Raw genomic sequence first — 56,190 nt, forward strand, 5'->3', positions numbered from 1 at the left:
CGTGGTGGGGGTCTACCCGGTGTTGTCCGTCGTCTTGGGGGGGTGGCCGGCGGCCGGGGGGGGGCCCCCCGCCCCCCCCCCCCCCCCCGCCCGGCCCCCCCCCCCCCCCCCGGGGGGGGGGCCCCCCGCCGCTGTGCCGTGGGGCGGGGTGGGAGATCAGACCGCCGGGGACGGGAAGGTCGGGTACTCCACGCCGGAGACGTGCTGGACGACCCGGATGACCTGGCACGAGTAGCCGAACTCGTTGTCGTACCACAGGTAGAGGATCGCGTTGTCGCCGTCGACCTTGGTCGCGCCGGCGTCGATGGTCGACGCGTGACGCGAGCCGACGAAGTCCATCGAGACGGCGTCGGGGGCCGTGGTGAAGTCGATCTGACGCTTCAGCGGCGAGTGCAGCGAGACGTCGCGGAGGTACTCGAGAACCTCGTCGCGGGTGGTCTCGCGGCCCAGGCGCAGGCTCAGGATCGCGATCGAGACGTCCGGGACGGGGACGCGGATCGAGCTGCCGGTGATCGGGGCCTTCAGCGCCGGCAGCGCCTTGGCGACGGCCGAGGCGGCCCCGGTCTCGGTGATCACCATGTTGAGCGGCGCGGAACGGCCGCGGCGGTCGGCCTTGTGGTAGTTGTCCAGGAGGTTCTGGTCATTCGTGAACGAGTGGACCGTCTCCACGTGACCGCGCAGCACGCCGTACTCGTCGTCCATGGCCTTCAGCGGCGGGACGATCGCGTTGGTGGTGCAGGAGGCGCAGGACAGGATCTTCTCGTCCGGCTTCACCGTGTCGTGGTTGACGCCGTGCACGATGTTCGGCACGTCACCCTTGCCGGGCGCGGTCAGGACGACCTTGTCGATGCCGGGGCGCAGGTGCTTGGAGAGGCCCTCGCGGTCGCGCCACTTGCCGGTGTTGTCGATGAGGATGGCGTTGTCGATGCCGTACGCCGTGTAGTCGACCTCGGAGGGGTCGTTGGCGTAGATCACCTTGATGGTGTTGCCGTTGGCGACGATGGTGCTGTTCGCCTCGTCGACGGTGATCGTGCCCTGGAACTGGCCGTGGATCGAGTCGCGGCGCAGCAGCGAGGCGCGCTTCACCAGGTCCTGCTCGCCGCCCCCGCGCACCACGATCGCGCGCAGGCGCAGACCGTTGCCCGACCCGGCCTTCTCGATGAGGAGGCGGGCGACGAGGCGGCCGATGCGGCCGAAGCCGTAGAGGACGACGTCACGTCCGTCACGGCGCTCGATCTTGTTCTCGCCGGTCGCACCGGCGACGGCCTCGGCGGTGAACTCCGCCACCGAGAGACCGCGGTCGTCGGTCTTGTACTCGGCGGCCAGCATGCCGATGTCGATCTGCGACGGGCCGAGATCGAGGGTCGTGAGCGTCTGGAGGAAGGGGAGCGTCTCGATGACCGACAGCTCCTCGCCGGCTATCTGCCGGGCGAAGCGGTGGGTCTTGAGGATGCTGACCACCGACTTGTTCACCAGGGAGCGGCTGTGGAGGAGGACGGTGACGTCCTGCTCCCGGTGCAGCTTCCCGATGATCGGGATCATCGACTCCGCGATCTCCTCGCGGTTCTTCCAGCTGGTGAACGAGTCGTCATTGACAGTCACAAGATTATCTTTCGAGCTAGGCGGCGCTCATATGGTAACCCCCGCCCCGTTCGCTCCATCAGGGGGTGGGTCACCGGCGCGGGCGACCGGTGCGGTCACCGAAGAGCGAGGGTCCGGAAGGCGTTCCTGACGCCGGTCAGAGGGCCGGGGTCGCGGGTCAGCCGGAGCCGGTTGGTGAGCAGGACCGCCCACCGGCCACGGGCCGGTGACAGCCACAGGCCGGTGCCGGTGAAGCCGAAGTGGGCCCAGACGTCGTCCGCCGGATCCGTGCCCGGCGCCGGATGCCAGAACAGGCCGCGCGGCGGTACGAGCGCGCCGGTGTGGACGCGGAGCGAGGCAGCCGTCCAGTCGGCGGAGAAGGCGCAGGGCCGCGGGGCCAGGAGGTGGCGCAGGAAGCGGCCGATGTCGGCGGCGGTGGTGAAGACGCCCGCGATCCCGCAGGCGCCGCCGAGGAGCCGGGCCGAGAAGTCGTGGACGACGCCCCGGAGCGGGGCGCCGCTCTCGTCGTCGTACTCCGTGGGCGCGCACCGCTCCCTGACCTCGGCGGGCAGCGGCCCGTACCGGGTCTCCGTCATGGCGAGCGGGGCCCAGACGCGGTCCTCGGCGAGGCGGGGGAGTGGCTGCCGGGTCAGGTGCTCGGCGAGGTAGCCGAGGACGAGCGCGGCCCGGTCCGTGTACGCGACGGCCGCCCCCGGCCGGTGCACGAGCGGCTCGGCGAGGACGCCGTCCCTGACGTCCTGCCGGTCGGAGCCGTACAGGTGCCGCAGATTGGCGCGCAGCGGCAGCCCCGCCGTGTGCGTGAGCAGATGGTGGGGTGTGACCACGGCGAGGGGCCGTCCCGCCGCCTCGGGCCAGAAGGAGCCGAGCGGGGCGGTCAGGTCGAGCTTCCCCGCGTCGACGAGGGTGCCGATGACCGCCCAGACGGCGAGGATCTTGGTCAGGCTGGCGACGTCGTAGAGCGTGTCGACACGTGTCGGTCCTGCGGGGTCCGCCGGGTCGAGGAGGCCGACGGCCCCGGCCGACAGGGTGCTGCGGGCGTCGCCCGCCGCCCATACGGCGCCGGGAAAGACGCCCGCGCGCACGGCGTCGTCGAGCAGCCGCTCGCAGGGGTCGGTGCGCTGTGCCAAGGCGGGCCTCCGACGGGATCGGTGCGGCCCGTCCGGGAGGGCGGGGCCTGTCGTCCGGAGGGCCCCGCCCGGCCCGCGGTGTCCCGAGGGCCGACGACGCTGCTTTCCGACAGGCCCCACGGGCCGCGCTCCGAAGTCATGCCCCGGCCGAACGGGAAGACACCCTTCCGCCGGTGGGCGTCAGCTCGCGTCGGCGGGCTCCCCGGCGGGCTTCTCGGGGGTCTTCTCGGGGGTCTTCTCCAGAGTCTGCTCGGGGTCCGGCTTGCAGGTCACCTCGTCGCGCGGGGTGTAGTGGGTCTTGAACGTCTCCCGCTTGACCTCGGCGCCACCGTCCTTGAACACCCGGTCCACCGCGATGTCGAAGCCCTCCAGGGGCTCCTGCGGCACACACTCCTTGCCGGTACCCTCGCGCTTCGCGGGCTCCTTGAGGTTGGTGCGCGGCCCGGCGACGGCCTCCACCGAGTCGTACTTCTTCGTCCCGAGGAAGCTCACGGTCACGGAGGAGTCCGTCGCGTCCGCCTTGATGTAGATCGGCTTACCCGAGTCGTTGCGGAACTTCAGGTCCAGGCTGCCCCAGGCGACGGTCGCCTCGCGGCCGGCCGGGTAGCGCTCGATGTAGAAGGAGTGGGCGCCGTACTCGACCGGGTCGACCCCGGCGAAGAACATGGCGTTGAAGACGGTGGTGGCCATGGCCGAGACGCCGCCGCCGGGCGCCGACCGGTACTGGCCGTCCAGGATCATCGTGCCGTCGACGAAACCGTTGTCCGGGGTGCGCTCGCCGACCGTCTTGTTGAAGCTCCAGACCTCGCCGGGCCGCACGACCGAACCGTTGATGAGCTCGGCGGCCCGGCCGATGTTCGTCGTGCGGTACGGCGCGGTCGGGAAGTCCACCGTGAACGTCGACATCTCCTCGGTGATGCCGAGGCGGGCGAGGGAGCCGGCGGTCAGCTCGGGCTGGGTGACGGTGGTGGCCACCGGGGCGGTACGCGCGGCCGTGCCCGTCTTGGTCAGCAGCGGGCGTACGGCGTCCCCGAGGGCCTTCGCGGTCACCTCGTGGCCCGGCCGGCCGTCCGACTCCACCACGACCTTGCCGTCCCGTACCCCGAGGGTGGCCTCGACGGGCGCGCCCGTCAGTGAGGCGACCGGCCGGGCCACGTCGGGGTCGCGGAGCAGCGCCTCCGCGTCGAGCGCGGCGGTCAGCCGGCCGTTCTCGGTCTTCACGGCGAGGTGGTCGCCGAGGGTGGCGGGGGAGATCCGCAGCCGCTCGGTGCCCGTCGTGAGCGTCACCGGGCCGGAGACCGCGGGCTTCGCGTACGTGTCGAGGAAGCGGGTCACCTCGGTGGCGGGGAGCTTCGGCTCGGTCAGGGCGACGGGGAGGGTGACGGCCGCGGCGCCCGTGGCGGCGGGGTAGGCCGCGCGCAGGGTCTCGACGGCCCGCCCGGTGTCCAGCTTCTGGCCCGTCACCGGCTGCGTCGCGACGGCCTTGCCCGCACGGAAGGCGACGGATCCCTCGCGCACCGCGCGGTCGTTCTTCTTGGCGAGCCCGGCCACCGCCGCCCGGGTCTTCTCGGTGTCGTACGCGAACACCGGGCGTATCTCGCGCTCACCGGACGAGAAGAGCCGCCCGATGACGGTGACGGGGTCACGGGAGGGGTCCGCCGCCTCGTCCGCGGTCTTCGCCAGGTCCACCGAAAGGCCGGCGGAGGCGGGCTCCACGGTCGCGGTGCGGTCGCCGACCCGCACGGGTATCGGAGCGCTCCACGAGGCCGGTGCCTCCGCCGCGAGCTTGGCGCCGGCCTCGGCGCGGCTCATCCCGCCGACGTCCACCCCGTCGACCCGGGTGCCGGCCGATATGTCGTCACCGGTCGCGAGCAGCCCTGCCACGTACAGCCCGCCCGCGGCGACGGCGACCACACCGGTGGCGATGGCGACCGCCCGGAGACGCGGACGGCGCTCCTCGCGGTGCGTCGGGGCATGGTGGGTCCTGGAGCGGGGCACACGCTCTCCCGTGGCGTCGGGGATGGGGGAATCCACTCGACGATACGCCGAAAGAGTGTCTTATGCACATAAAGACGGTCTGACCTGCGGGGACAGGGAGGGGAGCCGGGCCCCTGCATATGCGTCCCCGTACGAGGAGACCCACGGGCGCGGGGCCCCTGAGCTGGAGCGATCCAGCCGTCTAAGCTGGAGCGATGCCAGCCGTCCCCCCGAGCCCCGGGCCCCAGTCCGTCGACCGGGCCCTCGCCGTCCTCGACGTCGTCGCCGACGCCGACCGGCCCGTCGGGGCCAAGGCCCTTGCGCGGCGGCTCGGTTGCGCCCTCTCGACCGTGTACCACGTCACCGGCCCCCTGCTCGCCCGCGGCTACCTCGTCCGTACCGCCGAGGGATACGCGCCAGGGCCCCGCGTCCCCGCCCTCCACCGCTCCCATCAGCGGCATCACGGACTCGGCGCCGGCACGGGGGAGCTTCTCGGCCGGCTGCGGCGGGCCACCGGCGCGGAGGCGTACCACACCGCCTACCGGGACGGCCTGATCACCGTCGTCGACACCACCGCTCCCGTCACCGACACCGACCACCCCTTCGCGCCAGGTCCCGAGGACCGCGCCCATGCGACCGCCCACGGCAAGGCCCTGCTCGCCGCGCTGCCGCGGCCCCTGCGCCGCCGCTACCTCGCCGAGCACGGAATGGCCCGCTTCACCGAGCGCACCATCACCAGCGCCGAACGCTTCGAGGCCGAGGTCGGCCGGGTGCGCGGCCAGGGCTACGCCGTGTCGGTGGGCGAGGCGGACCTCGCGTACACCTGTCTCGCCGTGGCGCTGCCCGAGCGCGGCGACGGCATCGTGCACGCCCTCTCCGTATCGCTGCCGACCGCCGACTTCGGGCGGCGGCAGGGGGAGATCCGGGCCGCGCTCACCCGCGCCGTACCCGCGTTTCCGGCCCTGCCGGAATCCTGACCGCGGCGACTGGCCGCGCCCGCCGACGCGCCGCACGCTGGACGCATGATCTTCATCGCCGTCCGCTTCACCGCCCGCCCCGACCACGCCGACCGCTGGCTCGACCTGGTCGCCGACTTCACCCGCGCCACCCGCGCGGAGCCCGGCAACCTGTTCTTCGACTGGTCCCGCAGCGTCGACGACCCGAACGTCTTCGTCCTCCTGGAGGCCTTCGCCGACGCGGACGCGGGCGCCGCCCACGTCGCGTCCCCGCACTTCACGGCCGGACTCGCGGCCATGGCCGGAGCCATCGCCACCACCCCCGAGATCATCAACGTCGAGGTCCCGCAGCAGGGCTGGGGAGCCATGGCCGAGCTCACGCCGACCGGTGCCTGAGCCGGTCCCCGGCGCCCCGGGGGCCCGCCGTACCGCCTGATAGGTTCGCGTGCACACGCAGGCGGGGCGGCGGCCCGAGGGGAGAAGCGGCACATGGCGGTGAGCGGGCGACAGACCGGCAGGCCCACCCTGGAAGAGGTCGCCGCGAGAGCCGGAGTCGGCCGCGGCACGGTCTCCCGGGTCATCAACGGCTCCCCCCGGGTCAGCGAGCAGGCCAAGGCCGCCGTCGAACAGGCCGTCGCCGAACTCGGCTACGTGCCCAACCGGGCCGCCCGCGCCCTCGCCGGCAGCCGGACCGACGCCGTCGCCCTGGTGATCCCCGAGACCGAGGCCCGGCTCTTCGCGGAGCCGTACTTCCTCGACATCATCCGCGGCGTCAGCTCCGAACTCGCCGACGCCGACAAGCAGTTGCTGCTCACCCTGATCCGCAGTGAACAGGAGCGGCAGCGCTTCGAGCAGTACCTCGCCGCCCAGCGCGTCGACGGTGTCCTCCTCGTCTCCGTGCACGGCGACGACCCGCTGCCCGACCAGGTCCGCGCCCTCGGTCTGCCCGCCGTGCTCAACGGCCGCCGCACCGAGGACGAGCGCGTCGCCTTCGTCGACTCCGACAACACCGGCGCCGGCCGGACCGCCGTCACGCACCTCGCCGCGCGCGGCCGCCGCGCGATCGCCACCATCACCGGCCCCCTCGACATGTACGTGGCCCGCTGCCGCCTCGACGGCTACCGCGAGGGCCTTGCGGACGCCGGACTCGCCTCCGACGACGCGCTCGTCGCCGGTGGCGACTTCACCGAGGAGGGCGGCCGCCGCGCCATGCGGGAACTCCTGGACCGCAGGCCGGACCTGGACGCCGTCTTCGCCGCCTCCGACGTCATGGCGGCGGGCGCGCGGGGCGTGCTGCGCGAGGCGGGCCGCCGCGTCCCCGAGGACGTCGCCCTCGTCGGCGTCGACGACTCGGCCGTCGCGCGGCACATGGACCCGCCGCTGACCAGCGTCCGCCAGCCCATCGAGGAGATGGGCCGCGCCATGGCCCGCCTGCTCCTCCAGGAGATCACCGCGCCCAGCGACCCGGACGACCAGCCCCGCCGGATGCTCCCGACGGAACTCGTGGTCCGCGCGTCCTCCTGACGCCCCGCGCGGACCTCTCCGCCGTACGGCCTCCCGTCCGCCCTCCCCTCCGCACTCCCGGCACCTCGCCATGGCATGATCGCGCCACCTGCCGGCAGGGAGCCGGAGGAACAGGGGGCCCACCATGGACTGGTACGTCGTCATCCCGAGCGCGCTCGCGCTCCTGCTCGTGCTCTCCGGCGTCGCGGCGCTGCGCACGGGCTGGATCGTGTCCTGGCAGCGGCGCCGGGTCTTCCGGACGGCGCCGCACGGCTGGGGCCAGCTGATGATCGCCACGGCGTTCGCGCTCCAGGCGGTCGGCCAACTCGTCGACGACCGTGCCACCCGCGCCCCCCTGGGCGTCGCCGTCGTCCTCGGCCTCCTCGGCGGACTCGTCCTCCTCGTCCTGGCCCAGCGCCCCCGACAGGACCGCTGAGCGGCCCCGTCCCGCGCGGTCGTCGTTCGGGTGCGTCCAGCGGGCGGGGCCGCCGCGCGTGGGTTCGAATCGGGGCATGGCTTCCTACGACAGGTTCCGCGCGGGCGGCTCCCCGAGGCCGCTGAAGGCCGGTGACACCTGGTGGTACGCCGCCGTGGCAGGCGAGGCGTCCGGCTCGTTCCACACCCGCGTCCGCACCCGGACCCGGCGTGCCTGCCTCGGGGCCGTCCTCGTCCTCACGGTCGTCTACGCCGGCCTGGTGCTCACCGCGACCGGCCGCCGCTGGGGCGACACCGCCACGACCGGCCGCCGCGCCGACACCGTCGCCGCCACCCTGCTCCGCGACTACCCCTCACTCGCCGGGCTCACCACCCTCTCCCTCGTCCTCGGCTGCGTCCTGCTGCTCGCCGTCGGCCTCATACGCAAGCGGTACGCCCACACCGGCGCGGCCGCCGGTGCGATCGTCACCGCCCTCGCCCTCACCGGACTGCTCCAGCGGTACGCACCGCGCCCCCGGCTCCTCGACACCGGCGGGGCGCTCCTCCCCAGCGGCTTCCCCAGCGCCCAGACCACGCTCGCCCTGGGCATCGCCCTCGGCCTCGCCCTCGTCGTCCCGTACCGGCTGCGCGGCCTCGCCGTCGGCGCCGCCACCCTCTGGGCCGTCGCCATCGGCGCGTACACCATCGCGGCCGGCCGCCACCGGCCCGGCGACGTCATCGCCGCCGCCCTCGTCGTCCTCACCGTCCACTGCGGGCTCCTCGCCCTCCTCGCCCGCAGGGGCAAGGTGCGCCCCGGCGCCCGGCGCGGACCCACCCCGGCCGGCCTCTTCGCGACCCTCGCGCTCCTCCTCGTCGCCGCCGCGGGACTCGGCGCGGGCATCTGGCTGCTCGGCCCCACCCTCGCCCTGCCCGCCGGCGGCCCCTACGACCCGGCCGAGCTCCAGCTCGCCCACCGCTGCGGCCAGGCCCTCGCCGCCGGCGTCGTCGCGGCGGCGGGACTGCTGTCACTCGCGCTGCTCCGCCGCGTCGAGCTGGACGGCGCTCCCACCCCGTACCGCCTCGGCGGACCCTTCGTCGAGGCCACCGGAGCGCCCCGCGAGGGCGAGCTCGTGGGCCCCTTTACCGAGGACCTCGATCACGAGATATCTTGATGTCGAGCAATCTCGCATACGCAGACGTGGAGCGGAGCACCCTGGTGACTGACTCGACCATCATCTACACCCACACTGACGAGGCGCCTGCCCTGGCGACGTACTCGTTCCTGCCCGTGATCCAGGCGTATGCCTCGCAGGCCGGCGTCACGGTCGAGACGCGGGACATCTCCCTCGCGGGCCGCATCATCGCCGTCTTCCCGGAGTTCCTCGAGGAGGGCCAGCGCATCGCCGACGCCCTCTCGGAGCTCGGTGACCTGGCCAAGACGCCCGGCGCCAACATCATCAAGCTGCCGAACGTCTCGGCGTCCATCCCGCAGCTGAAGGCCGCGGTCGCCGAGCTCCAGGCGCAGGGCTACGCCCTCCCGGACTACCCGGACGACCCGAAGACGGACCAGGACAAGGACGTCCGCGCCCGGTACGACAAGATCAAGGGCTCGGCCGTCAACCCGGTCCTGCGCGAGGGCAACTCCGACCGTCGCGCGCCCGGCTCGGTGAAGAACTACGCCAAGGCCCACCCGCACCGCATGGGCGCCTGGACCCCCGAGTCCAAGACCAACGTCGCCACCATGAGCGACAACGACTTCGCCTCCACGGAGAAGTCCGTCGTCGTCACCGCGGACGACACCCTCCGCTTCGAGTTCACCGCCGCCGACGGCACCACCAGCGAGCTCCGCGAGCCGCTGAAGGTCGTCGCCGGCGAGGTCGTCGACGCCGCCGTCATGCGCGCCGCCGCCCTGCGCACCTTCCTCAGCGAGCAGGTCGCCCGCGCCAAGGCCGAGGGCGTGCTCTTCTCCGTGCACCTCAAGGCCACGATGATGAAGGTCTCCGACCCGATCGTCTTCGGCCACGTCGTGCGCGCGTTCTTCCCGGCGACCTTCGCCAAGTACGGCGAGGTCCTCGCCGCCGCCGGTCTCTCCCCGAACGACGGCCTCGGCGGCGTCCTGAAGGGCCTGGAGTCCCTCCCGCAGGGCGACGAGATCAAGGCCTCCTTCGACGCCGAGCTCGCCGACGGCCCCGCCCTGGCGATGGTCGACTCCGACAAGGGCATCACCAACCTGCACGTGCCGTCCGACGTCATCGTCGACGCCTCGATGCCGGCCATGATCCGCACCTCCGGCCACATGTGGGGCCCGGACGGCCAGGAGGCCGACACCCTCGCCGTCCTCCCGGACCACAGCTACTCCGGCGTGTACCAGGTCGTCCTCGACGACTGCCGTGCCAACGGCGCCTTCGACCCGTCGACCATGGGCTCCGTCCCGAACGTCGGCCTCATGGCGCAGAAGGCCGAGGAGTACGGCTCCCACGACAAGACCTTCGAGATCGCCCAGGCCGGCACCGTCCGCCTCGTCGACTCCGCGGGCAACGTCGTCCTGGAGCAGGAGGTCGCCGCGGGCGACATCTTCCGCGCCTGCCAGACCAAGGACCTGCCCATCCAGGACTGGGTCAAGCTCGCCGTCACCCGCGCCCGCGCCACCGGCTCCCCGGCCGTCTTCTGGCTGGACGAGAACCGCGCCCACGACGCGCGGCTCATCGCCAAGGTGAAGCAGTACCTGCCGGAGCACGACACCGAGGGCCTGGACATCAAGATCCTGTCCCCGGTCGAGGCGACGAAGTTCTCCCTGGAGCGCATCCGCCGCGGCGAGGACACCATCTCCGTCACCGGCAACGTCCTCCGTGACTACCTGACCGACCTCTTCCCCATCCTGGAGCTGGGCACCAGCGCCAAGATGCTGTCGGTCGTCCCGCTGATGGCGGGCGGCGGCCTCTTCGAGACCGGCGCCGGCGGCTCCGCCCCGAAGCACGTCCAGCAGCTCGTCAAGGAGAACTACCTCCGCTGGGACAGCCTCGGCGAGTTCTTCGCCCTGGCCGCCAGCTTCGAGCACCTCGCGACCTCCACGGGCAACTCCCGCGCCCAGGTCCTCGCCGACACCCTCGACCGCGCCACCGGCACCTTCCTCAACGAGGACAAGTCGCCGACCCGTCGCCTCGGTGGTATCGACAACCGCGGCAGCCACTTCTACCTCGCCCTCTACTGGGCCCAGGAGCTGGCCGCCCAGACCGAGGACGCCGAGCTGGCCAAGGCCTTCGCCCCGCTGGCCGAGAACCTCTCGGCCAACGAGCAGAAGATCGTCGACGAGCTGAACGCCGTCCAGGGCTCCCCGGCCGAGATCGGCGGCTACTACCAGCCCGACCCGGCCAAGGCCGCGGCCGTGATGCGCCCGTCCGCCACGTTCAACGAGGCCGTCGCGTCCCTCGCCTGACCGGCGCGAGACCCGCTGTACCGCCCCGGCCGGAACACATCCGGCCGGGGCGGTCCCGTCGGTGGCGCATCCGCCGTCCGGGTGTGAACCTGGATGGATGAGCTGGGCATCTTGGACGACCGCCGGTGTCTACACCGGGCGAGGTGGGGTGCTGACCGACGAGGCCGGTGTCGTGACGGGCGATGTGACCGTGCACACGACCTGGGCCGAGGGCGAAGCACGCGTGGCCGTGCAGTACAGCGGCGCGTCCGACTGGTTCACCATGTCGGGCAGTCCCGTTCCGTGCGCGACGGAGGAGGAGAGCCGCGATCTCCACGACGACGTCGTGGCAGCCGTCCGGGAGGGGAACGGGGCCACGGTCCCGACCCTGCCCACGGCACCACCCGTGTAGGGGCCCGGGCCCCGCACCGGAAAGAGCTCCGGAGAGGGCTCCGGAGAGAAGTGTTATCCCTCCCACGCCCACGGGTCTCCGAACGACGGGGGACTCGGACCAGGGATGAGGGAGCAGATCCATGCACATCGACGAGGGCCGCACCACCGCGCTGGTGGAGGCGGCCAGGGCCGGTGACGCGCACGCGAGGGACGCACTGGTACGCGCGTATCTCCCCCTCGTCCACAACATCGTCGGCCGGGCCCTCGACGGCCACGCCGACACCGACGACATCGTCCAGGAGACGATGGTCCGCGCCCTGGACGGCCTGGCCGCCCTCCGTGACCCGGCCCGCTTCCGGTCCTGGCTCGTCGCCATCGCCATGAACGGGATACGGCGCCGATGGCGTGAACGCATGCAGGCGCCCGTACCGGGGCTCGACCGGGCCAGCGACCTCGCCGACCCGGCCGGTGACTTCACCGAGGTCACCATCCTCCGGCTCGGCCTCTCCGGCCAGCGCCGCGACGTCGCCCGCGCCACCCGCTGGCTCGACGAGGACGACCGCGAACTCCTCGCCCTCTGGTGGCTGGAGGCCGCGGGCGAGCTGACCCGCGCCGAACTCGCCGAGGGCCTCGGCGGCATCTCACCGCAGCACGCCGCCGTCCGCGTCCAGCGGATGAAGGAACGCCTCGAGACCGGCCGGGCCGTCGTCCGCGCGCTTGACGCCCTGCCGATGTGCCCCGGCCTCGCGGAGACCGTCACAGCCTGGGACGGCCGCCCCTCCCCGCTCTGGCGCAAACGCGTCGCCCGCCATCTGCGAACCTGCGCCGACTGCGCCGCCCGGGTGACCGGCCGCCGCGGCCTCGCCCCCGTCGAAGGCCTCCTCGTCGGCCTGGGCCTTGTGCCTCCGCTCGCCGCCGGGTTCGGTGGGGGCGACATTCTCGAACCGGTCGCTTTCGCGGCCGGCGGTAGCGATGCCGGCGCACCGGGTGCTTTCGCGGCCGGTGGCGGCGACGCCCGCGAACCGCTTGCTTACGCGGCCGGACGCGGCGATGCCCGCGAACCCGTCGCATCCGCCTGGGACGGCCCCGCCCCGGAACCCGTCGCATCCGCCTGGGACCGCCCCGCCCCCGAACCCGTCTCCTTCGACACCGTCCCCCGCCGGACGACGCTCCGCCGCGCCGGGCTTGCCGGAGTGGCCGCAGCTGTCGTCCTCGGGGCGATCACCCTCCTCGTACCCCAGGAGCCGCACGCGCGCGTGAAGCCCGGCGCGCCCGCCGCCGCGCCCCCCTCCCCGGCGGCCTCCTCTCCGTCCCCGGCGACTCCGACGCCGGCCGCCACCGTCGCCACGCCCGCCCCGACGCCCACCCGGCGGGCGCCCCGGCCCACGCCGACGCCCGACGCCGGGGAGCGGCTGACCGGACTCGTCAACCGGCTGAGGGCGGAGGCGGGTTGCGCGCCGCTGCGCGTCGACCCCCGCCTCACCGCGGCGGCCCGCGGGTACGCCCACGACATGGCCGCGCGCGGCTACTACGGACACGCCAGCCCCGAGGGGGAGTACGCGGACGCGCGGATCACCGCCGCCGGTTACGACTGGAGCGCCTGGGCCGAGAACCTCGACCGCGGTACGGCCGACCCCGCGTCCGTCGTCGACGACTGGACGGACGGCGCGATGCACGAGGAGAACATGCTCGACTGCCGGTACCGGGACACCGGAGTGGCGTCGGTGCCCGGTCCCGGCGGCACGATCTGGGTGCAGAAACTGGCCGCCCCCGCCTCCTGAGCCTCCGGAGGGCTCAGTGCTTGTCGCCGAAGTTCTGCACCCACCAGGGGCCGTTGGCGGTGAGGGTCACGCCGACCCCGATGTCCTTGAACGCGCAGTTGAGGATGTTCGCCCGGTGGCCGGGGCTCTCCATCCAGTCGGCCATGGCCTGGGCCGGGGACTTCGGGCCCCGGTGGATGTTCTCCGCATAGGCCGACCACGCGTACCCGGCCTCACTTATCCGGTCGCCGGCGTTGCGGCCCTCCGGGCTGTTGTGGTCGTAGTAGTCGCGGGCGGACATGTCGTCGGCGTGCCGCTGTGCGGCGGTCCGCAGGTGGCTCTCCGCGCGGAGCGGACCGCAACCGGCCTTGTCGCGCTCGGCGTTGGCGAGGGCGACGACATCCTGGACGAAGCTCGCGGCCGACCCCGCCGGCGCCTCGGCTCCCTGGGCCGCGCCCTGCTGTGCCCGCTGCGTCGCCTGGGGCTGCGCGGCCGGTTGTTCCCGCTGCGGCTCCGGCTCCGTCCTCGGTTCCGTCGGCGTGGCCGTGGCCCTGGCCGTGGGCGGGGCCGTCGCCGCCTTCGTCGTACGGGGAGAGGGCGCGCTGGTGGGCGACGGGGGCGGCGGTGTGGACGTCGACGTGGCCTTCCGGACGGTCTCGGGCGCGGCGGGGGCAGTTGGGGCAGGGGAGTTCAGGGGCGCGACCAGCTCCGCGACGGCGGGAGCGGCGGCCGTGCCCGCGGTGGCGGAGCCCGGGGCCGTGGGGCCCCCGGCCGGGGAGGCCGCCACGTACACGCCGGTCGCCACCGTCAGCACGGCGGTCGCGGCCCCGGCGACGGTGACGGCGGTGCGGAAGGACGGACGGCCGGACGGACGCCGTCGTGTCCCACCACCCTTGCGATGACGCCCGTTCGGGCGCGCCGCCGTGTCCTCCGCCGATACGGGTACGGGTACCGGCTGGCCGGGATGGTCGTGGTGCTCGGGGTGGTCGTGGTGCCGCATGGAGCTCCGCTCTCTCGCCGTGGTCGCCGGACGGTCCGGCGCTGTGGGAGAGCCACCGGGGCGACGGCGATAACACTTTCCGGCCCCGTCCGCCCCGACACTCCTCGTCAAGGTGACGCGTCAACACGGCGCGTCACCCCGCATTGACCACTTGAACCCTTTCAGTCCTGCGGGACGACCGCCACCGGACAGGGCGCGAGGTGGAGCGCCGCGTGCGCCACGGAACCGATCCGGGGCCCGATCGCTCCCCGCCCGGCCCGCCGGCCGACCACCATCAGCTGGGCGGCCCCCGACGCGGAGAGCAGCACCTGACCGGCGCTGCCCAGCTCGACGTGCTCGGTGACCGGCACGTCCGGGTGACGCTCGCGCCACGGCGCGAGGGCCTCGCGCAGCGCCTTCTCCTCGTACGGGACGAGCCCGCCGGCCTCGTCGGCGAGCCGCATCGACGTGGGGCTGTAGGCGAACAGCGGCGGCAGGCTCCACGCGCGTACGGCCCGCACCGAGGCCCCGCGCGCGGCGGCGGTCTCGAACGCGAAGCGCAGCGCGGCCGCGCTGTCCTCGGGGCCGCCGTGCTGCCCCACGAGCACGTGTCCCGTGGGAGGTTCGGCCGGCTCGCCGTCGCGGGACCTGACGGCCACCACGGGGCGGGTGGCGGCGGCGATGATCTGCTGGCCGTACGAGCCGAGCAGGAACCCGGCCACGGCCCCGTGGCCGCGTGAGCCGATGACGAGCATCTCGGCGTGTCCCTCGGTGCCGAGCAGCGCGGCGGGCGGCGTGTCGGCGAGCACCTCGGCGGTGAGCGCGAGCCCCGGGTAGCGGTCGGCGATGGTGGCCTCCGCCTCGCGCACGACCGCCTCCGCGACGCGCTCCTGGGCGGCGCGGTCCTGCACCAGGGGCAGGTCGAGCGGTTCCCAGCGCCACGCGTGCGCGAGGCGGAGCGGGAGCCCCCGGTGGCCGGCCTCGCGGGCGGCCCAGTCGGCCGCGGCGAGACTCTCCGGGGACCCGTCCACTCCAGCGACGATCTCATGACTCATCAGAATGCCTCCGTGGGCGCGGTGTCGGGCCCGCCGGACGGTCGGGCCCTTCTCCTCCCAGCTTGGGCCCATCGGCGGTCCGCCGAGAGGGCCGGACGTCCCGACATGCCGGTACGTCCGTCCCCTCGCCCCTCCACCGGCGCGGTGTCCACCGTCAGGCCGGCAGGGTGAGACGCGCGTGGCTGCCGTTGAGGTAGTGGTCCCCGATGTCACGGAGTCGGTGGGCCGCCCGCGTGGGGGCGGTGAGTGTGCGGGCGTTCCGCCAGAAGCGGTCGAAGCCGGGCCCTCCGGAGCGGACGTCGGCGCCCGCCGTGCCGTCGACGAGTTCGAGGACGCGGGTGGTGATGTGCACGGCCGCCCTGCCGGTGACCGTCTCGGCCGCCGCGACCAGGACGGCGATGTCGGCCCGTTCCTCCACGCCGAGCGACCGGGCGGCGAGCAGACCGCGGGCCAGTGCGTCCGTCGCCCGCTCCACCACGGCCGCGGCGGCGTGCGCGGCAGTGGCCAGCTCCCCGTAGGCGAGGAGGAGGTACGGATCGTCCCCGGCGCTGATCGTCCCGGTGCCGTCCGCACCCGGGAGGCCGATCGGGTGACCTCCCGGATAGCCGGCCGGTGCCGGTGCCGGTGCCGCCTTTCCCGCGCGGCGGATGTCCCGGGCCTCGGCGAGCGCCCCCTCGGCGACGCCCAGGGCGACCTGCACGAGGAGCAGCCGCAGGGCCAGCGGGGCGAGCGTGGTGTACGGGGCCACGGCGTGCTCGTCCTGGGGAACGGCGCCGATGACGTCCTCCGGCGGCACCGGGACCCGGTCGAAGGTGACGGTGCCCGCGCCCGCGAGCCGCTGCCCGACCCGGTCCGTGGCGGCGTCGGTGAACACCCCGTCCCGGGCCGGGTCCACCAGGACGACGAGCAGCTCGCCCGTGCCGCCGGGGCGGGCCCCGACGACGAGCCGGTCGGCCACCGTCACGGCGGAGGCGAAGGTACGGGCCCCGTCGAGGACCCAACCGGGGCCGGTGGCGGCGGGCGTGAGCATGAGCCCGGGGCCGGTCTCGGCGCACGGCGGTTCGATGCCGCCGGCGAGCAGCCAGCCCCCCTCGGCCGTACGGACATCGAGCGCGGGCCCGCTCGGGCGCCGACCTCCGGGCTTCCGCACGGGACCGAAGAAGCGGCCGCTCCAGGACAGCGCGTAGTGATGGGCGAGAAGTTCGCCCACCGAGCTGTCGGCGGCGGATATCTCCCGTACGACCGCGGAAGCGGCCCGCCAGTCGGCGCCCCGCCTGCCCGGTCCCGGCGCCGTGAGCAGGGCGGGCAGGCCGGCCTCCTGGAGCCGGGCGACCTCGTCGAATGGCACCTTCCCCGCCCGGTCCCTGGCGAGGGCGTCGAAGGCCAGGTCGTCGGCGAGTTCGCGGGTGACGCGGGGCCAGATCGCGTCGTCGGCGGGCCGGCCGGCGGCGTGTTCGGCGAGATGTTCTGCGAGATCGTCTGCGAGATTTTGGTCGGGGTGGTCACCCGGTCGGCCGAGCGGTGCGGAGGCGGTGCCCATCGCTGCTCTGTTCGGCGATCTCCTCGGCGTACTCACGTCACCTCACCCGATCCCTAGTATCCCCACTGGAATAGTAGGGATACTGACAGAGGGGAAGGTCCTGCCCCAAGGGGCGTCCGCAGAGTGGACAGAGTCGTACCGGCCTATGGGACGCGGGCAAGTCGGCGCAGGTCGTACGGGGTTGGTCGACCGCTCAGGGGTTGGTCCAGGCCTCCGGGTCGTCCGCGAGCGCGATGATCCCGGCCGGCAGCTCGGCCGCCGCCACCTCCGCGAGCGAGACCCCGAGCACTTCGCGGACACCCGCCCTGAGGGCGATCCACAGGGTGAGCAGCGACTCGGCGGCCCCGGTGTACGACAGATCCGGCGGGCGTTCCCCGCGGACGGAGACCAACGGGCCGTCCACGCAGCGGATGACCTCCGCCACCGAGATCGACTCCGCGGGCCTGGCCAGCCAGTAACCGCCGTTGCCCCCGCGCTGGCTCTGCACCAGACCGCCCTTGCGCATGTCGCCCAGGATCCCCTCCAGGAACTTGTGCGAGATGCCCTGGTTCTCGGCGATCGCCTCGGCCTTCAGCGGCCCGGCGTCCTCGGCGGCGGCGAGCTGGAGGGCGGCACGCACCGCGTAGTCGGCCCTGGCTGAAATGCGCATGCGCGCATTATTCCGCACGGCGCGGGAGGTGGCCCGTTCCGCACCCTTGACGTCGTCCATGACCGGTCGGAGACTCGGGGACGGGTAAACCGAGCGAACAGGTAGGGAACCATGGGACGCAGCGGTCGGCGGGACACCTCACCCGCCGTGCCCCTCCCGCGCCCCCTGCCCCTTCCGCGCCCTCTGCCCCTCACGTCGCGTCGGCACATCGATCTGCTGCGGGTCTGCAGCGCCGCGAGTCGCCGTCACCGTCGGCGCGTACGTCCCGCTCACTGAGACGCACGCCGCACCCTGCGAGACCGCCGTCGCGCGCCCACGCCCGCCGAGACCGCCGTCGCGCGCCGCTCCGACCGGGCTTCGAGCACCGAACCCCGAACTCCGACCGCCGAGCACTGAGCGCTGAGCATCGAGCACCCCCAAGGGAGAAGCATGTCCGTCGTCCCGTCCTCACTGCTGCCCGCCTCCGCCGCGCCCGTCTTCCGCGGCCGGATCGGCCGTGACGTGCGCAGCGGCCACTACGCCGTGCCGCACCGCTACCGACTCCATCTCGCACCGTCCGACCCCGGCTGTCTGAGCATCGCCCTCACCCACAGCCTCCTCGGACTCGACGACACGCTCCCGCTCACCGTGCTGCCCGACACCCCCGACACGCCCGACGGCGGGTACACCGCCCTCCGCCCGCTGTACGACGCGAGCGCACACCTCTACGACGGCCCGGCCGCCGCACCCGTCCTCAGCGACGGCTGGGCCGGGCGGATCGTCAGCACCCACGTCCCCGACATCCTCCGGGACCTCGCCCTCCGCTTCCGGGGCGACGGCCCCGAGCTGCTGCCCGAGGAGCACCGGGCCGAGATCGAGGCGATCACCGACCTGTGCGAGAGGAGCGTCAACCGGGCCGCCCAGCGGGCCGGCGAGCTCGGACTCGACCGCGAGTCCGCCCACCGCGACCCCCTCACCGTCCTCTTCGCGGCACTCGGCTCCCTGGAACGCAGGCTCGCCCGCCACCCGTACGTGCTCGGCGACGCGCCGACCGCCGCCGACGTGCGGGTCTGGGTCACCCTGGTCCAGCTCGACACCGTCCACCGCTGGCACCTGGACGCCGCCGCGATGGAACGGGTCGCCGGTCATCCGGCCCTGTGGGCCTACGCCCGACGCCTGGCCGCGCGCCCCGAGTTCGCCCGCCGGCTCGACATCGACGCGGTGGTACGACGCCACCGCGCCCACTGCCGTGGCCGCGAGGCCGCCGGCGGGGCGATCCGGCTCGTCGACTGGCCCAGCACCCCACGCTGACTGCTCGTCGTCCACGCGCGCGTGAGTCGTCCACCCACGCGCGTGAAGTCGTCCACAAGTCGTCCACCCGCGCGCGTGGCGGCCGCCGGATCAGCCCACGCGGCGCCCCGCGAGCGGGCGCGTGTCGTCGCCCGCACCCCCGCGGACACCCCGCAGGAACGCCTCCAAGGCCTCCCGCGAACTCCGCGACGGCGTCCACTCCAGCTCCTGCCGCGCCCGCTCCGTCGCGAGGATCGGCATGTGGCGCATCGCGTCGAAGAGCCCGGGGGAGGCAGGGACGAGCCGCAGGTGCCAGGCCGCCGACAGCGCGCCCCGCACCGCGCCCGCCGGCACCCGTACCGGCCGGGCGTGCAGCATCTCGCCCAGGGTCGTCCCGTCGATCACCGGCTCGGCGGCCAGGTTGAACGCGCCGCGGACGTCCCGCAGCAGCGCCCGCCGGTAGGCGTCGGCGGCGTCCTCGGTGTGCAGGATCTGGAAGCGCAGCCCCTCGAACTCCGGCAGCAGCGGCAGCAGTTCGGGACGCATCAACTGGCCGGGGAAGAAGCGCCCCGCGAAGATCCGCCGCTGCTCACTCGCCGACTCCTCCTTGAAGAGGAACGCCGGCCGCATCCGGACCACCCGGATCAGCGGATGGTCCCGCTCGAAGGTGTCGAGGACCCGCTCCAGATAGGCCTTCTCCCGGGTGTACGCGGCGTCCGGCCAGCCGTGCGTCGGCCACGCCTCGGACACCGGGGCACCGCCCGGGGGCCCGGGCGAGTACGCCCCGACCGAGGAGGCGTACACCAGGGCCGGCACGCGCGCCGCGGCGACCGCGTCGAAGACGCGCACCGAGCCCAGGACGTTCGTTTGCCAGGTCTCCACCGGGTCGTGGGTCGGCCCGAACCGCCAGGCCAGGTGGACGACCGCGTCCGCGTCGGCGACGTGCCGCGCGAGCAGGGGCTCGTCCCCCTCCCGGGAGAGATCCACCTCGGCCCACTCGACCCCCGGGATGTCGAGGTCGGGCCGGCGCCGGGCGAGACCGAGGACCGAACCGACGCCCGGCTCGTCCGCCAGGGCCCGGACCAGACTCGTGCCCACATTGCCGGTGGCGCCGGTGACGACCACCCGCGAAATCGTGCTCGGATTCATGTCTTCGACCCTCCGTCATGGACGGCGGAAGCGCACGCCGGGCGACGCCGTCACTCGACGTGTCCGTGCGGGTCGCGAGCGTCGCCGACGACCGGGACTATGGAGCGACTCAGGAGAAGGAGAAGGAGAAGGAGAAGGAGGACACCATGCTGCTGCCCGACAGGAACACGGTCGACCGGCTGCTCCGGCACTACCGCGCCCAGGAGCGGACCGTGCTGGCCAGGCCGTGCGACCTGTCGGCGCGCCGGCGCTTCGAGGACACGGCGTACACCCTGTGCGTCCTCATGGGAGAGCGAACCGCCCGCGAAGCCGTCCACGCCGCCGAACGTTATGTGGCCGGATCACGCACCGCGCCCCGGCAAGCCCTGGAGGGCCTCCCTGGGGCCTGATGGATGGATCGATCGATGGATCGCCGTGGATCGCCATGGACCGGCATGGACGCCATGGATCGATCAGGATGAGAGAAGCGTCGCCGTTCGGCCGCAGCTAGCGTGGCTGCCATGGACAAGCAGCCTCCCCACCCGGCCGACCGGCACGACCTGATCCGCGTGCACGGGGCCCGCGAGAACAACCTCAAGGACGTCAGCATCGAGATCCCGAAGCGCCGGCTCACGGTCTTCACGGGCGTCTCCGGCTCGGGCAAGAGCTCCCTCGTCTTCGACACGATCGCCGCGGAGTCCCAGCGGCTGATCAACGAGACGTACAGCTCCTTCGTCCAGGGCTTCATGCCGACCCTGGCCCGCCCCGAGGTCGACGTGCTCGACGGGCTGACCACCGCGATCATCGTCGACCAGCAGCGGATGGGCGCCGACCCCCGCTCCACGGTGGGCACCGCCACCGACGCCAACGCGATGCTCCGCATCCTCTTCAGCCGCCTCGGCAAGCCGCACATCGGCCCGCCCAGCGCGTACGCGTTCAACGTGCCCTCGGTCCGGGCGAGCGGCGCGATCACCGTCGAGGTCGGCAACAAGAAGGCCGTGAAGGCCACCTTCAACCGCACCGGCGGCATGTGCCCGCGCTGCGAGGGCCGGGGCAGCGTCTCCGACATCGACCTCACCCAGCTCTACGACGACTCCAAGTCGCTCGACGAGGGCGCGCTCACCATCCCCGGCTACACGCCGGGCGGCTGGAACTACCGGCTCTACAGCGAGTCCGGGCTCGTCGACGCCGCCAAGCCGATCCGCAAGTACACGAAGAGGGAGCTGCACGCCTTCCTCCACCACGAGCCGACCCGGATGAAGATCGCGGGCATCAACATGACGTACGAAGGGCTGATCCCGCGGATCCAGAAGTCGTTCCTGGCCAAGGACAAGGAGGGGATGCAGCCGCACATCCGGGCGTTCGTCGAGCGCGCCGTCACCTTCACGACCTGCCCCGAGTGCGACGGCACCCGCCTCGCCGAAGGAGCCCGGGCGTCGAAGATCAAACGGATCAGCATCGCCGACGCCTGCGCGATGCAGATCAGCGACCTGGCCACCTGGGTGCGCGGCCTCAAGGAACCGTCGGTGGCGCCGCTGCTCACGGCGCTCCAGCTGACGCTCGACTCGTTCGTGGAGATCGGCCTCGGCTACCTCTCCCTCGACCGGCCGGCCGGCACCCTGTCCGGCGGTGAGGCCCAGCGCGTCAAGATGATCCGGCACCTGGGCTCCTCGCTCACCGACGTCACCTACGTCTTCGACGAGCCCACCATCGGTCTGCACCCGCACGACATCCAGCGGATGAACGACCTCCTGCTCCAACTGCGCGACAAGGGCAACACGGTGCTCGTCGTCGAGCACAAGCCCGAGACGATCGCGATCGCCGACCACGTCGTCGACCTCGGCCCCGGCGCCGGTACGGCGGGCGGCTCCGTCTGTTTCGAGGGAACCGTCGAGGGTCTGCGGACCGGAGGCACCGTCACCGGCCGCCACTTCGACGACCGGGCCGGCGTCAAGGACACGGTGCGCGAGCCCACCGGCACCCTGGAGATCCGGGGCGCGACCACGCACAACCTGCGGAACGTCGACGTCGACATCCCGCTCGGGGTGCTCGCCGTCGTCACCGGAGTCGCCGGCTCCGGCAAGAGCTCCCTCGTGCACGGTTCCCTGCCCCACGGCTCGGGGGCCGCGGGCGAGGACGTCGTGTCCATCGACCAGAGCCCGATCCGCGGCTCGCGCCGCAGCAACCCGGCGACGTACACGGGACTGCTCGACCCGATCCGGAAGGCGTTCGCCAAGGCCAACGGCGTGAAGCCCGCGCTGTTCAGCGCCAACTCGGAGGGCGCCTGCCCCACCTGCAACGGCGCGGGCGTCATCTACACCGACCTCGGGATGATGGCCGGCGTCTCCTCCACCTGCGAGGACTGCGAGGGCAAGCGGTTCCAGGCCTCGGTCCTCGAATATCTCCTCGGCGGCCGTGACATCAGCGAGGTGCTCGCGATGTCCGTGACCGAGGCCGTGGAGTTCTTCGGCGCGGGCGAGGCGAGCACCCCGGCCGCGCAGCGCATCCTCGCCCGGCTCGCCGACGTCGGACTCGGCTACCTCAGCCTCGGCCAGCCGCTCACCACGCTGTCCGGCGGCGAGCGCCAGCGGCTCAAGCTCGCCACGCACATGGGCGAGAAGGGCGGCGTCTACATCCTCGACGAGCCGACCACCGGACTGCACCTCGCGGATGTGGAGCAGCTGCTCGGCCTGCTCGACCGGCTCGTGGACTCCGGGAAGTCGGTCATCGTCGTCGAGCACCACCAGGCGGTCATGGCCCATGCCGACTGGATCATCGACCTGGGCCCCGGCGCCGGTCACGACGGTGGCCGCATCGTCTTCGAGGGAACCCCCGCCGAGCTCGTGGCGGCCCGCTCCACCCTCACGGGGGAGCACCTGGCCGCGTACATCGGCGCCTGACGGCACGCGAGGCGGCCCGGACGTCCGGTCAGGGCGCCCGGTGGCCCGTCCTGCGCCGGCGCCCCCACAGGGCGAGCGCCGCCGCGCAGGCCGAGCCCACCAGGGTCAGGGGCAGAGCGGCGGACGCGGGCGAAACGGCTCCCTCCTCCGCCGGGTCCTTTCCGGACGCGAGCGCCGCCTCCGCCCCGGCGCGTGGCGCCGGGCCGTCCGCCGCCGGGCCGTCCGCCTTCGCCCCGGCGCGCGGCGCCCGGCCGGCGGCCTCCGTGTCGCGTCCGTCCCCGGGCGCCGTCACGGCCCTGGTGCCGGGATCGGCCGCCGCCTTCGTCCGTACGGGCAGCAGCGAGCCCACCGGCTGGACCCGTCCCGCCGCCCCGAAGCCCCAGTCGAGGAGTTCCCTCGCCTCCTCGTAGACGGCGAGCCCGCCGCCGCCCTGCGGGTTCATCACCGTGACGACCAGGGTCCGGTCGCCGCGCCGGGCCGCGGAGATCAGCGTGTTGCCCGCGTTGCTCGTGTAGCCGTTCTTGATCCCGATGAGCCCGGGGTAGCGGGCCACCCCGTCCGCGCCCGTGAGCAGCCGGTTCGTGTTGGCGATGCCGTACGACCAGGAGCCCGCCGGGAAGTCCGCGTACGCCGTCGAGCAGTACCGGGTGAACGCCGGGTCCTGGAGCCCGGCCCGGCCGAACACCGCCAGGTCGTACGCCGAGGACACCTGCCCCGGGGCGTCGTACCCGTCGGGCGACACCACGTTCGTGTCCAGGGCGCCCAGGGACCGGGCCTTCTCCTGCATCTGGCGGGCCGTCGACTCCCAGCCGCCGTTCATCGCGGCCAGGACGCGCACCGCGTCGTTCCCGGAGCTGAGGAACACCCCGTTCCACAGGTCGGAGACCTTGTACGTGTACCCCTCCTTCACCCCGACCAGGCTGCTGCCGTCCCCGATCCCGGTCAACTCGGAATCGGCCACGGTGTGCTGCGCGGAGGGGTCGTGGCGGGGGAGCGCGGTGAGGGCGAACAGCGCCTTCAGGGTGCTGGCCGGCGGCAGCTTCCGGTGCGCGTTCCGCGCGGCGAGCACCTCGCCGGAGGAGGCGTCCGCCACCACCCACGACAGTGCGGAGACCGAGGGCACCTCGGGGGCGCCCGGCAGCCGCTGCACCTGCGTGCCCCTCCGGGCGAGCCGCGCGGGGTCGACGTACTGCCGCGCGGGTGGCGTGGGCTCCCCGACCACGCCGACGTGGGCGGCGGAGCCCGCCGGGGTGACAGGAGCGGCGGCGGCCGCGGGGACGGGCAGCACCAGCAGCACCGCCGCGGTGCCCACGGCGGTATGACGGACAGCTGACATGACGATCATTCAGCCACCGTAGGAAGGCGGAGCGGGAGGCGCAGATCGGAGTGCGCCGACCGGGGTAGCGGATGCGGCGTACGGCGGCGCGTCGTGAGCCCGCCCGGGTGGCGGAGGGACGCCGCGGCGAGCAGACCGTGCGCGGCGGCGCCCGGGGCCGCGGCCGCTCCCACGATCGGGCCGAGCCTCGCGCCCTCGGGCGGACGGTGGTGCCTCGGGCCGAGCCTCGCGCCCTCCCGATCGGGCCGGGCCGGCGGCGGCGTCCGGGGCGAGAGCACCGGCCAGGACCCGAAGGCCGGGACCGCCGGGCCTCGCGTCCGCTGATCGCGCCGGGCCTCGCGGCGTATGGGATCGGGGCCGGGACCCGGGCCGGGCCCGCCGCGTTGTCGGTGCCGCAGGGCATCCTTGTGACGTGCCCTCACATCCGTACCAGAGCAACGCGGTTCCGGCAGGAGCCACCGGAGTCACTCCCGTCGAACCTGCCCCCCGGTCCGTCCCGGGCCCCGCCAGGCCCCCGGGGGCCTCCGCCGGCGGCCCCTTCGGCGCGCCGACCCTCCGGGGCGATCGGCAGCCGCGTCAGGCGCCGGCCGGGCACATGATCGTCTGCGGGGACGACGCCCTCGCGCACCGCCTCGCGGGCGAACTGCACGAGGTGTACGGCGAGCAGGTCACCCTCCTCGTACCGCACCGGCCGGACGCCCCGCCCACCCCCATCGCCCGGGCCGGCCGGGCCCTCGCCCTCTTCGGGCGGGTCACCGCCGCCGTCACCCGCACCACCGGTGCCACCACCGCCCCGGCCGGGGGCGTCGCCGACGGCGGTGAGCCCACCGGCACCCTCCGCGTCGTCGAGGCCGCGGAGGCGGACGACCGGGCCCTGACGGACGCCGGGGTGGAGCGGGCCGCCGCGCTCGCCCTCGTCCACGACGACGACGAGACCAACATCCGGGCCGCGCTCACCGCCCGCCGCCTGAACCCCCGCCTCCGCCTGGTCATCCGGCTCTACAACCGCAAGCTCGGCCAGCACCTCGAAACCCTCCTCGACCAGGCCGCCGCCGTCGCCGAACCCGGCCTCGACCCCGAGAAGCTCGACGCCGCCACCACGGTCCTCTCGGACGTCGACACCGCCGCCCCCGGCCTCGCCGCGGCCGCCGTCGCGGGCACCAGCAAAGTGGTCCAGGCCGGGGGACTGCTGCTGCACGCCGTCGAGCGCCCGCCCACCGCGGGCGAGGCCCCCGACCCCGGCCTCTGCACGCTCGCCCTGCTCTCCGCCACGGCCGGCGACCCGGCGGGCTGCGAGGGCTCCGAACGCAGCGGCGACGAGGGCCCCCGGCTGCTGCCCGACGACCGGACGGTCGCCGCCGCCACCGGCCGCGCCGCCGTCACCCTCGAAGCGGTCACCCCGGCGGGACCGACCCTCTCGCCGGGCCGTCTCGCCGCCTCCGCGCTGCCCGTCGCCTCCCTCTTCTCCCGCCGGCTGCGCTGGTCCCTGGCCGGAGCGGCCGCCGCGGTCCTCGCACTCGCCCTCGCCTCCACCTTCACCACCGGCGACCACCCCCTGCACGCGGCCTATCTGACGCTCCTCGACATCTTCGCCATCGGCGAACCGGCCCTGGAGGAGTCGACCAGCCGGCAGGTCCTCCAGATCCTCGCGGGGTTCGTCGGACTGCTCCTGCTGCCCGTGATCGTCGCCGCCCTCATCGAAGGCCTCGGCACCTTCCGTACGGCGACCACCCTGCGCAGACCACCGCGCAGCCTCTCCGGACATGTCGTCCTCCTCGGTCTCGGCAAGGTCGGCACCCGCGTCCTCGCCCGGCTGCGCAGGCTCAACATCCCGGTGGTGTGCGTCGAGTCCGACCCGGAGGCCCGCGGCGTCGCCGTCGCCCGCAGGCTCCGCGTCCCCACCGTCATCGGCGACGTCACGGAGGAAGGCGTCCTGGAGGCCGCCCGGATCCACCGCGCCCACGCCCTCCTCGCCCTGACCAGCGTCGACATCACCAACCTGGAGGCCGCGCTCTCCGCCCGCGCCGTCACCCCCGACCTGCGGGTCGTCCTGCGCCTGTACGACGACGACTTCGCCACCGCCGTCTTCCGCACCCTGCGCACCGCCCACCCGGCGGCCCTCACCCGCAGCCGCAGCGTCTCCCACCTCGCCGCGCCCGCCTTCGCCGGGGCCATGCTGGGCCGGCAGGTGCTCGGCGCCGTCCCGGTCGAGCGCCGGGTCCTCCTCTTCGCCGCCGTGGACGTCAAGGACCATCCGCTCCTGGACGGCCTCACCGTGGCGGACGCCTTCCACGCGGGCGCCTGGCGGGTCATCGCCCTCGACGGAAGCGCCACGGCCGCCGGTACGGCCACCGGGGCCGGTTCCCGCTCCGGCGCCGGGGGGCAGGGCTGGCGGCTGTGCCCCGAGCGCGTCCTCGGACCCGGCGACCGGGTCGTCGTGGCCGCCACCCGCCGTGGCCTGGCCGAACTCCTCGGCAGGGGCGGGGGACCCGACCGGCCGGGCGACGACAGCGCCCTCGACAACGCCGTACGCACGGCACAGAGTTGACCGTAGAATCCGACCGCTCACACCCCTCGGCCGTCAGGAGTTCCCGCCGTGAACACACCGCACAGCGCCGCCTCCGGCCGGCCGCCGCACCGCCTGGACCCGGCCGGCGGCTGTCCGCACGCGGCCAACGCCCGGCTGCTCGCCGAGGGCGCCGTGGCGCCGGTGGTCCTGCCCGGCGGCATCGAGGGCATGGCGGTACTCGGCCATGACGCCCTGCGTGACTTCCTCTCCCACCCCGACGTCGCCAAGGGCGCCCAGCACTTCACCGCCCTCACCGAAGGCCGCATACCCGACGGCTGGCCCCTGCGGACCTTCGCCATCGTCCCCGGCATGACCACCGCGGACGGCGCCGACCACCGGCGGCTGCGCACCCTCGTCAGCAGCGCCTTCACCGCCCGCCGGGTCGAGGAACTCCGCCCGCGCGTCGAGACGGTCACCGCCGGGCTCCTCGACTCGCTCGCCGAAGCCGCAGACGTCGGCGACGGCGTCGCCGACCTGCGCCGCCACTACGCGCTTCCGCTGCCGCTCGGCGTCATCTGCGAACTCCTCGGCGTCGACCCCGCTCACCAGGACCGGCTGCACCGTCTCTCCAGCCTGGTCGTCGCCACCGACACCGAGCCCGCGCGGGCGGTCGCCGCCAACCGTGAACTCGTCGAACTCCTCGCCTCCATCGTCGGGGAGAAGGCCGCGGCCCCGGGTGAGGACCTCACCAGCGCCCTCATCGCCGCCCGGGACGAGGACGGAGACCGGCTCAGCGAGCCCGAACTGATCGGCACCCTGCTCCTGCTGATCATCGCCGGACACGAGACCACCCTGAACCTGGTCACCAACGCGGTCCGGGCGCTCTGCGCCCACCGTGACCAGCTCGCCCTGGTCATCGAGGGACGCGCCACCTGGTCCCACGTGGTGGAGGAGACCCTCCGCTGGGACAGCCCGGTCAGCTACTTCCCGTTCCGCTACCCCACGCGCGACCTCACCATCGACGGCACCCTCGTCCCCCGGGGCACCCCCGTCCTGGCCGGCTACTCGGCGGCGGGCCGGGACCCGAAGGCCCACGGCCCGGACGCCGACCGCTTCGACCTCACCCGCGCCGGGGCGGTGAAGCACCTCTCGCTCGGCCACGGCCCCCACTACTGCCTGGGCGCCCCGCTCGCCCGGATGGAGGCCGCCATCGCCCTCGAGGCGCTCTTCACCCGCTTCCCGGACCTGGACCTCGCCGTCCCGGAGTCCGAGCTGCCCCGTCACTCCGGCTTCGTCGGCAACAGCGTCAGGACGCTCCCCGTCCGGCCGGGTGGCTGACGGCCCCCACGTGGGTCGTGGGAGCCGGGCGGGGCTCAGCCGGCGCGCCCCCACGCGCTCGCGGGGGAGGCCCGCAGCGAGGAGACGAGCCGCAGCAGCCGGTCCTCGTTCCCGGCGAGGCCCGCGGCGCGGAGCGCCTCGTCCGCCTCGGCCATCGGGTTCGTGAGCATCACCCCCGCGTACGGGGCGAGCTGGGGATCGGTCAGAACGGCCTGGGTGGATTCGAGCAGCCGCAGGTACGCCTGGGCGGCGGCGCGCTCGCTGGCGGTGATCGTGGTCATGTCGGGCTCCCTCTCGACAGTTCGGCGCTGACCACCCTCTCGTACGGGTCTGACAATCGTCCTCAGCCCCGCCCGTCGAGATGCGTCACCAGCCGTTCGAGGAAGACCCGCTGCCCCGCGACGAGCAGCGGAGCGGCCTCCTCCGGGGCGAACCAGCCCACTCGGTCGATCTCCGGGAACTCCGTCAGGACACCGGACCGGGGCGGCCATTCCAGGGTGAAGGTGCCCGGTACGACCGCGGCCGGGTCGAGCGTGCCCTCCACGGCCCAGACGGTGACGAGTTTTCCGTTGCGCTGCCGGCTCTCACCGAGATCCGACCACTCGCCCTCGGGGGCCGGAAGCCCCAGCTCCTCCTGGAACTCGCGGCGCGCCGCGACCTCCGGAGCCTCGTCCGGCTCGTACTCCCCCTTGGGGATCGACCAGGCGGCCTGCTCACGGGACGCCCAGTAGGGCCCGCCCATATGACCGATGAGGACCTCGACGCCACCGTCCGTCGTACGGCGGAAGACGAGCAGACCCGCGCTGCGCTTCTCCGGCATGCCGCCCAGTGTCGCCGAAGAGCCGCACCCCCGCAGCGGCGCAACACACCGGCCCGCGCACCCCCGGCTCACACGCCCCGCACTCCCCTCACTCCTCCGCGCTGATCACCACCGGGCCGCCCGCCGGATCCACGCCCCTCGTCCAGTGCGGCGGCAGCCGTACCGAACGCCACGGAGCGAGCACCCCGCTGAGCCGCTCCCGCCGCAGCGGGGTCCCGTCCTGAGCGGCGGTCAGGACCGGCCGTACGAGCCGGCGCTCAGGACGGACGAGCAGCGGGACCGCCACCGGACCCAGGAGACCGGGCGAGACCCATCGCAGCGGCCCCTCCGCCACCACCGGCACTCCGGTCACCGGCGAGGAACCTCCGTCGAGCCGCTCCCGTACGGCGGCCGCCACGGCCCGACCCTCGGCTGCGGCCACCAGCGCGGGTTCCACCCCGTGCAGGAGGTTGCCGACCGCGAAGACCCCGGGCTCGGCGGTGCGGAAGGCCCCGTCCACGGCAGGGCCGCGCGTGCCCGGGGCGAGCGGCAGCCCGCAGGCGCGGGCCAGTTCGTGGTCCGGGATCCAGTCGCCCGTGAAGACCACCGTGTCGCACCGCAGCACGGCCGCACGGCCGTCCCCGCACCGGACCGCCACCCCGGTCAGCCGGCCGCGCCCGATCAGCTCCGTCACGACCGCCCCGGCGAGTACCGGGAGCCTTCCGAACGCGGCCCGTCGTACCGGGTGTTCGCTCACAAGGGCGGCCACCTCCACCCCCGCCGACCGCAGCGTCCGCACGGCGGCGCGGGCCACGGGATCGCCGCCGACGACCACCGCCCGCCGCCCGATCCGCTCCGGCCGGGCACCGAACCGGCACACCGTCCGCTGGAGCTCGCCCGTGGTCAGCACCCCGGCGGGCCGTGAGCCCGGTACGAGCCGGGCGCTGCGGGGCCGTTCACGCGCGCCCGTGGCGAGGATCACCGCACGGGCCCGGACGCGTTCGAGCCCGGTCGGGGCGGTGACGTCGAGGGTCAGCGGACCTGCCCAGCCGGTCGCCGACACACCGGTCCGTACGGTCGCCCCGGCCCGCAGCGCCGCCCGCAGGGCACGCCGCGCGTACGCCGGGCCGTCGAGGGGGCGGCCCAGCGCGTCCGCCCCGAATCCCGTACCGGCGCAGTGCCGTGGCACCCCGCCGGCCGCCTCCTCCCGTTCCAGGACCTCGACGCGGCCCGCGCCCGCCGCCGCCAGACGGGCCGCCGCGGCGAGCCCGGCGGGCCCCGCGCCCACGACGAGCACGTCGACCGTACGGTTCACCGCGAGCCCTCCCCGTACTCCTCGACGTACTCCTCGAACAACGCCCGCACCTCCGCGCCGCAGTAGTGGCCCTGGCAGCGGCCGCCACGCGCGCGCGTGCGCCGCCGCAGCCCGTCGAGGCCCCCCGGCGGGATCGTCGAGGTGAGCGCGGACCGGATCTCGCCCCGGGTGACCCGCTCGCAGTGGCAGACGATCGAGCCGAAGTCGGGGTCGCGGGCGATGAGCCGGGCGCCCCGGTACGGGCGGGCGAAGGCCTCCCCGAGGTTCGGCATACGGAGCGGGGCGAGCGGCCGTTCGGGACCCGGGTCGAGCCCGCAGTCGGCGAGCAGCCCGCGCACGTGCTCGGCGATGGCCAGGGACGCGGTGAGCCCGGTGGAACGGATCCCGCCCACCGTCACGTACCGCAGCTCCGGGTGGGCGGTGATCCGGTAGTCCTCCTGCCCGGTGGCGGCCCGCAGCCCCGCGTAGACGGCCGTGACCTCCTCGTCGAGGAGCGCCGGGAGGATCCGGCCGCCCTGTTCACGGAGTCCGGCGAGTCCGTCCGCCGTCGTGCCGGTGGCGGTCTTGTCGTCCAGGTCCTCGGCGGTGGGCCCGAGCATCACGTTCCCGTACACCGTCGGCGCGATGAGCACGCCCTTGCCGAGGGGGCCGGGTACGGGCAGCAGGATGTGCCGGACCAGGTCACGGGCGAACTTGTCGAACACGAGCAGCTGCCCCCGGCGCGGGGTGACGGTGAAGTCCTCGCGTCCGACCAGCGCGTCGAAGGCGTCGGCGTGGAGCCCGCAGGCGTTCACGAGGTGACGGGTCCGCAGCACCCCTCGCCCGGTGACGATCCGGTGGTACGGATCGCCCGGACGTACCTTCTCCACCTGGCAGTTCAGGTGCAGGTCCACCCCGGAGCGCACGGCCTGCGTGGCGTACGCGAGGGTCGTCGTCCACGGGCAGATCACCGACTCGCCCGGGACGGCGAGCGCGGCGAGCGCCCCGTGGCCCAAGTGTGGTTCCCTCGCGCGGAGTTCGGAGGCGGAGAGCAGCCGGGTCGTGCGGTGTCCGTTGCGTTCGGCCTTCTCCGCGAGGCGGGGGAGGGTGGCGCGCTCCTGCTCGTCCCAGGCGACGAGGAGGGCGCCGAGCGGCTCCACGGGGATGCCGGTCTCCCGCGCGTACGCCGAGAGGAGCCGGTGTCCGTCCCGGACGAGCCGCGCCTCCAGGGAGCCGGGGACGGCGTCGAAACCGGTGTGCAGGATGGCCGTGTTGGCCTTCGACGTACCGTCGCCGACGTCGTTCGCCGCCTCCACGAGCGCGACCCGCAGCGGGTGGCGGGCCAGCGTGCGGGCGATGGCGGAACCGACGACTCCGGCGCCGACGACCACGACGTCGTACGTCGCGTCGGCGCCCGCGGGGAGGGGGCCCGTGCGGGTGACGCTCATACGGAACCGGAACCCTCGCCGCTGGAACCGGCACCACCGGCACCACCGGCACCACCAGTACCGCCGCCGGGCCCCGCCCCCGCCCGTTCCACCGCCGCCTCCACCTCGTCACGGAACCGGCCGAGCCGCGCCGCCGCCTCGTCGCCCGAGATCCTCGGCTCGTACACCGCCGACGGCTTCCACTCCGGTACGGCCTCGCGGAGCGTGAGCCCCGGGTCGTGCCCGAGCCGGGCCACCGCGCCCACCCCGAGCGCCGTCGCGTCGGGTGACGAGGAGACCTCGACCGGGAGTTGAAGGAGGTCCGCCTGGGTCTGCATGAGCAGCGCGGACCGGGTGAGCCCGCCGTCGGCGCGCAGCGAGGTCAGGGGAGCGCCCCGGTCGGCGGCGACGGCGGCGGCGAGCTCGACGACCTGGGCGGCGATGCCCTCGCACAGGGCGCGCACCAGATGGCCCGGCGTGGTGTCCAGGCCGAGGCCGGTGAGCGAGCCGCGCACGTCGCCCCGCCACCAGGGCGCGGCCAGCCCCGCGAGGGCGGGGACGAAGGTGACCCCGCCGGTGTCCGGCACTCCGCCGCCGACCGGGTCGATCTGCTCCGCCCCGGCGATGACGCCGAGGTCGGTGAGCCAGCGCACGGCCGAGGCGACCGTGTACACCTGGCCGTCCAGACAGTGGGTGACACGTCCGCCGAGCCGCCAGGCGACACAGCTGACGAGGCCGGAGGCGGCGCGCCGGGGCACCGGCCCCGTCCGGGCGAGGAGGAAGGCGCCCGTACCGTACGTGCACTTGGCGGCGGCCGGGTCGTCGGCGCTCTGGGCGAGCAGCGCCGCCTGCTGGTCCACCAGGAGGCCGGTGAGCGGCAGCGGCGGCCCGAAGGCGCTCGTGGTGCCGACGGGCGTGTCGCAGTCCACGACCCGGGGGAGCCGTTCGCCGCCGAGGCCGTAGAGGTCGAGGGCGGTCTCCGACCAGGCGACGGTGTCGAGGTCGAGGAGCCCGGTCCGGCCCGCGGTCGCCGCGTCGGTGACGAAGGCGCCCGTGAGCCGGTGGACGAGCCAGGCGTCGCTGGTGGTGACGACGCCGGCGCCGGTGCCGTGGCGGCGGATCCAGGCCATCTTGGGCGCGGCGAAGTAGGGGTCCACCGGAAGCCCGGTGAGGTGCCGCAACCGGTCGGCGTGGGCGTCGAGTTCCGCGCAGATCCCGGCCGCCCTGCGGTCCTGCCACACCAGGGCGTCGGTGAGCGGTTCGCCGGTGGCGGGGTCCCAGGCGAGGACGGTCTCGCCCTGGTTGGCGAGGCCCACGGCCACGACCGCGGTGCCCGCGTCGGCGAGCGCGGCCCGCCCCGCGGCGACCACGGAGTCGTACAGCTCACGCGGGTCGACCTCGACCAGGCCGCCCGGCAGATACCGGGGCCGTACCGGGGCCGTACCGCTGCCGACGACTCCGCGTTCGGGACACAGGACGAGGGCCTTGGTGCCCGAGGTGCCCTGGTCGACGGCGAGTACCGGGCCGCCCGTCATCGTGCCGCTCCTGTCGCTGGACCTCTCGGTGACCGGACGGTCACCGAAAGGGGTCAGGGTGCCGTCGCGACGGCCCTTCGTCAAGCCTCGGCGGATGACCCCGTCAGGTCCGCCGCGGCCGCCTGACAGTAAGTCAAAATCGGTCGCTGGCTGGATAGTTACGGTCGGGCAAGAAAGTGGACCGGTCGCATCCAGCGCCCTCTATAGTGATCGCCGATCAACGGCCGGGACGCCCGCCGGGGGACTGACCACCCCCTCCACCCACCGAGGACCCATGTCATCCACACCACGCCCCACCCCCTGATGGCCGGACACGGCTTCCGGCCCGTCTACCACCCCGCGGGCCACGACCACGCCCTGCGCAACGCCGTCCAGGACTTACGCACCGGCCGCTGGGTGGCCATGGCACGGCTTCTCGGCGAGACGGCGGACTGGGACAGCTGGACCCGGCGCACCCAGGTCCTCGCCGCCGTCGCCGCCGGCACCGACGTCGTCCACACCTGGCGTGCCGAGCAGCCCGACAACCTCGCCGCCACCGTGATGCACAGCCGCGTCACGGTCGAGCGGGCCGTACGCGCGCACCGCGCCGGCCACCCCCGCACCAGGGAACTCTGGCAGGAGGCCGGGACCGCCTGCCGCGAGGCCGCCGATCTCGCCCCCGCCGACCCGGTGCCGTGGGTGGGCCTGCTCGCCCTCGCCGCACTCGACGTACACCAGCGCATGGCCGACCACCGGCTCTCCCCGCCGGCCCCCATGCTGCCGCCCGGCCCCTGGGGTCTGCTCGCCGAGGCGGAGAAGCGCGCCCCGCACAACCGCGAAGCGCACCACCGCATGCTGCAGTTCGTCTACGCCCGGCGCCCCGGGCCGCTCTCCGAGGCCGTCAACTACTGCCACTGGGCCGCCTCCTCCGCACCCGTCGGCTCCGCCCTGCACGTCCTGCCGCTCTATGTGCGCGTCGAGCGCTACCGGCGGGAGCGCGGCCACGAGCGCGCCCTCGACCTCCACTGGGTCGCGGAGGACGCCGTACGTGAAGCCCGGCGCGCCCTCGACACCTGGTTCCTCTTCTGTGCCACCGACGAGGCCTCCCTGCTCGACCTCAACCACCTGGCGCACGGCCTCTTCGGCGCCCTCCGCTTCGACGACGCGGCCCGGGTCTTCGACTCGCTCGGCCCGTACTACACGACGCTGCCGTGGGCGTACCGGACTCCCCACCCGGACGACCGCGCACTCGCCGAAGAGGTCTTCCTGCGCGCCCGCGCCCGCTGTCTCGGCGGCTGACGCCCCGGCACACCCCCTGCTTTCCGGACTGCCCGCTCACCCCCGTCCCCGGAGGAACGATGTCACGCACGGCCGCCCCCACCGACGCGATACGCAAGCCACCCCCGGCCGCCGCCCAGGACGAGGAGGCGCGGCTGAGAGAGCTCGGCTACCAGCCCGTCCTCGCCCGCCGCATGGGCGGCTTCGGCAACTTCGCGATCAGTTTCTCGGTCATCTCCGTCCTCTCCGGCTGCATGACCCTCTACGGCTTCGGCATGGGCACCGGCGGCCCCGCCGTCATGCTGTGGGGCTGGGCCGGCGTCGGCCTCTTCGTGCTGTGCGTCGGCCTCGCCCTCGCCGAGGTCACCAGCGCCTACCCGACCTCCGGCGCCCTCTACTACATGGCGGACCGGCTCGGCGGACGCCGCTGGGGCTGGTACACGGGCTGGCTGAACCTGCTCGGCCTGCTCGGCGCGATCGCCGGCATCGACTACGGCGCCGCGCTCTTCACCGGCGCCTTCCTCAACCTCCAGTGGGGCTTCGAGCCCACCGCGGGCTCCACCTTCCTGATCTTCCTCGCGATCCTGCTGCTCCACGCCGTCCTGAACCTCTTCGGCGTCCGGCTGGTCAGCGTGCTCAACTCGATCAGCGTCTGGTGGCACCTGGCGGGCGTGGCGCTCATCGTCGGCGCTCTCACGTTCGTCCCCGACCGGCACCAGTCCGTCGGGTTCGTGTTCACCGAGTTCGTCAACGACACCGGCTGGGCCAACCCCTTCTACGTCGCCGCGATCGGCCTGCTCCTCGCCCAGTACACCTTCTCCGGCTACGACGCCTCGGCCCACCTCTCCGAGGAGACCTCCAACGCCTCCGTCGCCGCCGCCAAGGGCATCGTCCGGGCCATCTGGGTCTCCTGGATCGCCGGATTCGCCCTGCTCGCCGGATTGAGCTTCGCCATCCAGGACTACACCGCCACGCAGAACAGCGCCACGGGCGTCCCGCCCGCCCAGATCTTCCTGGACGCGCTCGGCAACGGCGGTGCCACTGCCTTGCTCCTCGTCGTCATCGTCGCCCAGCTCTTCTGCGGCAACGCCGAGGTGGCCGCCGCCAGCCGGATGGTCTTCGCCTTCAGCCGTGACAACGCCCTGCCCGGCTCGGCGATCTGGCGCAAGGTGAGCGGACGCACCCAGACCCCGGTCCCGGCCGTCTGGCTCGCCGTGGCGGTCGCCGCGCTGCTCGCCGTCCCCTCGCTGTACTCCGCCACCGCCTACGGCGCCGTCACCGCGATCAACGTCATCGGCATCACGCCCGCGTACGCCATCCCGATCTACCTGCGGCTGCGCGCCGGTGACCGGTTCACCCCCGGCCCGTGGAGCCTGGGCCGCTGGAGCAAGCCGATCGGCTGGACGGCCGTCGTCTGGGTGGCGATCGTCACCGTGCTGTTCTGCCTGCCGCAGAAGGCCCCGGTGACGGTCGACACCATGAACTACGCCGTGATCGCGCTCGCCGTCGTCCTGGTCCTGGCCAGCGTCTGGTGGTACGTCGCCCGCCGCTCGTACGGGACACCGACGGCGTACGGCACCGCCCGCGAGGAGGCGGAGATCTCGGAGGGCATCGTCTGACGGGGCCCGGTTCCCGTCCCCGTACCGGACGGGAACCGGGGCGCCGTCAGCCGCTGAACTCGTAGGTCCAGGCCGCCGACCGGGCCGAGAAGTCGATGTCCGTGATCTCCAGGGCGTGCCCGTGCTGATCGCTCACCACCCGGTGGACGAGCAGCCGGGCCGCGCCGCCGTCCGCCGCGGTGGCCGGGCCGGGCGGAACGGCGACCGACTCCCGGTGGGTGATCCGCAGGCCCGCCTGGTGCATCCAGTGGTAGAGCAGCCGCAGATCCGGCTGCTGACGGCTGTCGCGGTACCGGCGGTACCGGGACAGCTGGGGGATCTCGGTCAGCGCCGGCCGGGAGAACCACGACACCGCCCGCTGGAGCGCCGCGCCGTGCGGCCCGAGCACGACGTGCCGGTGGACCAGCGTCGGCTCGCCCGGTACGAGCAGCAGTCGCGCCGCGAGCGGGGTGGGTGGCGGCTCCCAGGTCAGGGAGGCCCGCACCAGCGCCTCGGCCGCGCGGGGGCCGCCGGGGAACGTCGGCCGGCGGGCCGTCAGGGCCGGGACGACCGGCTCGCCGCCGGCTCCGGCGGCGGCGAAGGTGCCGCGCCGGTCGGTGACCACGAGCCGCTCGTCCCGCAGGAGCTGGAGCGCGCTGCGTACGGTCTGCCGGTTGACGTGGTACCGCTGGGACAGGGATCGTTCCGAGGGGAGACGGCTGCCGGGGGCGATGTGCCGGTGGGCGAGATCCTCGCGCAGCGCGGCGGCGACCCGGAGATAGAGCGGCGCCTCCGCCGGCGCCTCGGAATCGGGCTCGGCCATGATCAGACCCTCTCTTCGCTCAGCGTGACCGCATGGGCCGTGTGGGTGATCAATTCCTATCATTGGTCTAAACCATTTTGCTAGACCACTTCGGCAGAGTGGCCGAAACGAACGCCGCGCCGTGTAATGAGGTACCAGGTGGCGGGGACGAGACCGCGGCGGCGGAAGAGGCGGGTGAGGCCGGATGACGACACCGTCGGAGCGCGCCGCACGGGGCAGAGCGGCCCGCAAGCACACCCCCCGCTCCTCCCACGGCCGCTGGATACCCAGCTCCGAGCGCCCGCACCCGATCGACGTGCTCGAACGCCAGTCCCGCGACCGGCTGCCCGATCTCGTCCCCCTCCGCTACGGCCGGATGGCGACGTCCCCCTTCGCCTTCTTCCGCGGCGCCGCCGCCGTCATGGCCGCCGACCTCGCCGCCCAGCGGCACACCGGGCTCACCGTCCAGCTCTGCGGCGACGCCCACCTCCTCAACTTCGGGGTCTACGCCTCACCCGAGCGGACGCTGCTCTTCGACGTGAACGACTTCGACGAGACGCTCCCGGGCCCCTTCGAATGGGACGTGAAGCGGCTCGCCGCCAGTGTCGCCGTCGCCGCCCTCCAGAACGGCAGCACCCGTCCCAAGGCCCACCGGGCGGCCCTCCTGGCGACCGAGTCGTACCGGACGACCGTGCGCCGGCTGGCCGGCCTCGGGGAGCTCACCGTCTGGTACGAACGGATCGCCGCCGACGACCTCCTCCCCCTCGTCCACCGCGACGAACGCGCCCGCTTCGCCGACCGCCTCGCCCGCGCCCGCCGGCGCACCAGCCTCCAGGCCCTGGGCAAGCTGACCGAGGCCGACCCGGCCGGGGTCCGGCACATCGTCGACGACCCGCCGCTCCTCGAACGCGCCACGGACATCGACCGGGTCACCCTCGGCAAGATCTTCAGCGACTACCGCAGCTCGCTCGCCGAGGAGCGACGGATCCTCCTCGACCGCTACCGCTTCCGTGACGCCGCCCGCAAGGTCGTCGGGGTCGGCAGCGTCGGCACCCGTTGCTTCGTCCTCCTCCTCGAAGGCCGGGACGAGGGCGACCCGCTCATCCTGCAGATCAAGGAGGCCGGCCCGTCCGTCCTGGAGACGTACCTGGCGCCGAGCGCGTACAGCCACCAGGGACGCCGGGTCGTCTGCGGCCAGCGGCTCATCCAGGCCGCGAGCGACATCTTCCTCGGCTGGATGACCGGCCCCGAGGAACGCCACTTCTACTGGCGCCAGCTACGCGACATGAAGGGCTCCGCCGAGGTGGAGACCATGTCCCCGGCCGCGCTCAGGGACTACGCGCAGCTCTGCGGCCGGGCCCTGGCCCGCGCCCACGCCCGCACCGGGGACCGCATCGCGATCGCCGCCTACCTCGGCGGTTCCGACGTCTTCGACCGCGGTGTCGCCGACTTCGCCCTCGCCTACGCGGGCCAGAACGCCGACGACTACGCGGCACTCGGCGCCGCCATCGCCGCGGGCATGGTGACGGCGGCGCCGGATGCCTGAGGACTGCCGAGGGCTCTCCGCGATACCCAGCGCCGGGCGCGACTGAGCCCGCCGTGGCCCCCGGCGCCGGACGCCTGAGGACCGCACGAGGGCCCCGCGCCCCCGGCGCCGGACGCCTGAGGACCGCCGAGGTCCCTTCGCGGTACAGCAGCTGACGGGCGAAGAGCGCGAGGGAACGGCCGACGCGCTCGGTCGACAGGCCGAGTATCCGGCGCCGGGCGGGCCTGAGCCCGCCGGGGCCCCCGCGGCCCCGGCGCCGGGCGCGCCTGAGCCCCCCCCGGGGCCCCGGCGTTCTCCGGCGCCGGCCGCCTTCGCCCGCCGAAGGCCGTCCGCGGTCCTCAGGCGTCGCGCCGCAGCGGCGGCTCCTCCGGCGTGTCCGCCACCGGCCCGAAGAGCACGGCCCGCGCCACCGGCGGCGCGAAGAGCGAGGACAGCGGGGCCGTCAGGGTGAGCGCCGCACGGAACGGCGCCCCCACCACCGGATCACCCGCCGCTCGCGCCTGCACCCGGCTCAGGTACCAGCCGACCGCCTTGTCCAGCGGCCCGGGGCGGGCCGCGTCACCGGTCGCGCCGGGCATCTTCTTGTCGGCGCCCACCGAGATGTCCCAGGCCTGCCGCGAGGCGTCGAGCAGCGCGCGCTGCACCTGCCGGGTGGTGGGGGTGCGCCGCGGGTCGGCGAGCGCCCGTCGCAGCGCGAGCGCGCTGAGCGCGGCGACCGCCATCCCCTGCCCGTAGATGGGATTGAAGGCGCACAGGGCGTCGCCGGTGGCGAGAAAGCCGGCCGGGCGACGGCCCGGACGGTCGTACCGCCGCCGGATGTTGGCGGTCTTGCGGAACCCGTACACCGGGGACTCCGGCTCGGCCCGCGCCAGCCAGTCGCTGAGCACGGGATGCGGCAGCCGCTTCGCGTACTCCTCGAACGCGCCCTCCTCCGTCGGCGGTTCGTCGCCGCGCAGCCCCGACAGGGTCACCAGGTGCCGCCCGTCGCCGAGGGGCAGCACGACACCGCCGTAGACCTGGGCCGGGTGGGGCACGATGTAGTAGCCGGTCGCGTCGGTACCGTCGTCCACGGCCGGAGCACGGTAGACCCGGGTGCCGTACGCGAGACCGGTGTCGACGGTCTCCTCGTGCGGGGCCTCCGCACCGATGCCCGCCAGCCAGTCGGCGGCCTTCGTGGACCGCCCCGAGGCATCCACGACCAGATCGGCCGCGAGGGTCCGCGGCTGCTTGTCGGCCCCCGCGCCGCGCTCCCGCAGCCGTACGCCCCGGACACGCGAGGAGTCGCCGGTCAGCCCCACCGTCTCCGTACCCTCGATGAGCTCGATCCGCGGGTCGGCGAGCACCCGCTGCCGCACCAGCCACTCCAGCTGGGGCCGCGGACCGGTGTAGAAGTGCGCGGTCGCCGCCGTACGGCGGAACCACCGGCCGCTCTGCCACTGGACCATGTCCTCGGGAACGCCCACCTTGGGCGCGCCGAGCGCGTGCAGCTCGCCCATGAACCCGGGGAGCAGCTCGTCGAGCGCCTGCTGCCCGCCGGCGATCAGGACGTGCAGGTGCCGTCCCTGCGGCACGCCGGGCCTGGCCTCCTGCCCGTCGGGGAGCCGGTCGCGCTCGACGACCGTCACCTTCTCCGCGTGCTCGGCCAGTACCCGAGCGGCAAGCAGCCCAGCGAGACTTCCCCCGATGACCACCGCGTGACGTGTCGCACGGCGCCCCAAGTCGTCGGCCATACCCGCCCTTTCGTGTCGTGGAACTCCAACGGCCCAGTATCCACGCCGGTACCCGGGCCGTCGCGTGCCGTCACCCGCACGCCGACCACGGCCGTACGGTTTCGGCCTTCCTGCTCGCGGGTGAATGGATTCCGGGCATCCGGGCAGAGGCGGGGACCGAGGCTGTCCAGAACCGAGGAAGAGGAGGGGAAGAGCATCATGGCAGTCTCCCGGCACCATGATCTCAGGGGCCCGGGGGCCGCTGCCCGAGCACGCCAGGAGGTGCACCGCCTCGCCGGTGACGCCCTGGTCGCCGGGCGCCCCCTGCGCTCGACCACCGAGAACGACGCGGTGTTGGTCGTCAGCGAGCTGGTCACCAACGCCATCCGGTACGCCGACGGGGAGTGCACCCTGGACCTCGCCCTGGAAGGGGGCGGCATCGGCATCGACGTCCACGACCACAACCCCGAACCACCGCGGCCGACAGCCCACGACCCCGCCAGGGAAGGCGGCTTCGGCTGGGGCATCGTCACACGCCTCGTCGCCAGCCTGACCGTCCACCGCGACGCCGACGGAAAGACCGTGCACGCGCACGTGGAGAACTAGCGCGCGCCGGAAGGCGCCGCAGGCGGCGTCTCGTCCCCGCCCGCCCCCGGCGCCCCCAGCTCCGCCAGCGAGCTCGTCAGCCACTCCACCCAGAAGCGCTCCATGTCGATCCCGCCCCGCAGGACGAGATGGCGCAGCCGGTCGGGCTCCGTGCGGCGGCGCTCCGCCGGGAAGTCCCGTGTCTCGATCGCCAGGTACTCCGCCAGCTGCTCCTCGTGGAGGGCGAGATGCCGGGAGAGTTCCGCGCGCAGCCCCACCGCGCCGACCACGGCCGCCGCCCGCATCCGCAGCAGCAGGGCGGCCCGCATCGGCTTCGGGTCCTCGGACCTGGCGACCCAGGTGCCGAGCTCGGCGCGGCCCGCGGGCAGCACCTCGTACTCCTTGCGCTGCCCCCGTACCGGAACCGGGGCGGGCAGGGCACGGATGTGCCCCGCCTGCTCCAGTCTGCCCAGCTCGCGATAGATCTGCTGGTGCGTGGCCGACCAGAAGTAGCCGATCGACTTGTCGAAGCGGCGCGTCAGTTCGAGGCCGGAGGACGGCTTCTCGAGCAGCGCGGTGAGGATCGCGTGCGGCAGGGACATGCACGCATCCTAGGAGCGGCCGGCCACGGCGATCGCGGCGATCACAGCGTCGCCGCGAGCCGGGTGCCCTGGTCGATGGCCCGCTTGGCGTCCAGCTCGGCGGCGACGTCCGCGCCGCCGATCAGGTGCGCCACCCGGCCCGCCGCCACCAGCTCCTCGTAGAGGTCGCGGCGCGGCTCCTGGCCGGCGCAGAGCACGACGGTGTCGACCGGCAGCAGCTGGGCCTCGCCACCGATCGTGACGTGCAGCCCCTCGTCGTCGATCCGGTCGTACGACACGCCCGCCACCATGGCCACGCCCCGGTGCTTGAGCTCGGTGCGGTGGATCCACCCCGTGGTCTTGCCGAGGCCCGCGCCGACCTTGGTCTCCTTGCGCTGGAGCAGGTGCACCTGGCGCGGCGGCGCGGCGCGCTCCGGGGCCCGCAGGCCGCCCCGGTTCTCGTACGAGGTGTCCACACCCCACTGGCGGAAGTACGTCTCGGGGTCCTGGCTCGCGCCCTCCCCGCCGTCCGTGAGGAACTCCGCCACGTCGAAGCCGATGCCGCCGGCTCCGATGATCGCGACGCGCTCGCCGACGGGCGCGCCGTCCCGCAGCACGTCGAGGTAGCTGACGACGCTGGGGTGGTCCACGCCCGCGATGGCGGGGGTGCGGGGGGCGACGCCGGTGGCGACGACGACCTCGTCGTAACCGTCCAGGTCGGTCGCCGCGACCGGGGTGCCGAGGCGCACGTCGACCCCGCGCTCGGCGAGCTGCACGCGGAAGTAGCGCAGCGTCTCGTTGAACTCGTCCTTGCCGGGGACCCGCTTGGCGACGTTCAGCTGGCCGCCGATCTCGTCGGCGGCGTCGAAGAGGGTCACGGAGTGGCCGCGCTCGGCCGCCGACACGGCGCAGGCGAGGCCGGCCGGGCCCGCGCCGACGACGGCGATCCGCTTGGCGCGGCGGGTGGGGGAGAGGACCAGCTCGGTCTCGTGGCACGCACGCGGGTTGACCAGGCAGGAGGTGATCTTCAGGTTGAAGGTGTGGTCGAGGCAGGCCTGGTTGCAGCCGATGCAGGTGTTGATGGTGTCGGCGCGGCCGGCTGTGGCCTTGGCGACGAAGTCCGGGTCGGCGAGGAAGGGGCGGGCCAGCGAGACGAGGTCGGCGCGGCCGTCGGCGAGGATCTCCTCGGCGACCTCGGGGGTGTTGATGCGGTTGCTGGTGACGAGCGGTACGGAGACCGAGCCCATCAGCTTCTTCGTCACCCAGGTGTAGGCGCCGCGCGGCACGGAGGTGGCGATGGTGGGGATGCGGGCCTCGTGCCAGCCGATGCCGGTGTTGATGATGGTGGCGCCCGCGGCCTCGATCTCCTTGGCCAGCTGGACGACCTCCTCCAGGGTGGAGCCGCCGGGGACGAGGTCCAGCATGGAGAGGCGGTAGACGAGGATGAAGTCCTCGCCCACGCGCTCGCGGATGCGGCGGACGATCTCCAGCGGGAAGCGGACGCGGTTCTCGTAGGAGCCGCCCCACCGGTCGGTGCGCTGGTTGGTGGCGGAGGCGATGAACTCGTTGATGAGGTAGCCCTCGGAGCCCATCACCTCGACGCCGTCGTACCCGGCCTCCTTGGCGAGCTCGGCGCACCGGGCGTAGTCCTCGACGGTCTGCTCGACCTCGGCGTCGGTCAGCTCGTTCGGTACGAAGGGGCTGATGGGGGCCTTGAGGGCGCTGGGCGCGACGAGGGCGGGGTGGTACGCGTACCGGCCGAAGTGCAGGATCTGCATCGCGATCCGGCCGCCTTCGGCGTGCACGGCGTCGGTGATCAGCCGGTGCTCGGCGACCTCGTCCGTGGTGGTGAGCTTGGCGCCGCCGTCCCAGGGACGGCCGGCGTCGTTGGGTGCGATGCCGCCGGTGACGATGAGGCCCACACCGCCCCGTGCGCGCTCGGCGTAGAAGGCGGCCATGCGCTCGAAGCCGTGCTCGGTCTCCTCGAGACCGACGTGCATCGACCCCATGATCACCCGGTTGGGCAGGGTGGTGAACCCCAGGTCGAGCGGGCTCAGCAGGTGCGGGTACGGGGTCATGCGGGCGCCTCCTCGCGCAGGATCGTCGACCTCAGTTGTAGGGGACCCCCTCCCGTTGTGCAACTAGTTGCAGAAGATCTGGCACGTGATTTCTACTACTCGGTAGCAAAGTGGCTACTAGTCGGTAGCGAGGGGCGCCGAGGCAGCCCCCACCCACACGTCCAGGTCCTCCGGCGTCCGAGGCTCCGGTGCGTCCGCGTCGAGCAGGCCGTGGGCCCGGAGCAGCCGTGCCACGGCCGTGCCCCAGGGGCGTCGCAGCCGGGCCGCGTCGAGCAGCGCGTCGTCCGCGAGCAGCTCGGCGACCGGGCCCGTACGCAGGCCGGCGGGGGAGAGCACCGCCGCCTCGTCCGCCCAGCGCAGCGCCAGATCCACGTCGTGCGTCGCCATGAGCACCGTCGTACCGGCCTCCCGGAGCCGCTGGAGCGCGTCGAGCAGCCGCTCCTGCCCGTGCGGATCGAGCCCGGCCGTCGGCTCGTCCATGATCAGCACCCTCGGCCGCATCGCGACGGCGCCCGCGATCGCGGCCCGCTTGCGCTGCCCGTACGACAGCAGATGCGTCGGCCGGTCCGCCAGTGCCACGATGTCCAGCGCCTCAAGAGCCTCCTGGACCCGCAGCCGTACCTCCTCCTCGGGCAGCCCGAGGTTCGTCGGACCGAACGACACGTCCTGGCCGACCGAGGCGGCGAACAGCTGGTCGTCCGGATCCTGCGTCACCAGCTGCACGGTGGTCCGCAGCCGGGTCAGCCCCTTCCGGTCGTACGCCACCTCCGCCCCGTCCAGGAGCAGCGACCCGCTCCCGCAGCGCAACCCGCCGCTGAGGAGCCGGAGCAGGGTCGTCTTGCCGCTGCCGTTGCGGCCGAGCAGCGCCACCGCGCGTCCCTCCGCCACCGAGAAGTCCACGCCCGACAGGACCGCGGGCCCCTCCTCGTAGGCGAAGCCCGCGTTCACCAGCTCCACCACGGGAGCCGCAGGGACCGAAGGCGTCGAAGACGTCACGGCAGGAACCTTTCCAGTACGAGGGTGAGGGCGACGAGCCCCGCGAGCAGCGCGCCCGTGGCGGCGAGGAACCGGCGGGACACCACGCACACGGGCACGAGCACCCGCAGCGTCCCGTCGTATCCCCGCCCGGCAAGCCCCGACTGCAGGCGCTGCGCCCGGTCGAAGGCCCGCACGAACGTGGTCGCGCCGAGACCGGCGAGCGAACGCCAGGTCGCGGCCCGGGTGGTGTGTCCGAGCCGGGCCGCCTGCGCCTGCCGGATCTTCGACAGGGAGTCGAGCAGCAGGAAGATGATCCGGTACATCACGAGTGCCACGTCCACCACCGGCGCCGGCACCCCTGCCCGGACGAGCCGGGGCAGGACGTCGGAGACCGGCGTGGTGAACGCGAACAGCAGCACCCCGAGCGACGCCGACGCGGTCCGCAGGAGCAGCTCGACCGCCTGGATCGGGCCTCCCGGGGCGAGTGCGACGAGCCCCCGGGCGCCGCCCACCTCGAAGAGCAGCGGGATCGCGCCCGTGACACAGAAGCCGAGGGGGATGCGGAACGCCCGCCACAGCGCCCGGCCCGGCACACCGGCCGGACCGAGCAGCACGCCGAGCGTGGCCGCGGCCACGAGCACAGCGCCCGGCCACGGGGGCAGACAGACCGCGCACAGGGTCAGACCGAAGCCGAGCAGCGCCTTCTCGGCGGGATGGCGGCGGCGCCAGCGACTGCTGTGCGCCGCCGCGTCGATCGGCAGCATCGGCGGCTACGCGCCCGGCTCGCCCGGCTCGCCGGGGTCCCCGGGGGCGCCCCCGTCCGGCGCGCCCTTCGCCCCGGCCGCCTCCGCCAGGGCCGCTCCCTGCCTCCGGCCCCTCCGCAGACCGAAGTAGTACGCCAGGACACCGGCGCCCAGCGCCGCCTGGAGGGCGAACAGGGCGGACTCGATCTCCCCGGACGGCGGTTCGTACAGCGGCGTGAACCACGGCTCGTAATCCGGCTGGAGCTCGGTGATCGCGGTCTCCGCCTCCGCGTCCGCCCCGGTGAACGGTTCCTCCTTGTGATCCCCGAGCCCCAGCGCGAGCGGCAGTACCGCGAGCGCGGCGACGACGAGCAGCAACAGGGTGTTGATCTTCGCGTTCCGGCTCATCACGCGGCCGCCTCCTCGCGTCGCTCCGCCGTGCGCCCGGCGAGGACGCCGAGCCGGATCAGTTCGCCCTTGCTGGACTGCGTGAGCAGCCGCATCACGAGCACGGTCAGCAGGCCCTCGCTCACCGCGAGCGGAATCTGCGTCACGGCGAAGATCCCGCCGAACTTGGCGAGCGCCCCGGCGATACCGCTCCCCGGGTCGGGGAAGGCGAGCGCCAGCTGCACACTGGTCACGCAGTACGTCGACAGGTCGGCGACGAACGCGCCGAAGAAGACGGCGACCATCAGCGGCGTACCGGACCGGCGCAGCAGCCAGTACGTCCCGTATCCCGCCCAGGGGCCGACGATCGCCATCGAGAAGGCGTTCGCGCCGAGCGTGGTGAGCCCTCCGTGGGCGAGCAGCAGGGCCTGGAAGAGCAGGGTGATCGTTCCCAGGACCGCCATGATCGGCGGCCGGAAGAGGATCGCGCCCAGACCCGTACCGGTCGGATGTGAGCAACTGCCGGTCACGGACGGCAGCTTGAGCGCCGAGAGGACGAAGGTGAAGGCGCCGGCGGCGCCGAGCAGAAGAGTGGACTCGGGGTTGGACCGTACCTCGCGGGTCAGCGCGCGGACCCCGTGGACGATGAACGGTGCGGACGCGACGCCCCAGGCGGCCGCGTGCACAGGGGGCAGATACCCCTCGGCTATATGCATGGTTGGGAGACCCTCTCCAGCACCTCGTGGATGGACAACGCACCCTGGCCGGTCTCCTGGCTGACGGTCATACGTCCGGACTCCGCCTTCCCACACCACGACGGTCTCCCGTCGCGGTCCAGTGGCTTCCCCGAGGGTGTGTCCCCGCGGGGGTGGAGCCGGACCTCCCGATCACAGTGGCGAGGGCCGCACCGGTACTGCACCGGTTTCCCGTACACCAAGGCCCTGTGACACTAGTGCGTTGACCAGGTACATCACAACACGGTCGCCACCCGGTGCGGTTTCTCACTCACTCCACGCAGTCACTTCACGCCGTACTCCGGGTCGTCACACCTTGCGGTAGGCGTACGCCTCCGAGGCCGCCGCCGCCACCGCGTCGAGGTCGCCGCCCGCGCTCGCCGTGACCAGCGCGGCGACCGCGCCCTCGACGAAGGGCGCGTCCACCAGACGGGAGCCGTCGGGAAGCTCGTCGCCCTCGGCGAGCAGCGCCTTCACGGTGAGCACCGCGCTCCCCAGGTCGACCAAGACCGCCACTCCGGCGCCCCGGTCCGCGGCCTTCGCCGCCTCGCAGATCAGCTCGGAACTCGTCCCGAGCCCCCCGTCCGGGGTCCCGCCCGCGGGGACGATCGGCGCCAGGTCGCCGCCGCCGGACAGACCCCGGGCGAGCTCGGCCACGGCGGTCGCGACGGCGGCGCTGTGCGAGACGAGCACGATGCCCACGGGCGCGGAACCACCGCGGCCCTCCGCACCACCGGTCACGGCGCTCACGATGCCCCCTCCGTACCCGCGGTCGTCCGCGCGGTGGCGTCGAGCGCTGCGCTCACGATGCCCCCTCCGTCCGCGCGGTCGTCCGCGCGGTGTCGTGGAGCGCGGCGAACAGCAGCGCCGACGAGGTCGCCCCCGGGTCCTGGTGTCCCACCGACCGCTCGCCCAGATAACTGGCCCTGCCCTTGCGCGCCCGCAGCGGTACGGTCGCGAGGGCGCCCTCCTCGGCGGCGGCGCGGCCCGCCGCGTACGACTCCCGCAGACCCTCCACGGCCGGGACGAGGGCGTCCAGCATCGTCTTGTCGCCGGCCTGGGCGCCGCCCAGCTGGGAGACGGCCGCCACGCCGGACCCGAGCGCCTCCGCCAACCGCACCCGGGTGACCCGCTCGTCGTCGCCCAGCGTCTTGCCGGTACGGCGCAGCAGCGTGCCGTACAGCGGTCCCGACGCGCCGCCGACAGTGGAGATCAGCTGCCGTCCGGCGGTGGTCAGCACCGCGCCCGGCGTGGCCGGCGGCTCCTTCGCCAGGGTCTCGGTGACGGCGGCGAACCCCCGCTTCAGATTGGCGCCGTGGTCGGCGTCGCCGATGGCGGAGTCGAGCTCGGTGAGCCGGTCCGCCTCACGGTCGACGGCCTCGGCGACCGCGGCCAGCCAGCGCACCAGGAAGTCCGCGCCGAAGGTCTCCGTCATGTCGGTCCCCTCTCCCATCCCTCGTCTCACCGGCCCCAGCGCAGCGCGGGCGTCTGTACGGGCGCGTCCCACAGGCGGAGGAGCTCCTCGTCGACCTCGCACAGCGTCACCGAGCAGCCGGCCATGTCGAGCGAGGTCACGTAGTTGCCGACGAGGGTACGGGCCACCGGCACGCGCCGCTCGCCGAGTACGCGCTGCACCTCGGCGTTGAAGCCGTACAGTTCGAGCAGCGGGGTCGCGCCCATGCCGTTGACCAGCGCGATCACCGGCCCGGAGGGTCGGAGGTCCTCGACGACGGCGTCGACGGCGAAGTCCGCGATCTCCCGTGAGGTCATCATCGGCCGCCGCTCCCGACCCGGTTCGCCGTGGATCCCGACGCCCAACTCCAGCTCCCCGTCGGGGAGATCGAAGGTGGGGCTGCCCTTGGCGGGGGTGGTGCAGGCGCCGAGGGCCACGCCGAAGGACCGGGAGCGCGCGTTCACCTGGCGGGCGATCGCCTCCACCCGCTCCAGCGGGGCGCCCTCCTCGGCGGCGGCGCCCGCGATCTTCTCGACGAAGAGCGTGCCGCCGGTGCCGCGCCGGCCCGCCGTGTAGAGACTGTCCGTGACGGCGACGTCGTCGTCGACGAGGACCTTGGCGACCTGGATGCCCTCGTCCTCCGCGAGTTCCGCCGCCATCTCGAAGTTCAGGACGTCGCCGGTGTAGTTCTTGACGACGAACAACACCCCGGCGCCGCTGTCGACGGCCGCCGCGGCCCGCACCATCTGATCGGGCCGGTGGAGGCCGCGGTGGAGGCCGACGCCGCCGACGCGGCGGTGAGCCACAGCGATCTGGTCGTACGGGGCCCGCTGTTCGGGGTGGCCGCGCAGAGCGAGGACGACGGACCGCGGTGGCGGGTGGTCGTCGAAGTCACCAACGGCTGTCCGCAGCAGGCCCGCGACGGGCTGAACTCGCTGCTCTGGTTCCGGGCGAAGGACGACGCGAAGAGCCCGGCGGAGCGGCGGGCGCTGCTGGCGGCGGTCGCCCGGCTGGAGAAGGAGTACGTCGACGAGCTCACCGTGCTCGACACCCGCTACCGGGTGGTGCGGGCCGAGGAGTACGCGGCCGCCGACGCGTACGGCGACCTCGAAACACCACGACCCACCGATCCCGAACCCCTCACCCCTGACTGGAGCCCCGGCTCCGGCGCCCTCAGCCCGAGGGTCGACGACGGCCTCGTCCTGGACCCTGACGCACCCCTCTCGCCTCTCCAGGCGGCGGAGCGGCTGTCCTTGCGCTCCCTGGCCTACACCGGCGCCAGGTTTCCCGACGCCGTACTGCACGACTCCGCGCGGGCTCTGGAGTCTCACCCCGACGTGATGCTCATGCCGGCGGCGTTCCTGATCGTCGAGCGGTCCGGTGCCGAGCCCTGGACGCCGGGCAGCGGCCTGCAGGCCACCGCCCACGACGCCCGCCGGACGCTGGCCTTCTCGCTGAGCTGGTGGGAGCCGCGGCAGCGCGGCCTGATCCCCTTCGACGCCGAGCCGGACGTCGACGCCCGCACCGTCGTCGCCGAGAACACCAGCCCCGCGGCCGTGGAGCTGGCGGTGTTCGCCGAGGCGACGGAACGGCTCCGCGCCGGCAATCTCAACCAGGTCGAGGTCCACGGCACCGTCTCCCGGATCGCCCGCGCCCGCCGCCTGCTGCGCTGGGGCCACGACGGACCGGAAGGCCCGCGCCCGTCCGACATCAACACCCATGGCCCCCAGGCCCTCCACCCGCGCCTCGACGAGCACGGCACCGTCCACTTCGAAGAGCCCACGGAGGACGAAACCGCCCCCTGACCTGGGAAGCGCGTTTCGCAGCTCCTGCTCAGCCGAGGAGGCCGAGGTCGGATTCCGGCCGCAGATGTCGCAAGCCGGGAGGCCGCCCTCGGCCAGGGCGCGGCGGGCTTCGTCGCGGGTGAGGGGCCGGGTGTGCCGCCCGGCGAGGTGGCAGCCGCCGATGTGGACGGCGGCGGGTACGGGGCGGCCGCCTTCGCGGAGAGGGGCGAGGACCCAGCCAGGAACAGCGGGTCGCGGGTGCGGCGGGCGATCAGTCGGGGCAGCAGCTGGGCGATCTGCACGACCCGGTCTTCGCCCGTGACGTGCTGGAGTCGCCGCGCCGCGAGCAAGGCGGCGGCGAGGCGGCGGTGGAGACGATCCGTTCGGTTTCGTGTACGGCCTGCTCGGCCAGGAGCCTGGCAGGCATCGGCGGACTCGGCGGACCCCTTGAGAGCGAAGCGTAGACCGTGCGACGCGCAGCTGTAGCGGCCGGGCAGGCCGCGTCGGCCCGGGTTGGGTTCGATCATGCAGGCGAGCGTCACGCGCAGGTCCACGGTGGTCGCCCAGAACCACAGCGCCGTGGGCGTGCCCGCGAGGGTCTTCGCGTCGAACGGCTTGCCGTCCACGGTGGTTGCCGTGAAGTGATTCGTAGTGATTGCACACCTTTTGAACCCCATGAGTGAGACGCTCTCCATGGCTCTATTGAAAATGAGTGTCATAATCGTATAGAAGTACGGGGTGCTCATCTCGCAACAGGTGCTGGAGCGCTCGATGGTCGGAGTCCGGCCCTTCGCGCTCACCGCACTCCGGCATCCCACGGTCTCCACGCTTCTGGCGGATCACCGCGTCCTGCTGGCCGACCTTCTGGACGGCCTGGGGTCACCGCTCCACATCGTGCTGCCCGAGATCTTCGAGGAGAACGTCGTCAGACTCCGCCAGGCGTTCGCCGAGGCGGGTGCCACTGCCGACATTCTTTTCGCCAACAGGCTGCCGTATTGCGTTGGATGCAACACATGGCGCGCTGGGCCAACTTGCTGAGCTGCAGCTGGTGCCTAGGTTAACGCCGGGTCGGTGGCTGGTTGGGATGCGCTGACCAGGCACCCGTTACCGACTCAACGATGATGCGTTAGATGCATCATGAGTGCTGTCGTTGATATGCCAGGAGCCGCGCACCTGGTGCTCGCTGACGGAGTCGTGTACCTGGACCCCGAACCCGCGGTCCTGGAAGCGATGCTGGAGGGCTGGGCTCTGCAACAGCGCACACGCTTCTTGAGAGAGTCGACGATCCAACCCCGGATCGCGCTGGTCCGTCGACTGGCTCGCTTCACCAATGAGTACCCGTGGCAATGGGACCCCGCCGAGGTGGAGGCCTTCTTCGACGATCTTCGTACCCGGCGGCCTGACAGGCCCTTGGCGGTATCGACCGCACGGAACTACCAAAACGACCTTCGGCTGTTCTTCGACTACATCACCGACAGCCGCTACGGCTGGCCGTCCACGTGCAACGAACGATTCGGCCGGGCTCCGGTCCAGCTTCTGCACGAGTGGAACACGATCACTCACACCAGCGAGTACGAGGGAGCCGCCGAGCGTCGTCCGCTCACCTACGACGAAGTCCAGACCCTTTTCGACGCCGCCGACGGCCGCGTCGAGGAGATCCGCGCACGACGGCGCAAGGGCTCGCTCGCGGCCCTTCGCGACGCCATGGTCTTGAAGACGGTCTACGCCTTCGGCCTGCGGCGCCAGGAAACCTGCGGCCTGGACTTGTGCGACCTGCGCCGGAATCCCAAGGTCGCTGACTACGGCCGTTTCGGGGCGATCTTCGTCCGTCACGGCAAGTCCTCCAAGGGCGGACCCCCCAAGCGCCGCCGCGTTCTGACTGTCCCGGAAATGGACTGGGTCGTGGACGTTCTCGACCAGTACGTCAGCGAGGTCCGCCCCGCTTTCGTGCCGGGCAAGCACCCGGCGTTCTGGATCACCGAGCGCCGCGACCGGATGTCCCTGAGACGGCTGAACGACGCCTTCGAGACAGCACGCCGGGCCGCAGACCTGCCCGAGGAGCTGGACCTGCACTCGCTGCGCCACAGCTACGTGACCCATCTGATCGAGTTCGGTTATCCAGAGAAGTTCGTCCAGGACCAGGTCGGCCACGCCTACGCCAGCACCACGGCCATCTACAGCCACGTCTCGGATGAGTATCGAAACCGGCTGCTGCGACGCTCACTGCAAGCCCGGCATGGCGATCTATGGGGGCAGGAAACGTGATCAGGAAGATGGGCATCGACTGGCAGCTACGGATCCGTATGGCAGAGAAGGGCATGTTCCAGACCACGGAACTGGTCCCGCTGCTGGCCGAACGCGGCGTGCATCTGTCGCGTGAGCAGGTCTTTCGTCTCGTGACCCAGACACCGCGAAGGCTGTCCATGGACACGCTCGCCGCGCTGTGCGACATCCTCGCGTGTGAGCCCAACGACCTAATCCGGGTGGAAGTCACCAACGCTGAGGTGCGCAAGACTGCCGGCGAGCAGCCAGTTTCCCGGCCGCAGGCGCGTCGCACGACGATCCGGCGCCCTAGCGCGGAATGACCGCTCCCCTCCGCCTCGACGAGGCGCATCGACAGGTCGTCGCATACCTCACCTCCCAGCTCACGGGGGTGACCGGCGAGCAGGCTGCGGAGGCACTGGAACGCGGGAAGATCACAGTACGTTCCTGTGTCGGCCTTGCCCGCCACTTCCAGCAGCATCAAGATGCCCTGACGAATCCGGGCCCGACACCTCCACAGAATCTGGTGAGGCTCGCCTACGCCCTGGTGGCTTCCGGACACGGCCCGGTCACCCTGCCGACGTGCGCCGGCTGCGGAAAGATCTCGCGCGAGCTCACGCATCGCCTCCCGGCCGGGCATTGCTGTTCGAGCTGCGCCTACAGGGTGCGGTCGCCGAAGACCTGCTCAGGCTGCGGCCGCCAGATGAGGATCAACGGCAGCGGCCCGAACGGCCCTCTCTGCGGCACCTGCTATGGCAAGCACGTTGCTACCGCATGTGGGCAGTGCGGGCGCGTACGCCGCGCGACCGCCCGTATGCCCGACGGCAGTGTCCGCTGTCAGGGGTGCCACCCACGCCCTGAGCGCACCTGCGTTGGGTGCGGAGCTCAAGCCCCGGTCCAAGCGATCTCGGCGGACGGTCCGGTCTGTCGGCGCTGCTACCGACAACCTGAACGGCGCTGCGGCAGCTGTGGAGAAGTACGCACGGTCGACCGGCGCGGTGGCGACGGTAGGCCCGATCTGTGCTCCCGCTGTTATAGCGCTCCGCCGGTTGCCTGCTCCTCCTGCGGCCGGCTCCGGACCTGCACGCGCAGGGTGGCGGGCAAGCCGTTCTGCCAGAGCTGCTGTCCCCGCCCTACGAGCCCATGCGCACGCTGTCTCCACGACCGTCCTGTCCACGCCTACTGGCCGATGGGCCCGGTCTGTAAACACTGCTACGCGGCAGTGCGCGCACGCCCCGGCACCTGCGCTCAGTGTGAAGAGCGACGTCCACTCATCGGTTCCACCGAAGCAGGGGCCAGCATCTGCGGACCCTGCGCCGGAGTCGACCTCACCTACGCGTGCCAGCGCTGCGGCACAAGCGACAGGATCTTCCGCGAGCAGTTGTGCACCCGCTGCTTCGCCACGAAACAACTGGCTGAAGCTCTCGGTGGACAAGACGCAACGGTCCCCGCACAGCGGCAGAACTTCCACTCGGCTCTCGCCGCCGCAGGACGCCCCCGCAGAGTGGCGCATTGGCTGACCCGCGCCGGAGTGCCCGCCCTCCTGTCCCAGCTAGCCATTTCCGATGAGGAGATCACCCACGAACAACTCGACGATCTACCCAACACGCCGACCACTCGCTACATCCGTGACGTCCTCGTCGCCGCCGCGGTTCTGCCGCCGCGCGACGAACGATTGGAGGCCCTGCCCCGCTGGGCGGACGCCCTCTTGGCCCAGGCACCGCTCCCTCAGCGGCAGCTCGTCACCCCCTTTACCCATTGGTATCTGCTCCACCGCATCCGCCGGGCCTACCGGCACCACCCGCTACGCGCCAGCACACAACACCAGATGCGATCGCGGCTGCGCCGGGCCCTGGAACTGCTTGACTGGCTCGACGAGCACGGCACCGCTCTCGGGGAACTCACACAGCCGGAACTCGAGATGTGGCTGGAGGAAGGAACTGGAGAACGTCGTGAGGTGCGTGCCTTCGTCACCTGGGCGCGAGGTCGTGGCCTTGTCGGCGAGCTCGTAGTTCCCCGGGCACGCATCGCCGTCCCCAGCGTCTTCATGACGGACGAGGAGCAGGCCGAGCAGCTGCACCGGTGTCTCGGCGACGATTCTCTGCCTCTCGATGTTCGTACGGCTGGTGCCCTGACGCTCCTCTTCGGGCTGCAGCACACCAAACTGCTCGGACTCACCGTGCGCGACGTCATGGACGACAACGCGATGGTGGCGCTCAACCTCGCAGGCCATCGTCTTCCGCTGCCGCCCGAAGTCGCCCAACTGGTCCGTGCGCAACGCGACCAGTGCCAGGCGCGCTGGCAGCTCGATCAGACAGCCAGCACAACACCGTGGCTGTTCCCCGGCCAGGAGCCCGCCCGCCCCCTTGGAGCCACCTACCTCAATTTGAAGCTCCGCCGACACGGCATCGCGCCTCGCGCCGGCCGCAACAACGCTCGTCTCGCGCTGGCCACGGACCTGCCGGCGTCCGTCCTCGCAGACTTCACCGGCACCAGCATCAGCGACGCCACCCGCTGGACCGGATACGCCAGACGCGACTGGCTCGACTACATCGCGTCCCGCACACAGATCTGACCACTCCCCCAGGAGGCGGCCATGGTCAAGGAAGACCACCACGAGACGGGTACGGTCATGGTGTCTCTACACATTCGTCGACGAACGCGCAAAGCCGACGAATGAGGCTCAAGAAGTAGGGGGTGGGATCCGAGTCGCCCTGCATGTGAGGTGCATCCTGGAGCCATTGCTGCCATAGACCCCCCGGTTGCCGGAAGCGGTCGGCTTGACTACTTCCATGGTTCAGGTCGATGAACTGGAGAGCGCCCATAACGACGGTCTGGTCGTATCCGAGGTCAGGGCGACGGAGGTAGCGATCAAGGTAGGCAGCGAGTAGATCAGCGTCGTGCGCCGTTCCGAAACTGGCCAGGGCCACGCTGTAGGCCAGTCCAACGCAGCAGACCTCGCTGGCCAGCAGGAGTGATCCGAGGCGCTCCCGGAACTCGGTCCGGCGTGAGACAGCTACGAGCCAAGCCGCAGTCCTCCGCTCTCGCCAGCCGCCCTCAAGAAGCTTGGCGATCTCATCTGCGGTGATGAGTCCCGCGTCCTCACGGAGATCTCGCATGAATCGGCCGCATGCAGGATTCTCCATGCGCAGCAAGCCGCCGCCGAGCTTCAGGTAGCGCCGCTCGGGCGTGACATAGCGGCGAACCAAGGCCAGCAACTCGGCATCATCGTGAGGATTGCGTATCACACAGTCGATCTTGCCTTGCCGCCGCGAAACAGAGCTAGCCCCTCCCTTGCCCTGATGTGAGTGAGAAGGCCCTGTTCTCGTATAGCTACGCCGAGCGGACATGTAGCGCTGAGTAGCTGCCATAACCCTCGTTTTCTCCGCTCTGGCCGCCTCGTTGAGCTGAATGAGTGACGGCGAGGGGTGGGGCGAATGACTAGGGCAGGTGCCGGAGGATCGCCCGGTACGCGGGCCCTTCCATGTAGTCGTCGTCGGGGGCGACCCGGTCGACCTTGGGCGGACCGTATGAGGGTTCCCACGTGTCGAACCACGGCGTCCGGGGGCCGACGTACACGGTCCCGTGCTCGGGGAACTGGGCGGCGGTGATGTCGGCGACAAGGCCCTCCCGCTCTGCCCAGGCGTGGGTCTCGTGCGGGTTCTCCCTTTTGTCGCAGGCATACAGCCAGCCGTCCAGACCCCGCTCGACGAGGTAGGTGCACAGCATGACCGTGGCCGCGCCGCAGCTTCCCTGAGGGAAGTCCCGGAACCCTGGGTGTGGTGCGTCGAGGTCGCCGGCCTGCTTGGCGTCCTCGATGGCGCGGCGGAAACGCGTGGCCTCCAGCAGCACGTGATCTTCGTACGAAGCCATGGCCGGAACCTACCTGGTGCGGTGAGAGGCAGCGGGTAGGCGCTCTGACGGCCCTTACGTACCTACGGCCGCTTGAGCGGGGTGCGTCCGCAATCGATCGCTTCGGCGGCCTCGTTCTCGTCGTAGCTCATGGTGCCTTCGCCGTGGCAGTCCTCGCAGGTGTCCCACACGAGGGAGTAGCCGGCGGGTGCTTCGTCGTCTTCCTGGCCGACCTGGATGGATCCTTCACCGTCGCATTCGAGGCAGTCGAAGACGTACTCGCCGGGTTCCAGAGCCAGTTCGTCGGCCCACGCCTCGAAGTCGTCGACATCAGTGTCGGGCGCGCTCGAGCGGGCGCGGGCGAGGACGGCGATCCCTCCGGCGAGCACCGTCATCGCGCCGACGGCCACGGCCGCCCGGCCTACGGGGCCCAGGCGGTCCCAGCGGGCGGCGATACGCCGACGCAGCGGCGGCCTGGTCTCGGCGCCGTCTGCTGGCTTCTGTGGTCCGTCGGTCATCGTGTGCCCTCGAGTGAAGTGGAGTAGTGGCAAGGGGCGTTCAGTGTGGCAGGAGCGCGGCTGCGACAGGGCGGGAATGCAGTGATCCCGGCCTACAGCTACGCGGCCGCAGCCCCGTGTAGTTCCTCAGCGCTACATGTCCGTTCGCCGTAGCTATACGAGAACAGGGCCGAGTATGGCAGTTGGCACTTGTGCCGAAGTACGTGCTCAGATCCAAGGCCCGCAGGTCAGCCGTCGTAGAGGCCCCACTCGTCGAGACCCCCGTAGATGTGCGCTTCGAGGCATTGCGGGGCATCAAGGCCCACAGCCTCACCCCGGTACACGGCGATGAGGGAGTCCTTGCCCCGCCACCAAGAGTCGGTCACACCCTGTACTTCGGGCACTGGCTCGAATTCACCGAGATCCAGTGCATCGACGG

Annotated in this window: 50 protein-coding genes, 2 pseudogenes and 1 riboswitch (1 of these 53 only partly in view); of the genes and pseudogenes, 22 read left to right on the forward strand and 30 right to left on the reverse strand. The window is 73.0% G+C overall.

Features of this window, described 5'->3' with window-relative positions:
* Positions 1–156 precede the first annotated feature (156 nt).
* From ACIRB7_RS11435 to ACIRB7_RS11445, 3 genes are all read right to left on the reverse strand, one after another.
* Entirely contained in the window at positions 157–1,602 is a 1,446-nt protein-coding gene (locus ACIRB7_RS11435; protein WP_351214652.1) for a glyceraldehyde-3-phosphate dehydrogenase, read from the reverse strand.
* A 95-nt stretch (positions 1,603–1,697) separates the two neighbouring features.
* Positions 1,698–2,729: a serine hydrolase domain-containing protein gene (locus tag ACIRB7_RS11440; RefSeq protein ID WP_403595715.1), complete on the reverse strand. Its 1,032-nt coding sequence runs from the start codon at positions 2,727–2,729 to the stop codon at positions 1,698–1,700.
* Between the two features lie 180 nt (positions 2,730–2,909).
* Positions 2,910–4,727 carry a VanW family protein gene (locus ACIRB7_RS11445; RefSeq protein WP_403595718.1) on the reverse strand — a complete coding sequence of 606 codons (1,818 nt, stop codon included), beginning with the start codon at positions 4,725–4,727 and terminating at the stop codon, positions 2,910–2,912.
* Between the two features lie 194 nt (positions 4,728–4,921).
* Between ACIRB7_RS11445 and ACIRB7_RS11450 the strand changes: the two genes are divergently transcribed.
* From ACIRB7_RS11450 to ACIRB7_RS11485, 8 genes are all read left to right on the forward strand, one after another.
* A complete protein-coding gene (locus tag ACIRB7_RS11450) occupies positions 4,922–5,683 on the forward strand; it encodes an IclR family transcriptional regulator (protein WP_403595721.1) in 762 nt (253 codons plus the stop codon).
* Positions 5,684–5,728: 45 nt separating this feature from the next.
* Positions 5,729–6,058 (forward strand): putative quinol monooxygenase, encoded by a 330-nt coding sequence (locus tag ACIRB7_RS11455; protein ID WP_403595723.1) that lies wholly within the window; start codon positions 5,729–5,731, stop codon positions 6,056–6,058.
* 93 nt (positions 6,059–6,151) lie between these two features.
* Positions 6,152–7,186 (forward strand): LacI family DNA-binding transcriptional regulator, encoded by a 1,035-nt coding sequence (locus ACIRB7_RS11460; protein WP_403595726.1) that lies wholly within the window; start codon positions 6,152–6,154, stop codon positions 7,184–7,186.
* Positions 7,187–7,310: 124 nt separating this feature from the next.
* Positions 7,311–7,601 (forward strand): hypothetical protein, encoded by a 291-nt coding sequence (locus tag ACIRB7_RS11465; protein ID WP_403595729.1) that lies wholly within the window; start codon positions 7,311–7,313, stop codon positions 7,599–7,601.
* Between the two features lie 76 nt (positions 7,602–7,677).
* Positions 7,678–8,751, forward strand: coding sequence for a phosphatase PAP2 family protein (locus tag ACIRB7_RS11470; protein ID WP_403595731.1), 1,074 nt, complete (start codon positions 7,678–7,680; stop codon positions 8,749–8,751).
* A gap of 44 nt (positions 8,752–8,795) precedes the next feature.
* On the forward strand, positions 8,796–11,015 hold the full coding sequence (locus ACIRB7_RS11475) for an NADP-dependent isocitrate dehydrogenase (RefSeq protein WP_403595734.1): 2,220 nt from the start codon (positions 8,796–8,798) through the stop codon (positions 11,013–11,015).
* A gap of 97 nt (positions 11,016–11,112) precedes the next feature.
* Positions 11,113–11,406, forward strand: a complete 294-nt coding sequence (locus tag ACIRB7_RS11480) for a hypothetical protein (protein ID WP_403595737.1) — start codon at positions 11,113–11,115, stop codon at positions 11,404–11,406.
* 121 nt (positions 11,407–11,527) lie between these two features.
* A complete protein-coding gene (locus ACIRB7_RS11485; protein WP_403595740.1) occupies positions 11,528–13,168 on the forward strand; it encodes a sigma-70 family RNA polymerase sigma factor in 1,641 nt (546 codons plus the stop codon).
* Positions 13,169–13,181: 13 nt separating this feature from the next.
* Here the strand turns inward: ACIRB7_RS11485 and ACIRB7_RS11490 are convergent, their stop codons facing one another.
* The 4 genes from ACIRB7_RS11490 to ACIRB7_RS11505 all read right to left on the reverse strand — a co-directional run bounded on the left by ACIRB7_RS11490 (position 13,182) and on the right by ACIRB7_RS11505 (position 17,370).
* Positions 13,182–14,147 carry a CAP domain-containing protein gene (locus tag ACIRB7_RS11490; RefSeq protein WP_403595743.1) on the reverse strand — a complete coding sequence of 322 codons (966 nt, stop codon included), beginning with the start codon at positions 14,145–14,147 and terminating at the stop codon, positions 13,182–13,184.
* Positions 14,148–14,308: 161 nt separating this feature from the next.
* On the reverse strand, positions 14,309–15,181 hold the full coding sequence (locus ACIRB7_RS11495; protein ID WP_403595746.1) for a universal stress protein: 873 nt from the start codon (positions 15,179–15,181) through the stop codon (positions 14,309–14,311).
* A 154-nt stretch (positions 15,182–15,335) separates the two neighbouring features.
* Complete coding sequence (locus ACIRB7_RS11500; protein ID WP_403595749.1) at positions 15,336–16,721, reverse strand: acyl-CoA dehydrogenase; 1,386 nt, start codon at positions 16,719–16,721, stop codon at positions 15,336–15,338.
* A 193-nt stretch (positions 16,722–16,914) separates the two neighbouring features.
* Positions 16,915–17,370: an RrF2 family transcriptional regulator gene (locus ACIRB7_RS11505; RefSeq protein ID WP_403595752.1), complete on the reverse strand. Its 456-nt coding sequence runs from the start codon at positions 17,368–17,370 to the stop codon at positions 16,915–16,917.
* Between the two features lie 429 nt (positions 17,371–17,799).
* On the opposite strand from ACIRB7_RS11505, the gene ACIRB7_RS11510 reads away from it, so the two are divergent.
* Entirely contained in the window at positions 17,800–18,660 is an 861-nt protein-coding gene (locus ACIRB7_RS11510; RefSeq protein ID WP_403595755.1) for a glutathione S-transferase C-terminal domain-containing protein, read from the forward strand.
* Between the two features lie 90 nt (positions 18,661–18,750).
* On the opposite strand, the gene ACIRB7_RS11515 is transcribed toward ACIRB7_RS11510, so the two are convergent.
* Entirely contained in the window at positions 18,751–19,788 is a 1,038-nt protein-coding gene (locus ACIRB7_RS11515) for an NAD-dependent epimerase/dehydratase family protein (RefSeq protein ID WP_403595758.1), read from the reverse strand.
* A 17-nt stretch (positions 19,789–19,805) separates the two neighbouring features.
* On the opposite strand from ACIRB7_RS11515, the gene ACIRB7_RS11520 reads away from it, so the two are divergent.
* Both ACIRB7_RS11520 and ACIRB7_RS11525 read left to right on the forward strand, forming a co-directional pair.
* A complete protein-coding gene (locus tag ACIRB7_RS11520) occupies positions 19,806–20,177 on the forward strand; it encodes a DUF5133 domain-containing protein (protein WP_403595761.1) in 372 nt (123 codons plus the stop codon).
* A gap of 111 nt (positions 20,178–20,288) precedes the next feature.
* Entirely contained in the window at positions 20,289–22,667 is a 2,379-nt protein-coding gene (locus ACIRB7_RS11525) for an ATP-binding cassette domain-containing protein (protein ID WP_403595764.1), read from the forward strand.
* A gap of 28 nt (positions 22,668–22,695) precedes the next feature.
* Here ACIRB7_RS11525 and ACIRB7_RS11530 read toward each other — a convergent pair whose 3' ends face one another.
* Positions 22,696–24,012, reverse strand: coding sequence for a D-alanyl-D-alanine carboxypeptidase family protein (locus ACIRB7_RS11530; RefSeq protein WP_403595766.1), 1,317 nt, complete (start codon positions 24,010–24,012; stop codon positions 22,696–22,698).
* 586 nt (positions 24,013–24,598) lie between these two features.
* On the opposite strand from ACIRB7_RS11530, the gene ACIRB7_RS11535 reads away from it, so the two are divergent.
* Both ACIRB7_RS11535 and ACIRB7_RS11540 read left to right on the forward strand, forming a co-directional pair.
* Positions 24,599–26,551 (forward strand): NAD-binding protein, encoded by a 1,953-nt coding sequence (locus ACIRB7_RS11535; RefSeq protein ID WP_403595769.1) that lies wholly within the window; start codon positions 24,599–24,601, stop codon positions 26,549–26,551.
* Between the two features lie 48 nt (positions 26,552–26,599).
* Complete coding sequence (locus ACIRB7_RS11540; protein ID WP_403595773.1) at positions 26,600–27,850, forward strand: cytochrome P450; 1,251 nt, start codon at positions 26,600–26,602, stop codon at positions 27,848–27,850.
* Between the two features lie 35 nt (positions 27,851–27,885).
* On the opposite strand, the gene ACIRB7_RS11545 is transcribed toward ACIRB7_RS11540, so the two are convergent.
* The 5 genes from ACIRB7_RS11545 to ACIRB7_RS11565 form a co-directional block, all read right to left on the reverse strand.
* Entirely contained in the window at positions 27,886–28,131 is a 246-nt protein-coding gene (locus ACIRB7_RS11545) for a hypothetical protein (protein ID WP_360792917.1), read from the reverse strand.
* 62 nt (positions 28,132–28,193) lie between these two features.
* Positions 28,194–28,670, reverse strand: a complete 477-nt coding sequence (locus ACIRB7_RS11550; RefSeq protein ID WP_403595776.1) for an NUDIX domain-containing protein — start codon at positions 28,668–28,670, stop codon at positions 28,194–28,196.
* An 88-nt stretch (positions 28,671–28,758) separates the two neighbouring features.
* Positions 28,759–29,964, reverse strand: a complete 1,206-nt coding sequence (locus ACIRB7_RS11555; RefSeq protein WP_403595779.1) for an FAD-dependent oxidoreductase — start codon at positions 29,962–29,964, stop codon at positions 28,759–28,761.
* Positions 29,961–31,391 carry an FAD-dependent oxidoreductase gene (locus tag ACIRB7_RS11560; RefSeq protein ID WP_403595782.1) on the reverse strand — a complete coding sequence of 477 codons (1,431 nt, stop codon included), beginning with the start codon at positions 31,389–31,391 and terminating at the stop codon, positions 29,961–29,963. The genes ACIRB7_RS11555 and ACIRB7_RS11560 overlap by 4 nt, the downstream gene beginning before the upstream one ends.
* Positions 31,388–32,905: an FGGY family carbohydrate kinase gene (locus ACIRB7_RS11565; RefSeq protein WP_403595785.1), complete on the reverse strand. Its 1,518-nt coding sequence runs from the start codon at positions 32,903–32,905 to the stop codon at positions 31,388–31,390. Before ACIRB7_RS11565 ends, ACIRB7_RS11560 begins: the two co-directional genes overlap by 4 nt.
* 303 nt (positions 32,906–33,208) lie before the next feature.
* Between ACIRB7_RS11565 and ACIRB7_RS11570 the strand changes: the two genes are divergently transcribed.
* Together ACIRB7_RS11570 and ACIRB7_RS11575 are read left to right on the forward strand one after the other, a co-directional pair.
* Positions 33,209–34,183 (forward strand): hypothetical protein, encoded by a 975-nt coding sequence (locus ACIRB7_RS11570; protein ID WP_403595788.1) that lies wholly within the window; start codon positions 33,209–33,211, stop codon positions 34,181–34,183.
* A 59-nt stretch (positions 34,184–34,242) separates the two neighbouring features.
* Entirely contained in the window at positions 34,243–35,781 is a 1,539-nt protein-coding gene (locus ACIRB7_RS11575; protein WP_403595791.1) for an amino acid permease, read from the forward strand.
* Positions 35,782–35,827: 46 nt separating this feature from the next.
* Here ACIRB7_RS11575 and ACIRB7_RS11580 read toward each other — a convergent pair whose 3' ends face one another.
* Positions 35,828–36,583, reverse strand: coding sequence for a GntR family transcriptional regulator (locus ACIRB7_RS11580; protein ID WP_403595794.1), 756 nt, complete (start codon positions 36,581–36,583; stop codon positions 35,828–35,830).
* A gap of 184 nt (positions 36,584–36,767) precedes the next feature.
* On the opposite strand from ACIRB7_RS11580, the gene ACIRB7_RS11585 reads away from it, so the two are divergent.
* On the forward strand, positions 36,768–38,108 hold the full coding sequence (locus tag ACIRB7_RS11585) for a DUF2252 domain-containing protein (protein WP_403595796.1): 1,341 nt from the start codon (positions 36,768–36,770) through the stop codon (positions 38,106–38,108).
* 338 nt (positions 38,109–38,446) lie between these two features.
* On the opposite strand, the gene ACIRB7_RS11590 is transcribed toward ACIRB7_RS11585, so the two are convergent.
* Positions 38,447–39,838 (reverse strand): FAD-dependent oxidoreductase, encoded by a 1,392-nt coding sequence (locus ACIRB7_RS11590; RefSeq protein WP_403595799.1) that lies wholly within the window; start codon positions 39,836–39,838, stop codon positions 38,447–38,449.
* Positions 39,839–40,036: 198 nt separating this feature from the next.
* Here ACIRB7_RS11590 and ACIRB7_RS11595 point away from each other — a divergent pair, with 198 nt between their 5' ends.
* Positions 40,037–40,423: an ATP-binding protein gene (locus tag ACIRB7_RS11595; protein ID WP_403595801.1), complete on the forward strand. Its 387-nt coding sequence runs from the start codon at positions 40,037–40,039 to the stop codon at positions 40,421–40,423.
* Here the strand turns inward: ACIRB7_RS11595 and ACIRB7_RS11600 are convergent.
* The 9 genes and pseudogenes from ACIRB7_RS11600 to ACIRB7_RS11640 all read right to left on the reverse strand — a co-directional run.
* Entirely contained in the window at positions 40,420–41,004 is a 585-nt protein-coding gene (locus tag ACIRB7_RS11600; protein ID WP_403595804.1) for a PadR family transcriptional regulator, read from the reverse strand. The genes ACIRB7_RS11595 and ACIRB7_RS11600 overlap by 4 nt on opposite strands.
* A 41-nt stretch (positions 41,005–41,045) precedes the next feature.
* Positions 41,046–43,061: an FAD-dependent oxidoreductase gene (locus ACIRB7_RS11605; RefSeq protein ID WP_403595807.1), complete on the reverse strand. Its 2,016-nt coding sequence runs from the start codon at positions 43,059–43,061 to the stop codon at positions 41,046–41,048.
* Positions 43,062–43,178: 117 nt separating this feature from the next.
* Positions 43,179–44,057 (reverse strand): energy-coupling factor ABC transporter ATP-binding protein, encoded by an 879-nt coding sequence (locus ACIRB7_RS11610; RefSeq protein ID WP_403595810.1) that lies wholly within the window; start codon positions 44,055–44,057, stop codon positions 43,179–43,181.
* Positions 44,054–44,803 carry a cobalt ECF transporter T component CbiQ gene (cbiQ, locus tag ACIRB7_RS11615; protein WP_403595813.1) on the reverse strand — a complete coding sequence of 250 codons (750 nt, stop codon included), beginning with the start codon at positions 44,801–44,803 and terminating at the stop codon, positions 44,054–44,056. The genes ACIRB7_RS11610 and cbiQ overlap by 4 nt, the downstream gene beginning before the upstream one ends.
* 6 nt (positions 44,804–44,809) lie before the next feature.
* Positions 44,810–45,190 carry an energy-coupling factor ABC transporter substrate-binding protein gene (locus ACIRB7_RS11620; RefSeq protein WP_403595816.1) on the reverse strand — a complete coding sequence of 127 codons (381 nt, stop codon included), beginning with the start codon at positions 45,188–45,190 and terminating at the stop codon, positions 44,810–44,812.
* On the reverse strand, positions 45,190–45,885 hold the full coding sequence (locus tag ACIRB7_RS11625; protein WP_403595819.1) for an energy-coupling factor ABC transporter permease: 696 nt from the start codon (positions 45,883–45,885) through the stop codon (positions 45,190–45,192). Before ACIRB7_RS11625 ends, ACIRB7_RS11620 begins: the two co-directional genes overlap by 1 nt.
* A 28-nt stretch (positions 45,886–45,913) precedes the next feature.
* Positions 45,914–46,150: riboswitch (cobalamin riboswitch) on the reverse strand.
* Positions 46,151–46,212: 62 nt separating this feature from the next.
* Positions 46,213–46,653 carry a PTS-dependent dihydroxyacetone kinase phosphotransferase subunit DhaM gene (locus ACIRB7_RS11630; protein ID WP_403595822.1) on the reverse strand — a complete coding sequence of 147 codons (441 nt, stop codon included), beginning with the start codon at positions 46,651–46,653 and terminating at the stop codon, positions 46,213–46,215.
* A 52-nt stretch (positions 46,654–46,705) separates the two neighbouring features.
* Entirely contained in the window at positions 46,706–47,338 is a 633-nt protein-coding gene (dhaL, locus tag ACIRB7_RS11635; protein ID WP_403595825.1) for a dihydroxyacetone kinase subunit DhaL, read from the reverse strand.
* A 26-nt stretch (positions 47,339–47,364) separates the two neighbouring features.
* Positions 47,365–48,111, reverse strand: a pseudogene (locus tag ACIRB7_RS11640) (dihydroxyacetone kinase subunit DhaK); the annotation flags it as partial.
* 15 nt (positions 48,112–48,126) lie between these two features.
* Between ACIRB7_RS11640 and ACIRB7_RS11645 the strand changes: the two are divergent.
* Positions 48,127–49,161: a DUF5954 family protein gene (locus ACIRB7_RS11645; RefSeq protein WP_403596214.1), complete on the forward strand. Its 1,035-nt coding sequence runs from the start codon at positions 48,127–48,129 to the stop codon at positions 49,159–49,161.
* Positions 49,162–49,230: 69 nt separating this feature from the next.
* Here the strand turns inward: ACIRB7_RS11645 and ACIRB7_RS11650 are convergent.
* Positions 49,231–49,803 (reverse strand): annotated as a pseudogene (locus ACIRB7_RS11650) (DUF6233 domain-containing protein); the annotation flags it as partial.
* Between the two features lie 75 nt (positions 49,804–49,878).
* On the opposite strand from ACIRB7_RS11650, the gene ACIRB7_RS11655 reads away from it, so the two are divergent.
* The 4 genes from ACIRB7_RS11655 (at position 49,879) to ACIRB7_RS11670 (ending at position 53,977) form a co-directional block, all read left to right on the forward strand.
* Positions 49,879–50,178 (forward strand): hypothetical protein, encoded by a 300-nt coding sequence (locus tag ACIRB7_RS11655; protein WP_403595827.1) that lies wholly within the window; start codon positions 49,879–49,881, stop codon positions 50,176–50,178.
* 99 nt (positions 50,179–50,277) lie between these two features.
* Positions 50,278–51,405, forward strand: coding sequence for a tyrosine-type recombinase/integrase (locus tag ACIRB7_RS11660; RefSeq protein ID WP_403595830.1), 1,128 nt, complete (start codon positions 50,278–50,280; stop codon positions 51,403–51,405).
* Positions 51,402–51,725, forward strand: coding sequence for a helix-turn-helix domain-containing protein (locus ACIRB7_RS11665; RefSeq protein WP_403595833.1), 324 nt, complete (start codon positions 51,402–51,404; stop codon positions 51,723–51,725). The genes ACIRB7_RS11660 and ACIRB7_RS11665 overlap by 4 nt, the downstream gene beginning before the upstream one ends.
* Before the next feature lie 1,181 nt (positions 51,726–52,906).
* Positions 52,907–53,977 (forward strand): hypothetical protein, encoded by a 1,071-nt coding sequence (locus ACIRB7_RS11670; RefSeq protein ID WP_403595836.1) that lies wholly within the window; start codon positions 52,907–52,909, stop codon positions 53,975–53,977.
* A gap of 55 nt (positions 53,978–54,032) precedes the next feature.
* Here the strand turns inward: ACIRB7_RS11670 and ACIRB7_RS11675 are convergent, their stop codons facing one another.
* The 4 genes from ACIRB7_RS11675 to ACIRB7_RS11690 all read right to left on the reverse strand — a co-directional run.
* A complete protein-coding gene (locus ACIRB7_RS11675) occupies positions 54,033–54,650 on the reverse strand; it encodes a DUF6000 family protein (RefSeq protein ID WP_403595839.1) in 618 nt (205 codons plus the stop codon).
* Positions 54,651–54,843: 193 nt separating this feature from the next.
* Positions 54,844–55,275: a hypothetical protein gene (locus tag ACIRB7_RS11680; RefSeq protein WP_403595842.1), complete on the reverse strand. Its 432-nt coding sequence runs from the start codon at positions 55,273–55,275 to the stop codon at positions 54,844–54,846.
* Positions 55,276–55,337: 62 nt separating this feature from the next.
* A complete protein-coding gene (locus tag ACIRB7_RS11685; RefSeq protein ID WP_403595844.1) occupies positions 55,338–55,772 on the reverse strand; it encodes a hypothetical protein in 435 nt (144 codons plus the stop codon).
* Positions 55,773–55,999: 227 nt separating this feature from the next.
* On the reverse strand, positions 56,000–56,190 hold the end of the coding sequence (locus ACIRB7_RS11690; protein WP_403595846.1) for a hypothetical protein. Its footprint extends 472 nt past the window's final position; 191 of the gene's 663 nt are visible here — the last part of the coding sequence; its start codon lies beyond the right edge, outside the window; it ends in the stop codon at positions 56,000–56,002.

The organism is Streptomyces sp. NPDC093795 (assembly GCF_044764665.1).
Taxonomy (GTDB): Bacteria; Actinomycetota; Actinomycetes; order Streptomycetales; family Streptomycetaceae; genus Streptomyces.

Excerpts from the sequence above, each read along its gene's own strand:
- ACIRB7_RS11450 (WP_403595721.1), top strand. The coding sequence starts at position 4,922 with ATGCCAGCCGTCCCCCCGAGCCCCGGGCCCCAGTCCGTCGACCGGGCC.
- ACIRB7_RS11455 (WP_403595723.1), top strand. The coding sequence starts at position 5,729 with ATGATCTTCATCGCCGTCCGCTTCACCGCCCGCCCCGACCACGCCGAC.
- ACIRB7_RS11460 (WP_403595726.1), top strand. The coding sequence starts at position 6,152 with ATGGCGGTGAGCGGGCGACAGACCGGCAGGCCCACCCTGGAAGAGGTC.
- ACIRB7_RS11465 (WP_403595729.1), top strand. The coding sequence starts at position 7,311 with ATGGACTGGTACGTCGTCATCCCGAGCGCGCTCGCGCTCCTGCTCGTG.
- ACIRB7_RS11470 (WP_403595731.1), top strand. The coding sequence starts at position 7,678 with ATGGCTTCCTACGACAGGTTCCGCGCGGGCGGCTCCCCGAGGCCGCTG.
- ACIRB7_RS11480 (WP_403595737.1), top strand. The coding sequence starts at position 11,113 with ATGAGCTGGGCATCTTGGACGACCGCCGGTGTCTACACCGGGCGAGGT.
- ACIRB7_RS11485 (WP_403595740.1), top strand. The coding sequence starts at position 11,528 with ATGCACATCGACGAGGGCCGCACCACCGCGCTGGTGGAGGCGGCCAGG.
- ACIRB7_RS11490 (WP_403595743.1), bottom strand. The coding sequence starts at position 14,147 with ATGCGGCACCACGACCACCCCGAGCACCACGACCATCCCGGCCAGCCG.
- ACIRB7_RS11495 (WP_403595746.1), bottom strand. The coding sequence starts at position 15,181 with ATGAGTCATGAGATCGTCGCTGGAGTGGACGGGTCCCCGGAGAGTCTC.
- ACIRB7_RS11500 (WP_403595749.1), bottom strand. The coding sequence starts at position 16,721 with ATGGGCACCGCCTCCGCACCGCTCGGCCGACCGGGTGACCACCCCGAC.
- ACIRB7_RS11505 (WP_403595752.1), bottom strand. The coding sequence starts at position 17,370 with ATGCGCATTTCAGCCAGGGCCGACTACGCGGTGCGTGCCGCCCTCCAG.
- ACIRB7_RS11510 (WP_403595755.1), top strand. The coding sequence starts at position 17,800 with ATGTCCGTCGTCCCGTCCTCACTGCTGCCCGCCTCCGCCGCGCCCGTC.
- ACIRB7_RS11515 (WP_403595758.1), bottom strand. The coding sequence starts at position 19,788 with ATGAATCCGAGCACGATTTCGCGGGTGGTCGTCACCGGCGCCACCGGC.
- ACIRB7_RS11520 (WP_403595761.1), top strand. The coding sequence starts at position 19,806 with ATGGACGGCGGAAGCGCACGCCGGGCGACGCCGTCACTCGACGTGTCC.
- ACIRB7_RS11525 (WP_403595764.1), top strand. The coding sequence starts at position 20,289 with ATGGACAAGCAGCCTCCCCACCCGGCCGACCGGCACGACCTGATCCGC.
- ACIRB7_RS11530 (WP_403595766.1), bottom strand. The coding sequence starts at position 24,012 with ATGATCGTCATGTCAGCTGTCCGTCATACCGCCGTGGGCACCGCGGCG.
- ACIRB7_RS11535 (WP_403595769.1), top strand. The coding sequence starts at position 24,599 with ATGATCGTCTGCGGGGACGACGCCCTCGCGCACCGCCTCGCGGGCGAA.
- ACIRB7_RS11545 (WP_360792917.1), bottom strand. The coding sequence starts at position 28,131 with ATGACCACGATCACCGCCAGCGAGCGCGCCGCCGCCCAGGCGTACCTG.
- ACIRB7_RS11550 (WP_403595776.1), bottom strand. The coding sequence starts at position 28,670 with ATGCCGGAGAAGCGCAGCGCGGGTCTGCTCGTCTTCCGCCGTACGACG.
- ACIRB7_RS11560 (WP_403595782.1), bottom strand. The coding sequence starts at position 31,391 with ATGAGCGTCACCCGCACGGGCCCCCTCCCCGCGGGCGCCGACGCGACG.
- ACIRB7_RS11565 (WP_403595785.1), bottom strand. The coding sequence starts at position 32,905 with ATGACGGGCGGCCCGGTACTCGCCGTCGACCAGGGCACCTCGGGCACC.
- ACIRB7_RS11570 (WP_403595788.1), top strand. The coding sequence starts at position 33,209 with ATGGCCGGACACGGCTTCCGGCCCGTCTACCACCCCGCGGGCCACGAC.
- ACIRB7_RS11575 (WP_403595791.1), top strand. The coding sequence starts at position 34,243 with ATGTCACGCACGGCCGCCCCCACCGACGCGATACGCAAGCCACCCCCG.
- ACIRB7_RS11580 (WP_403595794.1), bottom strand. The coding sequence starts at position 36,583 with ATGGCCGAGCCCGATTCCGAGGCGCCGGCGGAGGCGCCGCTCTATCTC.
- ACIRB7_RS11585 (WP_403595796.1), top strand. The coding sequence starts at position 36,768 with ATGACGACACCGTCGGAGCGCGCCGCACGGGGCAGAGCGGCCCGCAAG.
- ACIRB7_RS11590 (WP_403595799.1), bottom strand. The coding sequence starts at position 39,838 with ATGGCCGACGACTTGGGGCGCCGTGCGACACGTCACGCGGTGGTCATC.
- ACIRB7_RS11595 (WP_403595801.1), top strand. The coding sequence starts at position 40,037 with ATGGCAGTCTCCCGGCACCATGATCTCAGGGGCCCGGGGGCCGCTGCC.
- ACIRB7_RS11600 (WP_403595804.1), bottom strand. The coding sequence starts at position 41,004 with ATGTCCCTGCCGCACGCGATCCTCACCGCGCTGCTCGAGAAGCCGTCC.
- ACIRB7_RS11605 (WP_403595807.1), bottom strand. The coding sequence starts at position 43,061 with ATGACCCCGTACCCGCACCTGCTGAGCCCGCTCGACCTGGGGTTCACC.
- cbiQ (WP_403595813.1), bottom strand. The coding sequence starts at position 44,803 with ATGCTGCCGATCGACGCGGCGGCGCACAGCAGTCGCTGGCGCCGCCGC.
- ACIRB7_RS11620 (WP_403595816.1), bottom strand. The coding sequence starts at position 45,190 with ATGAGCCGGAACGCGAAGATCAACACCCTGTTGCTGCTCGTCGTCGCC.
- ACIRB7_RS11625 (WP_403595819.1), bottom strand. The coding sequence starts at position 45,885 with ATGCATATAGCCGAGGGGTATCTGCCCCCTGTGCACGCGGCCGCCTGG.
- dhaL (WP_403595825.1), bottom strand. The coding sequence starts at position 47,338 with ATGACGGAGACCTTCGGCGCGGACTTCCTGGTGCGCTGGCTGGCCGCG.
- ACIRB7_RS11660 (WP_403595830.1), top strand. The coding sequence starts at position 50,278 with ATGAGTGCTGTCGTTGATATGCCAGGAGCCGCGCACCTGGTGCTCGCT.
- ACIRB7_RS11680 (WP_403595842.1), bottom strand. The coding sequence starts at position 55,275 with ATGGCTTCGTACGAAGATCACGTGCTGCTGGAGGCCACGCGTTTCCGC.
- ACIRB7_RS11685 (WP_403595844.1), bottom strand. The coding sequence starts at position 55,772 with ATGACCGACGGACCACAGAAGCCAGCAGACGGCGCCGAGACCAGGCCG.